This is a genomic window from Ramlibacter sp. GCM10027632, from assembly GCF_042675325.1.
In the GTDB taxonomy this organism is placed as follows: Bacteria; Pseudomonadota; Gammaproteobacteria; order Burkholderiales; family Burkholderiaceae_C; genus Ramlibacter.
In genome coordinates this window covers 218,192-259,074 of record NZ_JBHTGW010000006.1, presented here as the reverse complement: position 1 = coordinate 259,074, position 40,883 = coordinate 218,192, and the positions used below count along the sequence as shown (strand labels likewise).

37 protein-coding genes (1 of these 37 cut by a window edge) are annotated in these 40,883 nt (G+C 71.4%); 31 read left to right on the top strand and 6 right to left on the bottom strand.

Annotated elements, in window-relative coordinates:
- The first annotated feature begins 156 nt into the window (after positions 1-156).
- From ACFQZY_RS11625 to ACFQZY_RS11570, 12 genes are read left to right on the top strand one after another with little or no spacing between them, the layout of a single operon-like run.
- Positions 157-1,377, top strand: coding sequence for a hypothetical protein (locus tag ACFQZY_RS11625; protein ID WP_377415861.1), 1,221 nt, complete (start codon positions 157-159; stop codon positions 1,375-1,377).
- A 35-nt stretch (positions 1,378-1,412) separates the two neighbouring features.
- Positions 1,413-2,570, top strand: coding sequence for an alpha/beta hydrolase family protein (locus ACFQZY_RS11620; protein ID WP_377415859.1), 1,158 nt, complete (start codon positions 1,413-1,415; stop codon positions 2,568-2,570).
- Between the two features lie 21 nt (positions 2,571-2,591).
- Positions 2,592-3,533 (top strand): VOC family protein, encoded by a 942-nt coding sequence (locus tag ACFQZY_RS11615; protein WP_377415857.1) that lies wholly within the window; start codon positions 2,592-2,594, stop codon positions 3,531-3,533.
- Between the two features lie 14 nt (positions 3,534-3,547).
- Complete coding sequence (locus ACFQZY_RS11610) at positions 3,548-3,922, top strand: Rieske (2Fe-2S) protein (RefSeq protein ID WP_377415855.1); 375 nt, start codon at positions 3,548-3,550, stop codon at positions 3,920-3,922.
- Positions 3,919-5,049, top strand: coding sequence for an FAD-dependent oxidoreductase (locus ACFQZY_RS11605; RefSeq protein WP_377415853.1), 1,131 nt, complete (start codon positions 3,919-3,921; stop codon positions 5,047-5,049). The genes ACFQZY_RS11610 and ACFQZY_RS11605 overlap by 4 nt, the downstream gene beginning before the upstream one ends.
- A 3-nt stretch (positions 5,050-5,052) precedes the next feature.
- A complete protein-coding gene (locus ACFQZY_RS11600; protein ID WP_377415851.1) occupies positions 5,053-5,649 on the top strand; it encodes a cupin domain-containing protein in 597 nt (198 codons plus the stop codon).
- A 2-nt stretch (positions 5,650-5,651) separates the two neighbouring features.
- Positions 5,652-6,458: an SDR family NAD(P)-dependent oxidoreductase gene (locus ACFQZY_RS11595; protein ID WP_377415849.1), complete on the top strand. Its 807-nt coding sequence runs from the start codon at positions 5,652-5,654 to the stop codon at positions 6,456-6,458.
- A gap of 19 nt (positions 6,459-6,477) precedes the next feature.
- Positions 6,478-7,428: an NAD-dependent epimerase/dehydratase family protein gene (locus tag ACFQZY_RS11590; protein ID WP_377415847.1), complete on the top strand. Its 951-nt coding sequence runs from the start codon at positions 6,478-6,480 to the stop codon at positions 7,426-7,428.
- Positions 7,425-8,450, top strand: a complete 1,026-nt coding sequence (glk, locus tag ACFQZY_RS11585; RefSeq protein WP_377415845.1) for a glucokinase — start codon at positions 7,425-7,427, stop codon at positions 8,448-8,450. The genes ACFQZY_RS11590 and glk overlap by 4 nt, the downstream gene beginning before the upstream one ends.
- Positions 8,451-8,464: 14 nt before the next feature.
- Positions 8,465-9,451, top strand: coding sequence for a fumarylacetoacetate hydrolase family protein (locus ACFQZY_RS11580; protein ID WP_377415843.1), 987 nt, complete (start codon positions 8,465-8,467; stop codon positions 9,449-9,451).
- A 23-nt stretch (positions 9,452-9,474) separates the two neighbouring features.
- Positions 9,475-10,260 (top strand): cyclase family protein, encoded by a 786-nt coding sequence (locus ACFQZY_RS11575; protein WP_377415841.1) that lies wholly within the window; start codon positions 9,475-9,477, stop codon positions 10,258-10,260.
- A 5-nt stretch (positions 10,261-10,265) separates the two neighbouring features.
- Positions 10,266-11,888, top strand: a complete 1,623-nt coding sequence (locus ACFQZY_RS11570) for a carboxylesterase/lipase family protein (protein WP_377415839.1) — start codon at positions 10,266-10,268, stop codon at positions 11,886-11,888.
- A 160-nt stretch (positions 11,889-12,048) separates the two neighbouring features.
- On the opposite strand, the gene ACFQZY_RS11565 is transcribed toward ACFQZY_RS11570, so the two are convergent.
- Positions 12,049-13,074, bottom strand: a complete 1,026-nt coding sequence (locus ACFQZY_RS11565; protein WP_377415837.1) for a LacI family DNA-binding transcriptional regulator — start codon at positions 13,072-13,074, stop codon at positions 12,049-12,051.
- Positions 13,075-13,357: 283 nt separating this feature from the next.
- Here ACFQZY_RS11565 and ACFQZY_RS11560 point away from each other — a divergent pair, with 283 nt between their 5' ends.
- From ACFQZY_RS11560 to ACFQZY_RS11470, 19 genes are all read left to right on the top strand, one after another.
- Complete coding sequence (locus ACFQZY_RS11560) at positions 13,358-15,499, top strand: TonB-dependent receptor (RefSeq protein WP_377415835.1); 2,142 nt, start codon at positions 13,358-13,360, stop codon at positions 15,497-15,499.
- A 140-nt stretch (positions 15,500-15,639) separates the two neighbouring features.
- Positions 15,640-16,698 carry a sugar phosphate isomerase/epimerase family protein gene (locus ACFQZY_RS11555; RefSeq protein WP_377415833.1) on the top strand — a complete coding sequence of 353 codons (1,059 nt, stop codon included), beginning with the start codon at positions 15,640-15,642 and terminating at the stop codon, positions 16,696-16,698.
- A 1-nt stretch (position 16,699) separates the two neighbouring features.
- Entirely contained in the window at positions 16,700-17,872 is a 1,173-nt protein-coding gene (locus ACFQZY_RS11550) for a Gfo/Idh/MocA family protein (RefSeq protein WP_377415831.1), read from the top strand.
- Between the two features lie 22 nt (positions 17,873-17,894).
- Positions 17,895-18,905: a sugar phosphate isomerase/epimerase family protein gene (locus ACFQZY_RS11545; RefSeq protein WP_377415829.1), complete on the top strand. Its 1,011-nt coding sequence runs from the start codon at positions 17,895-17,897 to the stop codon at positions 18,903-18,905.
- A gap of 20 nt (positions 18,906-18,925) precedes the next feature.
- Positions 18,926-19,318, top strand: a complete 393-nt coding sequence (locus tag ACFQZY_RS11540; RefSeq protein ID WP_377415828.1) for a DUF6379 domain-containing protein — start codon at positions 18,926-18,928, stop codon at positions 19,316-19,318.
- 32 nt (positions 19,319-19,350) lie between these two features.
- Entirely contained in the window at positions 19,351-19,749 is a 399-nt protein-coding gene (locus ACFQZY_RS11535; protein WP_377415826.1) for a DUF6379 domain-containing protein, read from the top strand.
- Between the two features lie 37 nt (positions 19,750-19,786).
- The gene (locus tag ACFQZY_RS11530; RefSeq protein WP_377415824.1) at positions 19,787-20,824 is read left to right on the top strand and encodes a sugar phosphate isomerase/epimerase family protein; all 1,038 of its coding nucleotides are present in this window, start codon (positions 19,787-19,789) and stop codon (positions 20,822-20,824) included.
- On the top strand, positions 20,821-21,783 hold the full coding sequence (locus ACFQZY_RS11525) for a sugar phosphate isomerase/epimerase family protein (RefSeq protein ID WP_377415822.1): 963 nt from the start codon (positions 20,821-20,823) through the stop codon (positions 21,781-21,783). Before ACFQZY_RS11530 ends, ACFQZY_RS11525 begins: the two co-directional genes overlap by 4 nt.
- On the top strand, positions 21,776-22,735 hold the full coding sequence (locus ACFQZY_RS11520) for a sugar phosphate isomerase/epimerase family protein (protein WP_377415820.1): 960 nt from the start codon (positions 21,776-21,778) through the stop codon (positions 22,733-22,735). Before ACFQZY_RS11525 ends, ACFQZY_RS11520 begins: the two co-directional genes overlap by 8 nt.
- Positions 22,736-22,776: 41 nt before the next feature.
- Positions 22,777-23,547, top strand: a complete 771-nt coding sequence (locus tag ACFQZY_RS11515) for a TIM barrel protein (RefSeq protein WP_377415818.1) — start codon at positions 22,777-22,779, stop codon at positions 23,545-23,547.
- 12 nt (positions 23,548-23,559) lie between these two features.
- Positions 23,560-24,327 carry a TIM barrel protein gene (locus tag ACFQZY_RS11510; protein ID WP_377415817.1) on the top strand — a complete coding sequence of 256 codons (768 nt, stop codon included), beginning with the start codon at positions 23,560-23,562 and terminating at the stop codon, positions 24,325-24,327.
- Positions 24,328-24,346: 19 nt separating this feature from the next.
- Positions 24,347-25,123, top strand: a complete 777-nt coding sequence (locus ACFQZY_RS11505; RefSeq protein WP_377415815.1) for a nuclear transport factor 2 family protein — start codon at positions 24,347-24,349, stop codon at positions 25,121-25,123.
- A 14-nt stretch (positions 25,124-25,137) separates the two neighbouring features.
- Entirely contained in the window at positions 25,138-26,814 is a 1,677-nt protein-coding gene (locus tag ACFQZY_RS11500) for a GMC family oxidoreductase (protein WP_377415813.1), read from the top strand.
- 29 nt (positions 26,815-26,843) lie between these two features.
- Entirely contained in the window at positions 26,844-28,061 is a 1,218-nt protein-coding gene (locus ACFQZY_RS11495) for an MFS transporter (protein ID WP_377415812.1), read from the top strand.
- A 23-nt stretch (positions 28,062-28,084) separates the two neighbouring features.
- A complete protein-coding gene (locus ACFQZY_RS11490) occupies positions 28,085-29,092 on the top strand; it encodes a Gfo/Idh/MocA family protein (RefSeq protein ID WP_377415810.1) in 1,008 nt (335 codons plus the stop codon).
- 34 nt (positions 29,093-29,126) lie between these two features.
- Positions 29,127-30,599, top strand: coding sequence for a xylulokinase (xylB, locus tag ACFQZY_RS11485; protein ID WP_377415809.1), 1,473 nt, complete (start codon positions 29,127-29,129; stop codon positions 30,597-30,599).
- A 29-nt stretch (positions 30,600-30,628) separates the two neighbouring features.
- Positions 30,629-31,951: a xylose isomerase gene (gene xylA, locus ACFQZY_RS11480; protein WP_377415807.1), complete on the top strand. Its 1,323-nt coding sequence runs from the start codon at positions 30,629-30,631 to the stop codon at positions 31,949-31,951.
- On the top strand, positions 31,948-33,408 hold the full coding sequence (locus ACFQZY_RS11475; RefSeq protein WP_377415806.1) for an MFS transporter: 1,461 nt from the start codon (positions 31,948-31,950) through the stop codon (positions 33,406-33,408). Before xylA ends, ACFQZY_RS11475 begins: the two co-directional genes overlap by 4 nt.
- Before the next feature lie 127 nt (positions 33,409-33,535).
- Positions 33,536-36,433: an EAL domain-containing protein gene (locus tag ACFQZY_RS11470; RefSeq protein ID WP_377415804.1), complete on the top strand. Its 2,898-nt coding sequence runs from the start codon at positions 33,536-33,538 to the stop codon at positions 36,431-36,433.
- Here ACFQZY_RS11470 and ACFQZY_RS11465 read toward each other — a convergent pair.
- The 5 genes in view from ACFQZY_RS11465 to ACFQZY_RS11445 are tightly spaced (at most 2 nt apart) and all read right to left on the bottom strand, a layout consistent with a single transcriptional unit that may run on beyond the window.
- Positions 36,405-37,235 (bottom strand): TauD/TfdA dioxygenase family protein, encoded by an 831-nt coding sequence (locus tag ACFQZY_RS11465; protein ID WP_377415803.1) that lies wholly within the window; start codon positions 37,233-37,235, stop codon positions 36,405-36,407. The two genes, ACFQZY_RS11470 and ACFQZY_RS11465, sit on opposite strands and share 29 nt — an antisense overlap.
- Entirely contained in the window at positions 37,232-38,455 is a 1,224-nt protein-coding gene (locus ACFQZY_RS11460) for a CaiB/BaiF CoA transferase family protein (protein WP_377415801.1), read from the bottom strand. The genes ACFQZY_RS11465 and ACFQZY_RS11460 overlap by 4 nt, the downstream gene beginning before the upstream one ends.
- Positions 38,452-39,219 (bottom strand): enoyl-CoA hydratase/isomerase family protein, encoded by a 768-nt coding sequence (locus ACFQZY_RS11455; protein ID WP_377415800.1) that lies wholly within the window; start codon positions 39,217-39,219, stop codon positions 38,452-38,454. Before ACFQZY_RS11455 ends, ACFQZY_RS11460 begins: the two co-directional genes overlap by 4 nt.
- Entirely contained in the window at positions 39,216-40,124 is a 909-nt protein-coding gene (locus ACFQZY_RS11450; protein WP_377415798.1) for a MaoC/PaaZ C-terminal domain-containing protein, read from the bottom strand. Before ACFQZY_RS11450 ends, ACFQZY_RS11455 begins: the two co-directional genes overlap by 4 nt.
- 2 nt (positions 40,125-40,126) lie before the next feature.
- Positions 40,127-40,883: the 3' portion of an SDR family NAD(P)-dependent oxidoreductase gene (locus ACFQZY_RS11445; protein ID WP_377415797.1), read on the bottom strand. The gene runs 161 nt beyond the window's last position; only the last 757 of its 918 coding nucleotides appear in the window; its start codon lies off the right edge, out of view; the stop codon is at positions 40,127-40,129.

The following is a 40,883-nucleotide window of genomic DNA, read 5'->3' as shown; positions in this document are numbered from 1 at the left end:
GCCCGAGCTGCACATTCGCTCGCACCCCAAGGCGAAGTACGAGGCCACCGCCGGCGTGCTCGCCTCGGCCCAGCGCAATGGCCTCAACAAGCTGGGCATCGTGGGCACCGAGCAGTTCGTCAACTGACCGCCGCCCCGCACGACAAGTTGGTCTTCATGTTTCTTCCAAGGAAACTGACTTTCCCCCGCGCCTTCGGGCCGGGGGCTTTTCTTCCCCGGGCGCGCGGCACCGCACGCGCCCTGCTCGCGGCGGGCCTGTGCGCCGGCGCCACCTTCGCCGCCGCCCAGTCGCCCGAGCCGCTGAAGCTGCGCGCCGAGGTGGCGGTGCCGCTGCAGCAGGCGCAGGAGGCCCTGCGCGCCAACACCCCCGCCCCCGCGCTGGCCGCAGCGCAGAAGGCGCTGGCCGTGCCCGCGCTCACCGCGCAGGAGCGCCAGGTCTCGCTGCGCGTGCTCGCCGCGGCGGCCCATGCCGCGCGTGACTGGCCCGTGGCCACCGGCGCCTTGAAGGAGCTGCTGGCCCTGCCCGGCCTCCCGGAGCGTGACCGCACGGTCATGACCGAGACCCTGCTGCAGGCCCTGTGGCAGCAGCAGGACCATGCCGCCTTCGCCGCCACCGCCCGCGCCCACCTGCAGGCGGGCGCCCAGAACCCGGCTGTCTTCACGCTGCTGCTGCGCGCCCTCGCGGCGCAGGGCGACGATGCCGGCGTGGTGCGCGAGGCCCGCGCCCGCCTGGAGCGGCTGCAGGCCGCCGGCACCCCGCCCGCCGACACCGACCTGGTGCTGCTCGCCCAGGCCCTGCATCGCCTCCAGGACGCCTCCGGCTACGCCGACGCGCTGGTCCTGCTGGTGACGCACCACCCCCGGCCCGAGCGCTGGAACGAGGCGATCCGCCGCGTCGCCGACCTGCCCGGCTTCAGCTCGCGCCTGGACCTCGACATCCACCGCCTGCTGGACAAGGTCGGCCAGCTCGCCGAGGCCGACCTGCCGCACTTCGTGGCCGCCGCCGACAAGGCCGGCCTGCCCTGCGAGGCGCGGCGCGTCCTGCCCGCCGGCCCGGCGCGCGAGGCGATGCAGAAAAAGTGCGACGCCGAGCGCGCGCAGCTGCCCGCGCTGGCGCAGTCCGCCCGCGACGCCAACGCGCTCAAGTCGCTCGCCGACGTGCAGGCCTCGCAGCAGGACTGGCAAGCCGCCGCCGCCAGCTACGCCCGCGCCGCCGCGGCCGGCGGCGCGCGGCGCCCCGACGAACTTCGCCTGCACCACGGCATCGCGCTGCTGCAGGCCGGCGACAAGGAAGCCGCCCGCGCGCAGCTGGCGCAGGTGCAGGGCGACGACGGCGCCCGCCGCGTGGCACGCCTGTGGCTGGCGCTGGCGCGCTGAGATCACCCCCAGAAGAACGACCCAAGAAGCAAGGCATGTTCAAGTACTTCCCCACCAACTACGTCTGGAATCTCTCGGTCGACCTGGCCATCGAGATGGGCGCGCGCATCGGCGAGATCGAGGAGATGTGCGCCCCGCTGCAGGAAGCGGCCAAGGCGCCCGACGCCGCCGGCACCCAGGCCTTCCGCGACACCTGGTCGAAGATGGGCGACAAGCTCGTCTCGCTGGCGCGCGAGGACGAGGCCGCCGGCCGCGGGCTGTCCGCCGGCGAGAAATACAACCGCGCCGCGACCTACTACCTCACCTGCGAGCGCCTGCAGGCCCATGGCGCGCCCGGCCGCGCCGAGCTGTACCAGCGCTTCCTCGATGCCTTCGCCAAGGGCATCACCCTGTCGCGCGAGAACTGCGAGCGGGTGACCATTCCCTACGAGGGCAAGGAACTCTCCGCCCTCTACGTGCGCGCCGAGGGCGTGCAGGGCCCGGCCCCGCTGCTGGTGCAGGTCAACGGGCTGGACTCGACCAAGGAGATGAAGTACCGCGTGGGCCTGCCCGCCTGGCTGGCCCGGCGCGGCGTGTCCTCCCTGGTGGTGGACCAGCCCGGCACCGGCGAGGCCCTGCGCCTGCACGGCCTGACCGCGCGCTTCGACAGCGAGCACTGGGCCAGCCGCGTCGTCGACTGGCTGGAGACCCGCCCCGAGGTCGATGCGAAGCGCATCGGCATGGAAGGCGTCTCCCTGGGCGGCTACTACTGCCCGCGCGCGGTGGCCTTCGAGCCGCGCTTCGCCTGCGGCGTGGTCTGGGGCGCCAACCACGACTGGCGCGACGTGCAGAAGCGCCGCCTCGAGAAGGAAGGCAACTTCCCGGTGCCGCACTACTGGGCGCACGTGCGCTGGGTGTGGGGCGCAAAGGACATGGACGACTTCATGCGCATCGCCGAGAACGTGCACCTCGATGGCGTCCTGGACCGCATCCGGGTGCCCTTCCTGGTCACGCACGGCCAGAAGGACTCGCAGATCCCGCTGAAGTGGGCCGAGCGCACCTATGAACAGCTGGTGAACAGCCCCCGCCGCGAACTCAAGGTGTTCGACGAGCGCACCGGCGGCGTGCAGCACTCCAGCTTCGACAACAGCATCAACGCCGGCCACTACATCGCCGACTGGGTCGCCGACGTGCTCGGCGGCCGCACCGTCTGAACTCCAGGAACCCCCACCACCATGAACATCATCGGACCTGACGAACTCGTCTTCGGCGTCGACGACCTCGCCGCCTGCGCCCAGTACCTCACCGACTACGGCCTCACGCCCGCGGGCGAAGGCCGCTTCGAGGCCGAGGACGGCACCGCCATCGTGCTGCGCGCCAAGGACGACGCCAGCCTGCCGCCCCCGCTGGGCACGGCCAGCATGCTGCGCAAGACCACCTACGGCTGCGCCGACCAGGCCACCGTGGACGCCATCGCCGCCGAACTGCGCCGCGACCGCGAGGTGCGCCAGCTGCCCGGCGGCGCCATCGAGGCGCAGGACGACATGGGCTTCGTGCTCGGCTTCCAGGTCACCGTGCGCCGCGCCATCCGCCTGCCGGCCGAGACCATCAACGCCCCCGGCGCCCCGGCGCAGCGCAAGCCCAACGAAGTGGCGGTCGACGAGCACGCGGCGGCCAGGCCGCGCACGCTCTCGCATGTCGTCTACTTCGTGCCCGACGAGGCCAAGGCCAAGGCCTTCTACGAGCAGCGCCTGGGCTTCCGCGAGACCGACCGCCTGCTCGGCGCCGGCGGCTTCCTGCGGCCCGCCGGCACGCAGGACCACCACACCCTGTTCATGATCCAGACCCCGCCCTTCATGAAAGGCTGCGAGCACTTCACCTTCCACATGGGCGGCCCCACCGCACTGATGCAGGCCGGCACGCGCTTCGTCGCCAAGGGCTACGAGTCCTTCTGGGGCCCGGGCCGCCACAAGATGGGAAGCAACTGGTTCTGGTACTTCAACAGCCCCCTGGGCTGCCATGTCGAGTACGACGCCGACATGGACCTGCACGACGACGCCTGGACCGCGCGCGCCGTCCCCATGAGCGCCGACGCCTCGCAGCTGTTCCTGTTCCAGGCGCGCGAGAAGTGGGCGCCGGGCGGCCCGCCCCCCGGCGCCGGCAAGGCCCCGCACTGAGACGCCACCGCACGATGACGGCGCCCCAGCCCCTGTGCCGACGGGACGACATCCCCGACGGCGCCGCCCGCGGTTTCGACCCCGCGGGCACCGGGCATGACACGCTGTTCATCGTGCGCCGCGGCGCGGACCTGCGGGCCTGGGAGGACTGGTGCCCGCACTGGCGCACCGGGCCCATGGCCTGGCGCAAGGACGCCTACCTCAGCGCCGACGGCGCGCACATCGTCTGCAGCGCGCATGGCGCGCGCTTCGACATCGCCACCGGCGAGTGCGTGCTCGGCGCCTGCCTGGGCGACCGGCTGCGGCCGGTGGCCCTGACCTGCGACGGCGACGGGCAGGTCTTCCTCGAGCCGCATCCACGACACAACGACAAGGAAACCGAGACATGAACCTCGCCGACAAGAAGATCCTCATCATCGGAGGCGGCTTCTCCGGCATGTCCGCCGCCATCGAGCTGCGCAAGCGCGGCGCGCAGGTCGACCTCGTGGAGATCGACGCCGGCTGGCGCTCCTACGGCGCCGGCATCAGCCTGGGCGGCGCGACCTTCCGCGCCTTCCGCCAGCTCGGCATCCTCGACCGCTTCCTGAAGGAGGGCGCGGCCGCCGACGGTGTGAACCTGTACCTCCCGCACGGCCAGCAGATCGGCCAGATCCCGACCCCGCGCATCGCCGGTCCCGACGTGCCGGGCAGCGGCGGCATCATGCGCCCGGTGCTGGCCAAGATCCTGGCCGACGCCACCCGCGCCAGCGGCGCGAACGTGCGCCTGGGCTGCACCTTCACCGCCATCCGCCAGGACGCCGAGGGCGTGGAGGCCACCTTCACCGACGGCACCTCCGGCCGCTACGACCTGCTCATTGGCGCCGACGGCCTGTTCTCCAAGGTGCGCGAGGCGGTGTTCCCCGACGCGCCCAAGCCCCGCTACAGCGGCCAGGCCGTCTGGCGCGCGGTGCTGCCGCGCCCCGCCGAGGTCACCTGCGCGCGCATGTGGATGGGGCCCAAGGTCAAGCCCGGCGTGAACATCGTCTCGGCCAGCCAGATGTACCTGTTCGTCACCGAGCACCGGCCGGACAACGCGTGGGTCGACCCCAAGGACTTCCCGCGCCTGCTCAAGGCCCTGCTCGCCGACTTCAGCGACCCGCTGGTGAAGTGGATCCACGACCAGATCGACGACACCTCGCAGATCGTCTTCCGCCCGCTGGAGGGCCTGCTAGTGCCGCAGCCCTGGCACCAGGGCCGGGTGGTCATGGTCGGCGACACGGTGCACGCCACCACGCCGCACATGGCCTCGGGCGCCTGCATCGGCATCGAGGACGCGCTGGTGCTGGCCGAGGAACTGGAGAAGGCCGCCGGCCTGGACGCCGGCGTGCAGGCCTTCGAGGCGCGCCGTTGGGAGCGCGTGCGCATGGTGGTCGAGAACTCGGCCCGCCTGGGCGAGATCGAGATGGCCGACGGCGACAAGGCCGAACACGCCGACATCATGAAGCGCACCATGATCGCGCTGGCGCAGCCGATCTGAGCCATGGAGGACCGTCTGCCCCCGATCCACCGCGTGGTCACCGGCCACGACGGCAACGGCAAGGCCATCCTCGCCAGCCACGGCGCGCTGCCCACCGTGGAGCGCATCGCGGCCATCCCCGGCACCGTGTTCCACGAAGTCTGGAGCACCCAGGGCGCGCCCTGCCCGGTGGACAACGGCCCCGACCCCACCCTCGGCCCGCTGCGCCTGCCGCCGCCGAAGGGGGGCACCCGCATCCGCTTCGTCGACATCCCGCCCGACACCGAGGAATTCCTGGCCCAGGGCGCGCAGCGCATGGGCGAGGCCTTCCGCCAGATCGGCGACGCCGCCGCCTCCACCGTGCGCGCCGACTCGCCGCACCCGCTGATGCACCGCACCGAGTCGGTGGACTACGGCATCGTGATCGAGGGCGAGATGACGCTGGTGCTGGACGATTCCGAAGTGCTGCTCACGCCGGGCAGCGTCGTCGTGCAGCGCGGCACCAACCATGCCTGGGCCAACCGCTCGGGCCGCGTGTGCCGCATGCTGTTCGTGCTGGTGGACGGCCGCTACGACCCTTCCATCGCCGAGGCCCTGGCCGCGCGCGGCGCGGGGCACTGAGCATGGCCGCAGGCTCGTCGCCGGCCGCGTCGCCCTCGCCGTCGCTGTTCGACCTCAGCGGCCAGGTGGCCCTGGTCACCGGCGCCGGCAGCGGCCTGGGCCTGGCCATCGCGCTGGCGATGGCGGACCACGGCGCCGATGTCGTGGCCGCCGGCCTCGCGGGCGACGAACTCGAACAGGCGGCCAGCCAATGCCGCGCGCGCGGGCGCCGCGCCATGGCCCTGCCCTGCGACCTCGCGCAACCCGGCGCGGGCCGCGAACTCGCCCGGCGTGCGCTCGCGGCGTTCGGCCGCATCGACACCCTGGTGTGCAACGCCGGCATCCAGGGCCCCGCGGGCCCGCTCGGCGCCGTCGGCGACGACGACTGGGACCGCGTGATGGCGGTCAACCTGCGCAGCGCCTGGGAGCTCTCGTCCGCCCTCGCCCAGGCCATGGCCGAACGCGGTTCGGGCAGCCTGATCTTCATGGCCAGCATCGCCGCGCTGCGGGGCAACCGGGCCATCGGCCTGTACGGCATGAGCAAGGCCGCCCTCGCGCAGCTGGCCCGCAACCTCGCGGTGGAGTGGGGGCCCCGGGGCGTGCGCGCCAACGCGATCGCGCCCGGCCTGGTGCGCACGCCGCTGGCGCAGGGCCTCCTGGCCGACGCGGCGTTCATGGCCCGGCGCCTTGCCGCCACCCCGCTGCGCCGCGTCGGCGAGCCCGAGGAAATCGCCGGCGTCGCGGTCATGCTCGCCGGCCGCGCGGGCGGCTTCATCACCGGCCAGGTGCTGGTGGCCGATGGCGGCACCCTCGTGAGCGACGGCGGCTGACCCGCTCCAGGAGACTCGCGTGAACCATGTGATCGTCACCGGCGCGGCCGGCTTCATCGGCCAGGTGCTGGTGCAGCACCTGCTGCAGCACGGCCTGGGCGGCCGCCCCGTCGACGCGATCACCGCGGTCGACCTCCACTTCGCGGCCCCGGCCACCGACCCGCGCGTCGAGCAGGTCGCCGGCGCCATCGACGCCGCCGCCACGCGCGACCGGGCGCTGGCCCGGCCGGCGCGGGCCGTGTTCCACCTCGCCAGCCTCCCCAGCGGCGCGGGCGAGAGCGACTACGCCGCCGGCCGCCGCGTCAACCTCGACGCCACCCTGGCCCTGCTGGAGGCGCTGGGCCAGGCCGGCTGGCCGCAGCCCGCGCGCTTCGTCTACGCCAGCTCGATCGCGGTCTACGGCGAGTCGCTGCCGGCGCAGGTCGACGAGTCCACCCCCACTGCCCCCGCCCTGACTTACGGCACGCACAAGCTCGCCTGCGAGCTCCTGGTGGCCGACGCCACCCGCCGCGGCTGGGTGGAGGGCTGCTCGCTGCGCCTGCCCGGCGTGGTGGCGCGGCCCGAGTCGCGCGCCGGGCTGCTGTCGGCCTTCATGAGCGACATCTTCTGGCGCATTGCGCGCGGCGAGCCCTGCACCGTGCCGGTACGCGAGGACGGCCGGGCCTGGTGGATTTCCGCGCGGACCTGCGCCGCCAACCTGGCCCATGCCGCCACGCTGGAGCCGGCCGCCCTGCGGCCCACGCGCAGCTACCCCATGCCCGCGCTGTGGCTGTCGGTCGGCGAGGTGGTCGGCGCGCTCGCCGGCCGCTTCGGCGCGCAGGCCGCGGCCGGCATCCGCTACGAGCCGCAGCCGCTGGTGCAGCGGCTGTTCGCCGAGTACCCGCCGCTGGCCACGCCGCTGGCGCAGGCCCTGGGCCTGCGGCATGACGGCGACGTCGACGGCCTGATCAAGAACGTCCTGGGTCCATGAGCACTCCCCTGTTCCCCCGCCTGCTGGGCGACATCGGCGGCACCCATGCGCGCTTCGCCTGGCAGGCCGCGCCCGGCGAGGCGCCGCGCGACGTCCGCGTGCTGCCCTGCGCCGCCTACCCCGGCCTGGAGGAGGCCGTGCGCGACTACCTCGCGCAATCCGGGCACGCCATGCCACCGGCCTTCGGCATGGGCATCGCCACGCCGGTGCTGGGCGATGCGTTGCGCATGACCAACCATGCATGGTCCTTCTCCATCCGCGCGCTGCGCCAGCGCCTGGGCCTGGAGCGCTTCACCGTGGTCAACGACTTCACCGCCCTCGCCCTGGCCCTGCCCGCACTGGCGGCGGACCAGATGGTGCAGGTCGGCGGCCTGGCCCCCGCGCCCGGTGCGCGGGATTCGTCCGGTGCGGCCCCTGCGCCCGGTGCGCAGCGCGCCCCGCTGGCCCTGCTCGGCCCCGGCACCGGCCTGGGCGTCTCCGGCCTGGTGCCGGTGGGCGAGTCGGGGTGGCAGGCGATCGCCGGCGAGGGCGGCCACGTCACCCTGGCCGCGGCCGACGCGCTCGAGTTCGCGGTGATCGAGCGGCTGCGGGCGCGGCACGGCCATGTCTCCGCCGAGCGCGTGCTCTCGGGCCCCGGCCTCGCGGACCTGCACCGGGCGCTGCGCGAGGTCCGCGGCGAACCGCAGGACGCCCATGCGCACGCCCCCCTGGACGCCGCCGCCATTTCCCGCCGCGCGCTGGAGGACGGCGACGCCCGCTGCCTGCAGACGCTGGACCTGTTCGCCGGCTTCCTCGGCGGCGTCGCCGGCAACCTCGCGCTCACGCTGGGCGCGCGGGGCGGCGTGTACCTCGGCGGCGGCATCGTGCCGCGCTGGCTCGGCTGGTTCGAGGGCTCGCCCTTCCGCCAGCGCTTCGAGGCCAAGGGCCGCTTCGCCGCCTACCTGCAAGACGTGCCGGTGTGGGTCCTCCGCGCCGGCGACTCCCCCGCCCTCCTCGGCGCCTCGCGCGCCCTCGACGACTGACCCTGCCACCTCCCATGAAACTCGCCACCCTCAAGAGCCCGCACAAGGACGGCCGCCTGGTCGTCGTCTCCCGCGACCTGCGCCACGCCGCCGATGCCGGCGCCATCGCCCCCAGCCTGCTCGCCGCGCTGGAGGACTGGGACCGCTGCGCGCCCGCGCTGGACGCCCTCTACCGGCAGCTGAACGAAGGCGCGCTCGCCGGCGCCTTCGCCTTCGACCCCACGCAGGCCGCCGCGCCGCTGCCGCGCGCGCCGCAGTGGTGCGACGGCTCGGCCTTCCTGAACCACGGCACGCTGATGGACACCGCCTTCAACATGCCCCCGATCCCGGACCGCGAGACCATCCCGCTGATGTACCAGGGCGGCAGCGACGACCTGCTCGGCCCCCACGACGACCTGCCCCTGCCCGACGAGGCCCACGGCATCGACTTCGAGGGCGAGTTCGGCGTGATCGTGGGCGAGGTGCCGCTGGGCTGCCCGGCCGCGCGGGCCCTGGACCATGTGCGCCTGCTGGTGCAGATCAACGACGTCAGCCTGCGCAGCTTCGGCCCGCGCGAGATGCGCACCGGCTTCGGCTTCTTCCACGCCAAGCCCTCCACCAGCTTCGCCCCGGTGGCGGTGACGCCCGACGAGATCGGCGAGGCCTGGGCGGACGGGCGCGTCCGGCTGGACCTGGAGGTGGACCACAACGGCCGGCGCTTCGGCCATCCCAATGGCGGGGAAATGAGCTTCGGCTTCCACGACCTCATCGCCCATGCCGCCAAGACCCGCCGCCTGCGCGCCGGCACCCTGATCGGCTCCGGCACCGTGTCCAACGCCGGCGACACCCGCGGCTCGGCCTGCATCGCCGAGCGCCGCGCCATCGAGGTCATCGCCAGCGGCCAGGCGAGCACGCCCTACATGAAGTTCGGCGACCGCGTGCGCATGGAGGCCCGCTGGCAGGGCCGGCCGGTCTTCGGCGCGATCGACCAGCGCGTGGTGCAGGCCCCCGCGCCGTACTGAGAAACACCTGGAGGAACCGCCCCATGCCCCGCTTCGTCGACCTGTCCATCTATCTCGAGAACGACGTGCTCTCCGACCCGCCCCCGCTGGCGCCGAAGATCACCTACCAGACCCATGCCGACACGGTGCCCGAGTTCCTGGCCATGCTGCCCGGCACCAAGGCCGAGGACTTCCCCGATGGCGAGGCCGCGGCCGCCGAGTGGGTCACCCTGACCACGCACAACGGCACGCACCTGGACGCGCCCTGGCACTTCCACTCCACCATGGACGGCAAGCTCGGCGAGGCCAAGCCCTCCATCACCATCGACGAGGTGCCGCTGGAGTGGTGCTTCCAGCCGGGCGTGAAGCTGGACTTCCGCGACAAGCCCGATGGCTATGTCTGCACCGCCGCCGACGTGGAGGCGGAGCTCAAGCGCATCGGCCACACGCTCAGGCCGCTGGAGATCGTGGTGGTCAACACCCGCGCCGGCTCGCGCTACGGGCAGAAGGACTACCTGGGCGCGGGCTGCGGCATGGGCTACGAGGCCACCATGTACCTGCTGGAGCGCGGCGTGCGCCTGACCGGCACCGACGCCTGGAGCTGGGACGCGCCGTTCTCGTACACCGCGAAACGCATCGCCGAGACCGGCGACACCTCCCTGATCTGGGAAGGCCACAAGGCCGGCCGCGACATCGGCTACTGCCACCTGGAGAAGCTGCACAACCTCGAGGCCCTGCCGCCCACCGGCTTCACCATCAGCTGCTTCCCGCACAAGATCCGCGGCGCCTCGGCCGGCTGGACCCGGGCGGTGGCGATCTTCCAGGACTGATCGCCATGCGCCGCCTGCTGGCCCTCGCCGCCGCCTTCCTGTGTGCCGCGGCAAGCGCGCAGGCACCGCGCCCCGAACCGATCGAGACCGGCCCCGGCATCGCCGTCGCGCGCACCACCACGGGACAGGTGCAGGGCTTCCGCCAGGGCCCGGTGCAGGTGTTCCGCGGCATCCCGTATGCGCGCGCCCAGCGCTTCATGGCGCCGCAGCCCGCGGCGCCATGGCAAGGCGTGCGCCGCACGCTGGCCTACGGCAAGGTCTGCCCGGTGGGCGACCCGGAGCCGGCCTTCGAGGAGCTGCGCTTCATCGCCCAGCACACCTGGGGCGAGCAGGACGAGGACTGCCTGAACCTCAATGTGTGGGCACCGGCGGCGCCCGCCGCGACGCCGCGCCCGGTGATGGTCTGGTTCCACGGCGGCGCCTTCAGCGTGGGCTCCTCGCGCGAGTCGGCCACCTACGACGGCGGCGCCCTCGCCGCGCGGGGCGACGTGGTGGTGGTCACCGTCAACCACCGGCTCAACGTGCTGGGCTTCCTGGACCTGTCGGACCACGGCCCCGGGTTCGCCGACGCGGCCAACGCCGGCCTGCTGGACCTGGTGGCGGCGCTGCGATGGGTGCGCGCCAACGCCGCGGCCTTCGGCGGCGATGCGGGCAATGTCACGATCTTCGGCGAGTCGGGCGGCGCGGCCAAGGCCTACGCGCTGATGTCCGCCCCCGCCGCGAAGGGCCTGTTCCACAAGGCCATCCTGCAAAGCAACTACCGCAGCAGCTTCCTGCCCCGGGACACCAGCCGGCGCGTGGCCGGGGCGGTGCTGGCGAAGCTGGGCCTGGACGCCTCACGCGCCAGCGAGCTGCGGCGGCTGCCGTATTCGCGCCTGAAGGCGGCGGCCGATGCGGCGATGCGCGACCTCGACCGCGCGCTGCGGGCCGAGGGCGCCTACCGCGACCCCCTGCCCTTCTCCTGGATGCCCACCATCGACGGCCGCTTCCTGCCCTGGCAGCTGGGGCATCCCGAGGCGGTGGCGCTGTCGGCGCAGGTGCCGGTGATCGTGGGCTCCACGCTCAACGAGTTCGCCCTGGCGCAGCGGCCGCGCGAGTTGCGCGGCGCAACGCCGGCGGTGGTGGAGGCGTTCCTGCGCGATCGCCACGGCGAGCGCTGGCCCGAGGTCCTCGCGGCTTTCCGCGCGGCCTACCCCGAGGCCGCGCCCGCGGACCTGCTGGACCTGGACACCGACTTCCGCGCCGCGGCGCTGGAGATCGCGCGGCGCCGCGCGCAGGCGGGCGCCGCGCCGACCTATGTGTACCTGTTCACGTGGGCCTCGCCGGTGCTGGGCGGCTTCTTCAAGTCATCCCACGCGATGGACCTGGCTTTCACCTTCGACAACGTGCACCGGGCGGTGGAGGCCACCGGCGGGAGCGAGGCGGCGTACCGTCTCGCCGGCCGCATGGCCGGGGCCTGGGCGCGCTTCGCGCACACCGGCCGGCCGGCCGCCCCGGGCTGGCCGGACTGGCCCGCCTTCTCGGGGCCGGGTGGCGCGACGATGCGCCTGGACGATGCGGCGCACGTCCAGCAGGCGCATGACCACCGCCTGATGGACCTGCTGCGGACACCCTCGCCGCGCCCTTGACACAGCCCCTCAGGAGAGCCGCCTGGCACCCGCTCGGGCGGCGGCTTGCGCGCAGCCTTCGACGCGATCCAGGCCGTGCGCGACCAGCCCACCGACGACCACGGCGTGGCCACCGTCACCGCCGACCTGGGGGGACTGCCCGGGCCGAACACCTGAAGCCTCAGGCCGACTCCCGCATCACCAGCATGTGCTGCAGCTTCTCCGAGGCCGGCTGGCCGCCCGCCAGGCGCTGCATCAGCAGCTCCGCGGCGCGGGTGCCGAGCTCGTGCATCGGCTGCGCGATGGTGGTCAGGCTCGGCTCGAACACCTCGGACAGCGGGATGTTGTCGAAGCCGACCACCGCGATGTCCTGCGGCACCCGCAGGCCGGCGCGACGGAAGGCCTTGATGGCGCCGATGGCCAGCGTGTCCGACACCGCGAACACCGCGGTCGGCGGCTCGGGCAGGGCCAGCAGGCCGCCGGCGGCTTCCATGCCGCAGTTGTAGTCGGTGCCGCGCGCCACCCGGATGTACGCCGGCTTCACCTCCAGCCCCGCGCGCGCCAGCGCCTGCTCGTAGCCCGCGTGCCGCTGCTGCGCCCAGGTGTTGTCCTCCTGCGCGGAGAGCAGCGCGATGCGCCGGTGGCCGCGGTTGATCAGGAACTGCACCGCGTCGATCGCGGCCTGCTGGTGGTCGATGCTGACGCAGGGCACGTCGGCGTCAGGCAGGAATTCGGAGCAGGCGATCCACGGGAAGCCCCGCTGCGCGAGCGCCTCCGGCATCGGCTCGTGGGCCATGCTGATGACGCCGTCCACCATGCCCTCGTACACCGACTCCAGCGAGGACTGCGGCCCCGACAGCACGATCTTGTAGCCCTCGCGCAGGGTGACGGCCTCGATGCCGTTCACGATCCCGGCGAAGAAGGGGTTGGCGAAGTCCGGCACCAGCACCAGCACCAGCCGGCTGCGCCCGCTCATGAGGCTGCGCGCGAAGGGATTCGCCCGGTAACCCAGGCGGGCCACCGCCGCCTCCACGCGCTGGCGGGTCTGCGGGCTCACCGGCTTGCTGCCATTGAGCACGCGCGAGACCGTGGCGATGGACACGCCCGCCAGTTCGGCCACCTCGGAGATCGACACCGCCCCCGGCGCCGGCGCGGGCGCGGGCGGTGCGGCGGCGCGTGGCGGCGCGGTAGGGCGTGGCGGCGGCATGGATCCCCTTGTGGGAAAATATTTTCCCAAGTGTAAGGCACGTTTTCCCGGCCGCCGACCCCGGGTCAACCCGTACCCGGAACCGCATGTTTTCCCTCTGTGAATGCGTGGTATTCACCGAATCAATGCAAGCGGATTGCAAAAAGCCAACAGACCTCGCATAAACCCTTAGAAGGGCGTTGAGGAAAGCGCTTACCTTTGCACCGTCGCCCTCCAAGGCGCACACGGACCTGTATTCCAAACCCTGCCGCCGCTGAGGCAGTTCCAACAACCAGGAGACAACATGAACCAGCAATTCCGTCCGACCCGGCTCGCCACGCAGCTCATGGCTGCCGGCGTCCTGATCGTCGCCGCCCCCGCCTTCGCCCAGGGCGCCAACCAGGAAGTGACCGTGACGGCCACCAAGGTCGCCACGCCCGCCTCCAAGACCCCGATCGCCCTGACCGTGGCCGACGGCGAGGCGATGAAGAGCGCCGGCGTGACCGATGCCCGCGGCCTGACGGAGCTGGCTCCCAACGTGCAGATCGCCGCCGAGAGCGGCAAGCTGCAGATCGCCATCCGCGGCGTGACCAGCCTGGACATGAGCGAGAAGGGCGACCCGTCCACCGCCTTCAACGTCGACGGCGCCTACGTGCCCCGCCCCGAAGCCCAGATCGGCAGCTTCCTGGACCTGGAGCGCGTGGAGGTGCTGCGCGGCCCGCAGGGCACGCTGTACGGCCGCAACGCCACCGGCGGCGCCATCAACCTGATCACGGCCAAGCCCGATCCCAAGCGCTTCGGCGGCAAGGCCCTCGTCGATGTGGGCAACTACGGCGCCCGCCGCACCGAGTTCGTGCTGAACGCCCCGGTGAACCAGACCCTGGCCCTGCGCGCCGCCGTCGCCACCAGCAAGCGCGACACCTACCAGAACCCCGGCGCCAACACCGTGCCCCTGGAAAACGAGGACAACGTCGCGGCCCGCCTGCACGCCCTGTTCACCATCAGCAAGGACACCAGCCTGCTGCTGACGGCCGAGCACAGCAAGGTCGGCGGCAACGGCGGCAGCCCGCTGCCGGCCACCAACTTCTTCACCGGCACGCCCATCGCCAACGGCAACAACCTCGCCAACCCGGTGTATGTGGACCGCGGCACGACTGCGCAGCTGACGCAGACCAAGCCCTTCGTCAACGCCACCAACCACCTCAACAACACCGCCGACACGCTGCGCGCCGAGTACAAGACCAACCTGGGCGCGGTGGACCTGACCTACGTCGGCGCCTACGGCGAGTCCAAAACGGACCAGAGCGACAACGGCACCTACTTCGGCAACCCGTTCTACAGCGACATCAAGGGCAACACCAAGAGCCAGCAGCACGAGCTGCGCCTGAACTCCGCCAGCGCCGGCCCGCTGCGCTGGGTGGCCGGCGTGTACGCCTTCAACGAGGAAATCAGCCGCAACACCATCTACTACACCAAGACGCCCGGTCCGCTGATCACCGTGCCGTTCAAGCCGGTGGTGGAGAACGACTCCAAGGCCGTCTTCGGCCAGGCCACCTACAGCATGACGCCCGCCACCCGCCTGGTGCTGGGCCTGCGCGGCACGCGTGACGAGAAGACCGGCAGCGACCCGCTGGGCGGCTCGGTCACCGGCCCGGGCTTCTCCAACGCCAAGGCCTCGAGCAGCAAGACCAACTACAAGCTGGGCGTGGACCACGACCTGAGCGCCGCGGTGATGGCCTACGGCAGCCTGTCCACCGGCTACAAGGCCGGCGGCTTCAACGAGAACCGCACCGGCTCCGGCTACAAGCCCGAGACGCTGACCGCCGCCGAAGTGGGCATCAAGGGCCGCTTCTTCAACAACGCGCTGCGCCTGAACGCCTCGGCGTTCAACTACGACTACAAGGACATGCAGCTGACGTCCGTGGTCTGCACGGGCGACACCGCCGCCAGCTGCGGCTCGCTCACCACCAACGCCGCCAGGTCCACGATCCGCGGCCTGGAGCTGGAAGGCGGCTGGTCCCTGAACAAGACCCAGCAGCTGAACTTCTCGCTGGGCTACACCGACGCGACCTTCGACAGCTACAAGCCCACGACCACCGAGAACTGGTCCGGCAAGCAGCTCGATCGCGCGCCCAAGACCGGCGTGGGCCTGGGCTTCACCCAGCAGCTCCCGATGGCCGACGGCAGCCAGTGGTCGCTGTATGCCGGTACCCGCTACAACAGCGGCTACTACATCAGCGACTTCGCCGCCGCCGTCCGCTACAAGCAGCCCTCGTTCACCAAGAGCGACCTGCGCGTGACCTACACGCCGGCCTCCGACAAGTACTACGTCCAGGCCTATGTGAAGAACGTCGAGAACAAGGTGACGATCGAGAGCCGCGTCCCGGGCAGCTTCTTCACCGGCGCGCCGCGTACCTTCGGCGTGCGTGTCGGCGCCAACTTCTGATGACGTCGTGAGGGCATGGCGGGATCGCCCGCCATGCCTTTTTCTTTCCTGCAAGGACTCCCCCGAATGAACCCGCACGTGACCGTGCCGCACCAGGCCGCCATGGCCTGCATGGCCTGAGCCTGCGAGGACAAGACACTATGGCAACCACCATCCAAGGCCCCGCGCTGTTCCTCGCCCAGTTCGCGGGCGACCAGGCCCCCTTCAACAGCTGGGACTCGATCACGAAATGGGCCGCCTCCCTGGGCTACGCCGGCGTGCAGGTGCCCACCTGGGACGCCCGCCTGTTCGACCTGGAGCGCGCCGCCGAGTCCAAGGCCTACTGCGACGAGATCGCCGGCATCGCCCGCGCCAACGGCGTGGCGATCACCGAGCTGTCCACCCACCTGCAGGGCCAGCTCGTGGCGGTGCACCCGGCCTATGACGAGGCCTTCGATGCCTTCGCGCCGGAGGCGGTGAAAGGCAAGCCGGCCGAGCGCCAGCGCTGGGCCGTGCAGCAGCTGCTGCTGACCGCCAAGGCCTCCAAGAACCTGGGCCTGAAGGCCAGCATCAGCTTTCCCGGCGCGCTGGCCTGGCCCTTCCTCTACCCCTGGCCGCAGCGCCCGGCGGGCCTGGTGGAAGCCGCCTTCGACGAGCTGGCCAAGCGCTGGCTTCCCATCCTCGACGCCTACGACGAGGCCGGCTGCGACCTGGCCTTCGAACTGCACCCGGGCGAAGACCTGCACGACGGCGTGACCTTCGAGATGCTGCTCGAGCGCGTGAACCACCACCCGCGCCTGTCCATCGCCTACGACCCCTCGCACTTCGTGCTGCAGCAGCTCGACTATCTGCAGTTCATCGACCTGTACCACGACCGGATCAAGGTCTTCCACGTGAAGGACGCCGAGTTCCGCCCGAACGGCAAGCAGGGCGTCTACGGCGGCTTCCAGTCCTGGACCGAGCGCGCCGGCCGCTTCCGCTCGCTGGGCGACGGCCAGGTCGACTTCAAGGCCATCTTCTCCAAGATGGCGCAGTACGACTTCAAGGGCTGGGCCGTGCTGGAGTGGGAGTGCTGCCTCAAGCACCCGGAGCAGGGCGCCGCCGAGGGCGCGCCCTTCATCCGCGACCACATCATCCGCGTCACCGAGAAGGCGTTCGACGACTTCGCCGGCAGCGCCACCGACCCGGCGCAGCTGCGCCGCATGCTGGGGCTGAACTGAGATGGCCGCCCCGATGAAGCCGGCGCGCATCCGCCTGGGCATGGTCGGTGGGGGCGAGGGCGCCTTCATCGGCGCCGTGCACCGCATCGCCGCCCGCCTGGACGACCAGTACGAGCTGGTGGCGGGCGCCCTGTCCTCCACGCCCGAGAAGGCCCGCCGCTCCGGCCTGGCCCTGGGCCTGGCGCCCGAGCGCACCTACGACAGCTACGAGGCCATGGCCGAGGCCGAGGCCGCGCGCGACGACGGCATCGAGGCGGTGGTCATCGTCACCCCCAACCACGTGCATGCGCCGGCCGCCCGCGCCTTCCTGAAGGCCGGCATCCACGTCATCTGCGACAAGCCGGTGACCGTGCGCAGCGCCGACGCGCGCGCCCTGAAGAAGCTGGCCGAGCAGAAGGGCCTGGTCTTCGCCGTCACCCACAACTACAGCGCCTACCCCATGGTGCGCGTGGCGCGCCAGCTGGTGCAGTCCGGCCGCCTGGGCGAGGTCCGCGTGGTCCAGGCCGAGTACCCGCAGGACTGGCTGGCCGAGCCGCTGGAGCGCAGCGGCCAGAAGCAGGCCGCCTGGCGCACCGACCCGGCCCAGGCCGGCGGCGGCGCCATCGGCGACATCGGCTCGCATGCCTGGCACCTGGCCGACTTCGTGACCGGCCAGCCCCTGACCGAGCTGTGCGCCGAGCTGAGCACCTTCGTGCCCGGCCGCCCCATCGACGACAACGCCCAGGTGATGCTGCGCTATGCCAATGGCGCGCGCGGGATGATCTGGGCCAGCCAGGTCGCGCCGGGCCACCTGAACGACCTGCGCCTGCGCGTCTACGGCAGCAAGGGCGGCCTGGAGTGGTCGCAGGAGCATCCCAACCAGCTGCGCTACACGCCGCTGGGCCAGCCCACCCAGATCCTGGAGCGTGCCGGGGCCGCCTTCGAGGCCGCCGGCGCGCGCATGGCCCGCATTCCCGGCGGCCATCCCGAGGGCTACCTGGAGGCGTTCGCCTCGCTGTACGGCGAGATCGCCCAGCACCTGCGCGCCGCCCGCCGCGGCGGCCGCAAGGCGGACAAGGCCAGCCATTTCCCCACCATCGCCGACGGACTGCGCGGCGTGCAGTTCATCGAGGCCGTGCAGCGCTCCTCCCGCCTGGGCGGGCGCTGGGTCAGGCTGCCGGGCGAGGCCGCCTAAACCTCAGACCAGAAAGACAACCATGAGCCATGACATCAAGCGGGGCGTGAGCCTCTACAGCTTCCAGAACGACACCTTCCTGCGCACCATGTCGCTGGAAGACTGCATCCGCACCTGCGCCGAGATCGGCGCCAAGGGCATCGAGGTGGTGGGCGAGCAGACCTTCAGCGGCTGGCCCGAGGTCGGCATGCCCGTGCAGGAGATCGCCCACTGGCACCGCCTGATGGAGCGCTACGGCACCTACCCCGTGTGCCACGACTTCATGCTGGACTACAAGCGCACCAAGGGCCAGGTGATGCCCTTCGACGAGCAGGTGGCCAGCGTCAAGCGCGACATCGACTTCGGCGTGGCCCTGGGCGCGCCCTACATCCGCGCCCTGGTCTCCATCTCGCCCGAGGTGCTGGTGGCCTGCGCCAGCTATGCCGAGGACAAGGGCATCAAGATCCTGATCGAGATCCACGCGCCGCTGCACTTCGACCACCCCTGGATCATTCGCCACGCCGAGGCCTATGAGAAGTCGGGCTCCAAGGCCCTGGGCTTCCTGCCGGACATGGGCATGTTCGTGCACCGCTTCCCGCGCGTGTGGAAGGAGCGCTTCATCCGCAACGGCGTGCCGCGCCACATCGCCGACTTCATCGAGAAGTCCTACGAGGACCGCACGCTCAGCGAGTACGTGCTGCTCGACGTGCGCGAGATGGGCGGCACCGGCCCGTCCCTGGCCATGGCCGAGACGCTGCGCCACAACGCCGCCTTCGAGCCCAAGCGCATGCTGGAGTTCATGCACCGCATCCACAACATCCACGGCAAGTTCTACGAGATGACCGAGGACGACGTCGAGTACTCCATCCCCTACGACGAGATCGTCGCGGTGCTCAAGCAGGGCGGCTTCAAGGGCCACATCTGCTCGGAGTACGAAGGCAACCGCTGGATCGAGGATGCGCACCCCGTGGAATCGGTGGAGCAGGTCAAGCGCCAGCACCGCATGCTGTGCCGACTGCTCGACGAACCCATCCCGGCCGCCCTGCAGGCCTGACCCCCAAGGAGATCCACCCCATGATGGACCAACACATGCTGTGCGACGACGGCTTCGAGAACGTCGTCGCCAACGGCCAGGTCACCGGCTTCGCCCTGCTGGCCCGCCTGCCCTACTACCGCGGCCTCGGCCTGTCGATGGTCGAGGACATCGCCGTCACCGTCGACGGCGAGCCCGTGCCCCGCGAGGCCATCCGCCTGGAGCTGCGGGGCCGCAGCTGGAGCCTGGCCGAGATGGAGACCTGCTACGACGAGAAGTGGAACTTCGGCGAGAAGGCCCGCGTCGTCGTCGCCCGCCCCGGCGGCCTGACGCCCGGCGAACACAAGATCGGCCTGGCCGAGCGCCTGCGCATCTCCTACCTGCCCTTCGTGCCGACGACGCAGACCAGCCGCGTGCTGCGCATCGCCGGCTGAGCCCCTTCACCGATAGCCCCCGAAAGCCCTTCATGGCCCGCTTCTTCAAGAACTCCTTCAGCGACTACCTCATCACCCCCGAGGACTCGCGCATCACGCCCGAGGGCCTGGTGATCGACCTGCGCCTGCCCTGGTACCGCTCGCTGCCGCTGTCGGTGGTGATGCCCACCCAGCTGCTGGTCGACGGCGATCCGGTCTCGCTGGAAGGCGCCACCGTCGAGTACGAAGGCAAGCGCTACACGCTGGCCGAGCTGCCCGAGCAGACCGGCACCTCCTGGTTCATCCAGGACTCGGTGCTGCTGCATGTGCCCACGCCCCGGCCGCTGGCGGCCGGCAAGCACCACGTGGTGGTGACGCTGAACCTGTACCCGCCCTACATCCCGATGCTGACCCATGTGACCCGCGGCGACGCCCAGGTCCTGGCCGCCTGAGGCGCGCGCATCTCCACCCGCACGGACACCCCTGACCATGACCGCATCCCAGACCAGCACCGCCCCCCAGGGCTTCCAGCTCGGCTCCACGCTGTACAGCTTCACCAACGAGTGGCATGAGCGCCGCTACGACTTCGAGGGCCTGATCGCCGAAGTGGCCAAGCGCCAGCTCGGCCCGGGCCTGGAAGTCATCGGCTTTTCGAGCATCCGCGGCTTCCCGAACGTGAGCGACGATTTCGCCGCCCGCTTCAAGGACCTGATGGCCAAGTACCAGCTCACGCCCAGCTGCCTGAGCATCAACGCCGACATGGCCATCCGCCGCGGCACGATGATGAGCGTGGACGAGGCCGTGGCCTACCACGCGCCCCAGATCGAGGCCGCCGCCAAGATGGGCTTCCCCACGGTGCGCTGCCAGTTCGCCGCGCCGGTGGAGGTGATCATCCGCCTGCTGCCGCTGCTGGAGAAGCACGGCATCAAGATCGGCCCCGAGGTGCATGCGCCGCTGAACCCCAGCTCGCCGCCGGTGATGGCCTGGCGCGAGGCCTATGCCAAGGCCAACTCGCCGCTGCTGGGCTTCGTGCCCGACTTCGGCTGCTGCGCCAGCCGCCTGCCCGCCACCTACATCGCCAACCTGCGCCGCCAGCAGCTGCCCGAGGACCTGATCCAGCTGGCGCTGGAAATCTGGCAGCTGCCCAAGGACGCCGGCTGGAAGCGCCAGGAGTTCGCCCGCCGCGTCGAGCCGCTGAAGGCCGACCCCGCCGACGTCAGCGCGCTGGCCGTGATGTTCAACATCCTCAGCCCCGGCACCGCCGAGATGTGGAAGGAAATCATGCCGCAGGTCGTGCATGTGCACGGCAAGTTCTACGACTTCGACGACGAGGGCAACGAGGCCTCGATCGACTACGGCAGCATCCTGCCGGTCTTCCATGACGGCGGCTTCAACGGCTTCATGTCCAGCGAGTGGGAGGGCCACCTCTACATGCGCAATGTCGATGCCTTCGACATGGTGGCCAAGCACCAGGCGCTGGCCCGCCGCATCATCGCCCGCCACACGGGCGCGAAGGTCGCCGCATGATCGGTGCACCGCTGGCCGGGCGCAGCCTGCGCTACGCCTACATGGACCACTGGCGGGTGGACACCGCCCAGGGCCAGATCTCGCAGTACAGCTCGGTGGAGCGCTTCGACGCCTTCCTCAAGCAGATCGCGGGCGTGGGCTACGAGGCGATCGAGACCTTCGACTTCCACCTCGGCGCGCTGCGCGACCTGTTCGGCAGCCTGCCTGCCGCGCGCGAGTTCATGCAGTCGCGCGGCATCGACCGCGTGCTGAGCCTGTTCCATGCCGTGATGTACGACGAGCGCCAGAGCGCGCCCCATGTGCGCTCCACGCATGACCAGATCCTGCGCTACGCCGAGTACATCATGAAGTCCAGCGCCGGCCTGGGCGTGCAGAACTTCATCGTGATGCCGGCCGGCCTGTACTTCGACGTCGAGCCGGTCACCGACGACAAGCTGCGCGCCTGCGCCGAGCTGTGGAACCGCGTCGGCCAGATGACGCTGGAAGGCTACGGCATCAAGACCTGCTGCCACCACGAGTTCTTCTGCGGCATCCGCTCCGCCGAGCAGCTGCAGAAGTTCTACGACTGGACCGACCCGCGCTATGTCTTCCTGTGCCTGGACACGGCCCAGCACGTCATCGCCGGCGTGGACCCGGTGGACCTGTTCCTGAAGCGGCACGACCGCGTCGCCGGCTTCCACCTGAAGGACACGCACCACGTCGACACGAATGGCGACTACCGCCGCAAGCCCGACGCCGAAGTCATGGCGCCGACCACCGCCCGCTGGTTCTACGAGATCGGCACCGAGGGCGGCCTGGTGGACTTCCCCGCGCTCTACGGCGCGATGAAGGAGGTGGGCTGGAAGGGCTGGGTCGGCGTCGAGCATGACAAGGCCGATGTCGGCGGCGGCAACTACCCCGAGAGCACGGCCATCGCGGCCTGGACCATTCGCAACCAGCTGAGGCCCATCCATGATTAAGTGGGGTTACGCCACCAACCAATGGAAGGCCGGCTTCACGGGCTTCGCCCGCATGGAGCAGCACGAGCGCGCGCTCAAGGTCACGGCCGCCTGCGGCTTCGACGCCATCGAGCTCACCGGCGGCACCGGCCGCTGGGACCCGATGGGCCGGCCCGAGAACATCGCGCTGAACTTCGGCTCGGTCGAGCACTTCAAGCTGAAGCTGCGCGAGTGGGGCATCCAGCGCGTCGCCAGCCTGTTCTTCGACCCTCTGCAAATGAGCTTCGAGGAGCTGCACCACGGCCTGGACTGCAGCGACCGCAGCCAGCACGCCCTGCTGCTGCAACAGGCCGGCATCTTCGCGCGCTTCCTGGCCGAAGTCGGCGGCGAGGTGCTGGTGGTGCGCGCACTGCCGCCCCATGGCCGCCACGGCGGGCTGGACGCCGAGCGCCAGGCCGCCGCCGCCGACTGCTGGAACGCGGTCGGCGCGATGACGGCGGCGCTGGGCATCAAGACCGTGCTGCACCTGGACGCCCTGTCCCCGCTGCGCGACCCCGAAGAACTCGACGCCTGGCTCGAGCAGCTGGACCCCGCCACCGTGGGCCTGGCCATGGACACGGCCGAACTGACCATCGCCGGCCACGACGTCGCCGCCTGGTACCGCCGCTTCCAGGCCCGCGTCTGGCACATCCACCTGAAGGATGCGCTGGCCGTGGACACGCTGGACGAGTACCGCGCGCCCAACGCCGAGCGGGCCCTGCTGCTGGCCGGCGGCGAGCGCCGCATCCCGCGCTGGTTCGGCGAGCTGGGCACCGGCCTGGTCGACTGGCCGGCGCTGATGGCGGCCCTGCGCGAGGGCGGCTACGACGGCTGGCTCATCGTCGAGAGCGACAAGGGCCCCGCGCCGGCGGCGGCCAGCATGATGCAGAACGCCTGGACCGTTCGCCATGTGCTGCAGCCCCTGCTGGCCTGAGAGCCACGACAACAACGACACAACAACAAGGAATCGAAGCGATGAAGCTGTCTGCAGTCATTGAAGATCTGTACATGTTCAACGAAGCCGGCGACATGCCGGCGCGCATCCGCGCCGCCGCCGCGGCCGGCCTGGACCGGGTGGAGTTCCACCTCTGGGACAAGGTCGACATCGACGCCGTCGAGGCCGCGCTGAAGGAGACCGGCGTCCAGCTGCAGAGCCTGGTCATCGGCCCGCGCTGCGGCTGCGTGGACCGCAGCAAGGAGGCGTTCTTCCTGGACGCCGTCCGCGGCACCATCGCGATGTGCCAGCGCCTGGGCGCCAAGGGCATCGTGCTGGCCGGCGGCCCGGCGCTGAAGGACGTGCCGGCCGCCGAGCAGCACGCCGCCATGGTCTACCTGATCAAGAAGGCCGCGCCGCTGGTGGAGGCCGCCGGGCTGATGATCTACCTCGAGCCGCTGAACACCCGCATCGACCACCCGATCATGTTCATGGACACGGCCATGGAAGGCCTGGACATCGTCGAGGAGGTCAACAGCCCGGCGGTTCGCCTGCTGTATGACGTCTACCACTCGACCGTGATGGGCGAGGACTGGCGCGAGGTGCTCAAGCGCGGCCACCTGATCGGCTACGTGCAGGTCGCCGACACCAACGGCCGCCACGAGCCCGGCTCCGGCACCATCGACTGGGCCGCCTGGCTGCCGGCGCTGAAGGCCGCGGGCTACACCGGCGACATCGGCCTGGAGTACCGCCCCAGCAACGGCACCCTGCCCTCGCTGCAGCGCACCCGCGAAGTGTTCGGCATCGCCTGACGGAGCCCGGCGATGCGACTCATCCCCTGCATCGAGATGCTCTACAAGGCGGAGCATCCCGACTTCCTGCGACGCTTCCACGCCGCCGCGGCCGACGGCTTCGACGCGGTCGACATGCACCTGTGGCGTGACAAGCCGCTGGACGCCGTCGTCGACACCGTGGCCGAGACCGGCGTGAAGGTGTTCAGCTTCTGCGCCGACCCGCGCGCCAGCCTGGTCGACCCGGCCGAGCACGCCACCGTCCTGGGCGCCGTGCGCGACGCCGTGCCGGTGGCGGGCCGCCTGCAGGGCGCCCGCATCATCCTGGCCTCCGGCTTCGCCCGGCCGGGCCAGGCCGAGTCCGAGCTGCGCGCCAACGCCGCCAAGGTGCTGCGCGAGGCCTGCCGCATCGCCGCCGACGGCGGCGCCACGCTGCTGCTGGAGCCGGTGCACATGGTGATCCAGGGCAACCCGATGGCGGTGCGCAACATCCGCCAGGGGCTGGACCTGGTCGAGCAGGTCGACCACCCGGCGCTGCGGCTGCTGGCCGACGTCTACCACCACGCCGTCGACGGCCAGGCGCTGGAGCAGGCCTTCGACCGCCGCATCGGCCTGGTGGGCCATGTGCAGGTGGCCGACCACGAGGGCCGCCACGAACCCGGCACCGGCCGCCTGCCCTGGCCGGCGCTGATGGCGCAGCTGCGCGAGCTGGGCTACGGCGGTCCGATCGGCCTGGAGTACCTGCCCTCGCTGCCCATTGCCGAATCCCTGGCGCTGAGCCGCCGCACCCTGGGCCTGTGAGCCTGCACCCGGAGATCCCATGAGCCACTCTGAACTGGGCAGCGCCGACCTGGCCGCCCGCATCGCCGAACTGGAGCATCGCCTGGCCCGCACCGAGGCCCGCGGCGAATTGGAGAACCTGTTCTCCAACTACATGCACCTGCACAACGGCTACGAGGACGAGAAGATCATCGACATGTGGGTGAAGCCCGGCACGCCGGGCATGCGCGCGCAGTACTCGAACAAGGGCATCTACACCCAGTGGGACACGATCACCGCCTACCACCGCGGCCGTCCGGCGCCGGTGGGCAAGCTGCTCCTGCACTACAGCACGACCCCGTCGATCCAGGTGGCCGGCGACGGCCGCAGCGCGCGCGGCATCTGGATCGTGGGCGGCGTCGAGTCCGGCCTGACCGACCCGGCCCAGTCCGCCAACGCGCCGGCGTTCATGTACGAGAAGGAGCTCGTCAACGGCAAGAAGGTCTGGGCCCACTGGGTGGCCATGAAGTACGAGATGCACGCGCTGCTCCAGGACGGCGAGTGGAAGATCTGGCGCTTCCGCTGCTTCGAGGTGTTCCGCGCGCCTTACGGCCGCAACTGGATCGACTTCGCCGCCTGCACCGAAGCCATCCCCGACTTCCAGCGCTTCCACGAGAACCTGGCCTATTTCGGCCATGACGGCAAGCCGGTGTGGATGCCGGACACCGACCGGCCCACCGAGACGCCCTACCAGGCCTACAGCACGCAGACGGCGCAGGCCGTCGTGCCGCGCCCGCCGGAGCCCTACGACAGCGACCCCGAGACCCCCGCTTCCTGAAGATGCCCCAACCCATGACCGACAAGAATTTCGACGCCATCGTCATCGGCTCCGGCGCCACCGGCGGCATCGCCGCCAAGGAGCTGACCGAGCGCGGCCTGCGCGTGCTGGTGCTGGAGGCGGGCGGCCCCCTGCCCGAGGAAAAGTTCGAGGCCGCCGCCAAGGCGCAGTTCGCCGCCATCGGCTCCTGGCCGCGCATCAAGGCCGGACTGCAGGGCCAGCACAAGCAGGCGCTGACCTCGTTCTACTCCGCCGAGAAGGCCTTCCTGTTCGTCAACGACAAGGAGCACCCCTACGAGTCGCCGCAGGACTTCTACCTGTGGCTGCGCGGCAAGCAGGTGGGCGGGCGCTTCCTGGCCTGGGGCCGGGTGGCGCTGCGCATGTCCGACTACACCTTCAAGTTCAAGAGCCATGAAGGGGTGGGCTTCGACTGGCCGATCGGCTATGACGACCTGGCGCCCTACTACGAGCATGTGGAGCGCTTCCTGGGCATCGTCGGCAACGACGACGGCATCCCCTACTGCCCCTCGGGCGTGTATGCCCGGCCCGCCGGCCTGAGCAAGGCCGAGCAGCTGTTCAAGCAGCGCGTGGAGGACCGCTTCACCGATGCCAAGGTGATGGCCTGGCGCTACGTGCGCAAGGAAGCCACGCCGGTGGACGCGCAGAACCACCGCACCACCACGCCGCTGCAGGCCGCGGCCGCCACCGGCAACCTCACGCTGCGCGCGAATTCCCCGGTGGAGCGCATCAACACCGACCCGCGCTCCGGCAAGGCCACCGGCGTGACCTACATCGACAAGGCAACCGGGGAGCGCCACGAGGTGCGCGCCAATGTGGTGATGGTGTGCGCGTCGACCATCGAGTCCATCCGCCTGCTGCTGAACTCCAAGGGCGAGCGCCATCCGCAGGGCCTGGGCAACGCCTCGGGCCTGGTCGGTCGCTACTTCATGGACCAGATGCTGTCCCTGGGCTTCGGCACCATGCCGGGCTTCAAGGGCGGCGAGCTGGTCGACGGCACGAGCCCGGCCGACAACCACGGCGGCATCTACATCCCGCGCTTCCGCCAGCTGAAGAAGGCCGGCGAGCTGGGCTATTCCGGCGGCTTCAACCTGCAGGGCATCGTCGGCCGCCCGATGCTGCCGGCCCACCTGGACTCGGTCTTCGGCCTCACCGGCCATGGCGAGATCCTGCCCCACATCGACAACCGGGTGAACCTCGCCTCGCGCCGCGACCGCCTGGGCGTGCCCATTCCCTCGGTCAGCCTGCGACTGCGCGACAACGACGTGAAGCTGCTGCGCGACCAGGTACAGGTGCAGAAGGAGGTCATGCAGGCCGCGGGCTTCAACGTCGACTTCCTGATCAGCCCGCTGGGCATCAGCTCGGACGGCCCCTTCATGCCCAATGCCAAGTGGTACGAGCGCCTGATGTTCCGCCTCGCCTACAAGCGCAGCGTGGCCGTGGGCGGCGCCATCCACGAATGCGGCGGCGCCCGCATGGGCAGCGACCCGAAGGACTCGGTGCTGAATCCCCACAACCAGGTCTGGGATGCGCCCAACGTGTTCGTCACCGACAGCAGCTGCTTCGTGACCAACGGGACCTGCGGCCCCACCCTGACGACGATGGCCCTGACGGCCCGTGCCTGCGACCACATCGGCCGCGAGTACGGACATTCGGCTGAACTGCGCGCCTGACGCAGCGGCCCCACCCCGGAGACAACCCCATGGACACGCAATCCCCCCGCCGCGCCGGCCTGGCCCAGGGCCTGGTGATCATCATGATCGGCATCCTGCCGATGATGGCCATCGTCACGCTGATGCCGATCGTGCCCGCGCTGGTGAAGGCCTTCCCGCATGTGGGCGGCATCCAGACGCTGGCCCCCCTGGTGCTGTCGGCGCCGGGCCTGTGCGTCGCGCTGTTCTCGCCGTTCGCCGGCGCGCTGACGGACAAGCTCGGCCGGCGCCGCCTGCTCCTGATCTTCACCACCTTGTACGGCGTGGGGGGCATCCTGCCCTTCTTCTTCACCAGCTTCGAGGCGCTGATGGCGGGACGCTTGCTGCTCGGTATTGGCGAGGCGTTCATCCTGACCATCGGCAACACCTTGCTGGGCGACTATTTCGACCAGAAGGCCCGCGCCAAGTGGCTGATGTGGCAGAGCTTCGTCGGCCCGGCGCTCGGCACCTTGCTGATCAGCGGCAGCGGCAAGCTGTCGATGATCTCGTGGAACCTGCCGTTCCTGATCTACGCGACGGCGCTGGGCATCGCCGCCTTTGCCGCCTTCGCCGTGTTCGAACCCGAGCGCCGCAGCGAGGCCGCCAGCCGCGAGGCCGGCACGGCCGATGCGGGCGCCTTTCCGGTGCGGCTGATGGCGCGCGTGGCCGTCTCGACCTTCGTGCTGGCCGCCATCTATTTCGTCTACACGCTGCAGTTCTCGCTGGCGCTGGACCAGATGGGGGTCAAGAAGGGCAGCGACCTGGGCCTGTACACGGCGCTGGTGAGCGTGGGCGTGCCGGTCGGTGCGATCCTGTTCAAGGCCATCGCGGGCCGCAGCGTCAGGCTCCAGTTCACCGTCCTGTTCGTCCTCCTGGGCGTCGGCATGACGGGCATCGGCCTGGCGCTGGGCGTGAAGGCCACCATGGTCTTCGCCTTCATCCAGCAGCTGGCGGCGGGCATGACCATTCCGGTGCTGATCGGGTGGGGCCTCCGCGAACTGCCCGAGCGCTTCCGCGGACGCGGCATGGGCTGGTGGTGCAGTGCCTTCTTCCTGGGGCAGTTCGTGTCGCCGTTCTTCGTGTCCGGCGTGCGCCTGGTCACGGGCGACCTCCTGAGCGCCTTCGTCGTCTTCGGCGTGCTGTGCCTCGCCATCGCCGGGGTCAATGCGCTGTTCTCACGCAAGCCGGCGGCGGCGCCGGCCGGCGGCCTGGCGGCCGACCGGGTGTGAGCCCGCTTCACGAAAGCGTTGCCATGAATGAAAAGAAGGTCCGCTGGGCCGTGGTCGGCAGCGGCGGCATCGGCCGCCGCACGGTGGGCGACCTGCGCCTTTGCAAGAACGCCGAGGTCGTCGCCATCTGCTCGCGCGCCCGCGCCACCGCCGACGCCTTCGCGCAGGCCCTGGACCTGCCGCTGGCGTTCGACGACTTCGGGCGGCTGTGCGCGTCGACCGAGGTCGATGCGGTCTACATCGGCACGCCGCACGCCACCCACTTCGCCCTGGCCCGCCAGGCGCTGGAGGCGGGCAAGCATGTGCTGTGCGAGAAGCCGCTGACGATGACGGCGGACGAGGCGCTCGAACTCGGGCGCATCGCCCGGGCGCGCGGCGTCTTCCTGATGGAAGCGATGTGGATGAAGTTCAGCCCCGCCATGCGCAAGGCGGTCGAGCTGGTGGAGGCCGACGTGATCGGCGAGCCCCGCTTCCTGCAGGCCGGCCTCGGCTACCCGGTGCCCAAGGACGGCCCGGCGCGCTTCTGGGACCCGGCCCTGGGCGGCGGCGCCCTCTACGACATGGGCGTCTACACGATCACCCTGGCCCAGATGTTCCTGGGCGAGCTGGCCGAGGTCTCCGCGACCGGTCACATGCGCCCGGACGGGGTCGACCTCGAGGAGGCGATCACCCTGCGCTACGCGAACGGCGCGATGGCGCAGCTGGCCACCTCGATCACCTTCCTGGTCCCGCCCCGGGGCTGGCTGGGCGGCCGCAAGGGCGCGATCGACTTCAACGAGCCCCTGTTCTCGCCGGGCGGCCTGCGCGTCACCACCGGCCAGCCGCCCAAGCCCCCCACCGTGCAGGACCTGACGTTCGAGCGCGAGGGCGCCGGCTATGTGCCGATGTTCCGCGCGGTGAACGAGGCCATCCTCGCCGGCGCGACCGAGCATCCGCTGCACACCGTGGCCAACACGGCCGAGGTGCTGCAGATCATGCAGCGCATCCAGGCCGAACTGGCCCGCGAGCGCGATGCCCGCGCCGCCGCATGAACGGCCGCTGCGTGAACGTCGAGGGAGCACCGCGATGAGCAACACCCATGTGCTGGGCCTGGACCTGGGCACCTCGGGCGTCAAGGCCGTGCTGCTGGACGAGGCCGGGCGCCTGCGCGCCGAGGCGACCGCGCCGCTGCAGGTGCAGCGGCCGCAGGCCGGCTGGAGCGAGCAGGACCCGTCTGCCTGGCTGGCCGCGGCCGACGACGCCGTGCGCCAGCTGATGCGGCGCGCCGACCCCGCCGACTGGCGCGCGGTGCAGGCCCTGGCGGTGGCCGGGCAGATGCATGGCGCGGTGCTGCTCGACGCGGCCGGCGCCGTGCTGCGCCCCGCCATCCTCTGGAACGACGGCCGCAGCCAGGCGCAGTGCGAGGCGCTGGAGCGGCGCGTGCCCGAGGGCCGGCGCATCGCGGCCAACCGCGCCATGGCCGGCTTCACCGCGCCCAAGCTGCTGTGGGTGGCCGAGCACGAACCCGAACTGTTCGCCCGCGTGGCCAAGGTTCTGCTGCCCAAGGACTGGCTGGCCTGGCAACTCAGCGGCGAGATGGGCACCGACACCAGCGATGCCTCGGGCACCTGGTGGCTGGACGTGGCCGGTCGCCGCTGGAGCGAGACGCTGCTGGACGCCACCGGCCTGGGCACGGGCCACATGCCCGAGCTGCACGAGGGGCCCGACGCCATCGGCTGGCTGCGGGCCGACTGGTGCCAGGCCTGGGGCCTGCCGGCGCGCGTGCGGATCGCGGCCGGCGCCGGTGACAACGCGGCCGGCGCGCTGGGCGTGGGCGCGGTCCAGCCCGGCGATGGCTTCGTCTCGCTGGGCACCTCGGGCGTCCTGTTCGTCACCACCGACGGCCCGCGGCCCAACCCGGCGCGCGGCGTCCACAGCTTCTGCCACGCCCTGCCCGGCACCTGGCACCAGATGGCGGTGCTGCTGTCCGGCGCGGCCTCGCTGGCCTGGTTCGCAGCCCTCACCGGCGCCCGCGAGGCCGACCTGCTGGCCCCGCTCACCGGCGCGCCGCGCGCCGAGGCGCCGCTGTTCCTGCCCTACCTGAGCGGCGAGCGCACCCCGCACGCCGACCCCGGCGCGCGCGGAAGCTTCATCAACCTGCAGGCCGGCAGCACGCGCGACGACCTGGCCCATGCGGTGATCGAGGGCGTCGCCTTCGCCTTCGCCGACGGCCTCGACGCCCTGGCCGAGGCCGGCCCGGTGCCCTCGCAGCTGCTGGCCATCGGCGGCGGCGCGCGCAGCGACGCCTGGCTGCAGCTGCTGGCCGACGTGCTGCAGCGCCCGGTGCTGCGCGCCGCCGGCGCCGACGTGGGCCCGGCCCTGGGCGCCGCCCGCCTGGCCCAGCTGGCGCTGGGCATGGACCGCGCGCAGGTGCTGCGCGCCCCGCCCACCGACCGCGCCTTCCTTCCCGTGGCCGATCACCAGCCCGTGCTGGCCGAGCGGCTGGCCCGTTTCCGCCGTGCCTACGCGCCCCTGCGCGCGCTGGCCGGCCAACCCTGAACCACGCGCCCTCCCCGCGCGTCCCTCCGATGACCACCACCACCCACCGCCTCTACGCCGACCTGCCCGCCGTCCGCTACGAGGGCCCGCAAAGCACCAACCCGCTCGCCTTCAAGTGGTACGACCCCCAGCGCGTCGTGCTCGGCAAGACCCTGGCCGAGCACCTGCGCCCGGCCGTGTGCTACTGGCACACCTTCTGCTGGGCGGGCCAGGACGTCTTCGGCATGTCCCCGCACTTCGACCGCCCCTGGTTCCAGGGCGAGCCGATGGCCGCCGCGCGCGTGAAGCTGGACTGCGCCTTCGACTTCTTCACCAAGCTCGGCCTGCCCTACTGGTGCTTCCACGACCGCGACGTGGCGCCCGAGGGCGCGACCCTGCGCGAGTCCAACGCCCACCTGGACACCCTGCTCGAGGTGGCGGGCCGCAAGATGCAGGACACCGGCATCCAGCTGCTGTGGGGCACCGCCAACCTGTTCTCCCACCCGCGCTTCATGGCCGGCGCCGCGACCAACCCGAACCCGGAGGTCTATGCCTATGCCGCCGCGCAGGTGAAGCATGCGCTGGAGTGGACCCACCGCCTGAAGGGCGAGAACTACGTGCTCTGGGGCGGCCGCGAGGGCTACGAGACCTTGCTCAACACCGACATGAAGCGCGAGCTGCAGCAGTACGGCCGCTTCCTGTCGGCCGTGGTGGAGCACAAGCACAAGATCGGCTTCAAGGGCACGATCCTGATCGAGCCCAAGCCGCAGGAGCCCACCAAGCACCAGTACGACTACGACACCGCCACGGTGTACGGCTTCCTCAAGACCTTCGGTCTCGAGAACGAGGTCAAGGTCAACATCGAAGTCAACCACGCCACGCTGGCCGGCCACAGCTTCGAGCACGAGATCGCCACCGCCTGCGCGCTGGGCCTGTTCGGCTCCATCGACGCCAACCGGGGCGACGAGCAGCTCGGCTGGGACACCGACCAGTTCCCCAACAACCATGTGCAGCTGGTGCCGGCGATGCTGGAGTTCATCCGCCACGGCGGCTTCACCACCGGCGGCATGAACTTCGACGCCAAGGTCCGCCGCATGAGCATCGACCCGCAGGACCAGCTCGAGGGCCATGTGGGCGGCATGGACACGCTGGCGCGCGCCTTCCTGTGCGCCGCCGCGCTGTACGAGTCGGGCGAACTCGAGCGCCCGCTGGCCGAGCGCTATGCCGGCTGGGACGGCGCCCTCGGCCAGCAGATCCTCGCCGGAGCCGGCCTCGACGCCCTGGCCACCACGGTGCACGAGCTCAGGCTCGATCCCCAGCAGCGTTCGGGCCGCCAGGAGCGGCTCGAGAACATCGTCAACCGCTTCGCATGACGCCTTCCTCCCCGCAAGACGCGCCCCGCCCGCCGCTCACCGGGCGGCGGCGCACCTGGGCCTTCACGGTGGTGGCCATGGCCTTCGTGATGGACCTGCTGGACGTCACCATCGTGAACGTGGCCCTGCCCTCGATCGGCCAGTCCCTGCAGGCCGGCGCGGCGCATGCCGCCTGGATCGTGGCCGGCTATGCCCTGTCGTTCGCCGTGCTGCTGGTGGTCGGCGGGCGGCTGGGCGACCTCTACGGCCATCGCACCATGTTCATGGCGGGCGTGGTCAGCTTCACGCTGGCCTCGCTGGCCTGCGGGCTGGCGGTCACGCCCGACGCCCTGGTCGGCTTCCGCATCGTGCAGGGCGCCTGCGCGGCGATCATGGTGCCGCAGGTGCTGACGCTGATGCAGGCCCTCTACGCGCCGCACGAGCGCATGCGCGCCTTCACCATCTTCGGCCTGCTCGGCGGCGTGTCCTCGGCGCTGGGGCCGGTGATCGGCGGGCTGATGGTCGACGCCGACCTGGCGGGCCTGGGCTGGCGCTCGGTGTTCCTGATCAACCTCCCGGTCGGCCTGCTGGCGATTGCCGGCGCGCTGCGCCTGCTGCCCAAGGATCCCCCGCATCCGGGCACGGCCCTGGACCTGGGCGGCACGGCCTGGTGCCTGGTGGCCGCGCTCGCCTGGGTGGTGCCGCTGCTCGAGGGCCCGGAACGCGGCTGGACGCCGGCGCTCTTCGCGCTGCTCGCCAGCGCCCCGCTCTGGACCTGGGGGCTGTGGCGCCATTGCCAGAAGATGGAGGCCCGGGGGGGCCAGCCCATCCTGCTGCCATCGCTGATGAAGGAGACGGGGTACCGCCGCGGGCTGGTGGTGTCGCTGCTGGCGACCGGCCTCACGCCGGCCTATGTGTTCGTGCTCACCTTTGCCTGGCAGATGGGCGGCGGGCTCAGCGCGACCCAAATGTCGCTGCTGTGCATGCCCATCGCCGGGGGCGTGATGCTCAGCGTGAGCCACCTCGGCAAGCGCGCCTTCGCCCGCTGGGGCGGGCGCTGCATCGTGCTGGGGCTGGGGATCCAGATGACCGGGGTGGCCCTGATGGCCGCCGTGAGCGCCGGGCTGCTCGGCGACCCGGTCCGCTGGGTGCTGCATTGGCCGGGCCTGCTGGCCCAGGGCCTGCTGGGCCTGGGCGTCGGCTTCATCGGCCCGCCGCTGACCGCGGTGACCCTGCAGGGCGTGCCGCGCAGCCAGGCCGGCGGCGCCTCGGGGGTGGTCACGGCGGCGCGGCAGTTCTGCGGCGTCGCGGCCATCGCGCTGGTGGCCGCCCTGGTGCAGGGGGGGAGCGGGGGCTACACGCCCGCCACGCTGCTGCGCGCCCTGCCAGGCCTGCTGGCGATGGTACTGGCGGGCGGCTGGGTGGCCTGGCGCCTGCCGCCGGTGGCCACGGCCAGCCCGGCGCAGGCCGCGCATTGAGGGCGGGGGGCGGCGCGCGGGGCGCCGTCGCTGAAAACCCACGCGGATCCCCCGGGGGTACCTCCCGGATTGGCCGGCCAGCGCGGCCGGGGGAGAATGCTGAGCAGAAAGACCAGGTCCTCCCCGGATGCCCCCACCCGCCGCCTTCGCCCGACTTATCGCCCAGCGGATCCGCCACAGCACGCTGAAGGCGCGCCTGACGCTGTTCAGCCTGGTCATGTGCCTGGCCGCCACCCTGACCCTGGGGGTGTGGGGCAGCGAAAGGCTGCACCGCGACCTGGAGCACGTGCTCTCGCAGCAGCAGTTCAGCGTGGCCCAGATCACGGCCGACACCCTGGACCGGCAGCTGTCGGAGCGCTTCAACGCCCTGCGCGCCGTGGCCGAACTCGATGCGCCCTACGCCATGGGCAGCGATGTCGCCGCCCAGCGCCTGCTGCAGGAGCGCCCCGTGCTCCAGGGCATGTTCAACGGCGGCACCTTCATCACCGACGCCCAGGGCATCGCCATCGCCTCGATGCCCTTGTCGTCGGACCGGCAAGGCGTCAACTACGGCGACCGCGACTACATCCAGAAGGCGCTCAAGGAAGGCAAGGCCTCCATCAGCCAGCCCGTGATCGGCCGGGCCCTGTCCGTTCCGATCATCGCGATGGCGGTACCGATCTACAACCACCAGGGCACCGTGGCCGGCGCCCTGGTCGGGGTGATCAACCTGGTGGTCCCCAGCTTCCTGGACAACATCCAGCGCAGCGCCTTCGGCAAGACCGGCGGCTTCCTGCTCGTGTGCCCCGAGCACCGCGTCATCGTCACCTCGTCGGACCACAGCCGGGTGATGGAGAAGCTCCCCCCGCCGGGCGTGAACCGCGAGATCGACCGCTTCATCGCCGGCTTCGAGGGCACCGCCGTCCTGACCAGCCCGCAGGGGATCGAGGTGCTGGCCTCGGTCAAGCGCATTCCCTCGGCCAACTGGTATGTGGCCGTCACGCTGCCGACCGACGAACTCTTCGAGCCGGCGCACGCCCTGCAGCGTCACCTGATCTGGGCCTCCCTGGTGCTGGCGGCCGTCACCGGCTTCGTCAGCTGGCGGGTGGTGCGCGGGCAGCTCACGCCGCTGCAGCAGGCGGCCGACACCCTGGGCGCGATCACCCCGCAGCAGCTGCAGGACGGCCCGCTGCAGCCGCTGGCCGTGAAGCGGCCCGACGAGATCGGCAAGCTGATCGAGGCCTTCAACCAGCTCATGGGCGAGCTGGGTCGGCAGCGCGAGGCGGTGGGCAAGAGCGAGCAGATGTTCCGCACCGCCTTCCGCACCACGCCGGACCCGATCGGCATCAATCGCATGTCGGACGGGTGCTTCCTGCAGGTCAACGAGAGCTTCACCCGCGTCTTCGGCTGGACGCCCGAGGAGATGGTGGGCCGCACCTCCAACGACATGCGCCTGTGGCGACACCCGCACGAGCGCGACCTGATGGTGCAGGCGCTGGAGAAGACCGGCCGCTGCAGCCAGTTCGAGGCCGAACTGCGCGCGCGCGATGGCCGCGCCGTGACGGTGCGCATCGCCGCCAGCCTGATGGAGGTGGACGGCGAGCCCTGCATGCTCGTCATCCTCCAGGACATCACCGCGGCCAAGACCGCGCAGGCCCAGATCGACCGCCTCGCCTTCTCCGACCTGATCACCGGCCTGCCCAATCGCCGCCTGCTGATGGATCGCCTGGCGCAGGCCCTGCCGGAGTGCCTGCGCCATGGCCAGCGCGGGGCGCTGCTGTTCGTGGACCTGAACGACTTCCAGGGCTTCAATGACCTGCATGGCCATGCCGAGGGCGACCGGCTGCTGCGCGAAGTGGCCCAGGGCCTGCGCGAGGTGCTGGCGCCGGGCGACACGCTGGCGCACCTGGGCGGCGACGACTTCGTGGCCATGCTGCGGGAGCTGGCCCCGGACCGGGAGCAGGCGCTGGCCCAGGCCCGCGCCACGGCGCTGCGGGTGCTGGGCCGGGTGACGCGCCCGGTCCGCGTGGGCGAGGCCGAGCACACCTGCGGCGCCAGCGTCGGCCTGACCGTGTTCGGCGATCCCGGAGACAGCCCCGAGGACCTGTTCAAGCAGGCCGACCTCGCCATGTACGAGGCCAAGGCGGCGGGCCGCAACCAGGTGCGGGTGTTCGAGCCGGGCATGCACGAGAGCCTGCGCTCGCGCGCGGCGATCGAGGCCGGCCTGCGGGGCGCGCTGACCACCGGGGGGCTGCGCCTGCACTACCAGCCGCAGGTGGACCGCAGCGGGCACGTGGTGGGCGTGGAGGCCCTCCTGCGCTGGCAGGACGGCGAGCGCGGGCTGGTGTCGCCGGGCGAGTTCATCCCCGTGGCCGAGGAGACCGGGCTGATCGTGCCCATGGGCGCCTGGGCCCTGGACGAGGCCTGCCGACAGATCGCGCAGTGGGGCGACGACCCGCGCCTGGCGCACCTGGTGGTCGGCGTGAACGTGAGCTCGCACCAGGTGATGGACGACGCCTTCGTGGGCCAGGTGCTGGAGATCGTCGGCCGCCACGGCATCGCGCCCGAGCGCCTGAAGCTGGAGCTGACCGAGAGCGTGCTGGTCAACGACATCGAGTCGGTGGTGACCAAGATGCGGCAACTCAAGGACCGCGGCCTGCACTTCTCGCTGGACGACTTCGGCACCGGGTTCTCCTCGCTCGCCTACCTGAAGCGGATGCCGCTGGACGAACTCAAGATCGACCAGTCCTTCGTGCGCGACCTGGTGCAGGACGGCCAGGACATGGCCATCGCCCGCACCATCCTCGCCCTGGGCCAGACGCTGGGCCTGGAGGTGGTGGCCGAGGGCGTGGAGACCGAGGCGCAGCAGGAGCTGCTGGCCGGCATGGGCTGCCGGCGCTTCCAGGGCTACCTGTACTCGGCGCCCGCGCCGGCCGCCGTCGTCGAGGGCCTGGTGCGCCAGCGCGCCGCGGAGATCGCCGCGGCCGCCGATGCCGTCGACGCCGCCGACGACTGGATCACACCGGCCGAGTCCCCTCCAGCGTGATGCGCTGGAGGACCCGGCGGTGGCCGTGGTAGTCGTTGACCGGGTTGTGCATCACGGCGCGGTTGTCCCAGAAGGCGATGCAATCGAGCGGCCAGGACCAGCGGCAGGTGAATTCCGGCTTGACCTGGTGCTCGAACAGGAACTTCAGCAGCGGCTCGCTCTCGGCCTGCGTGAGACCCTCGATGCCCACGGTGTGGGCCGTGTTCACGAACAGCGCCTTCTCGCCGGTCTCCGGGTGGGTGCGCACCACCGGGTGGCGGGCCACGTAGTCCTTGGGCGGCGCGCCGGTGCCGTCGGTGCGCAGGCGGTCCTCGCGGGTCTTGGAGACATCGGCCTTGGCGGAACTGGAGATGCCCTGCAGGCCCTCGAGCAGGCGCTTCATGGTGTCCGACAGCGCCTCGTAGGCCGCGACCTGGCTGGCGAACATCGTGTCGCCGCCAAAAGGCGGCAGCTCCTTGGACAGCAGCAGCGTGCCCATGGGCGGCACCTCGAGGTAGGTGGTGTCGGAGTGCCAGACGCCGCCGAAGTTGACGCGCTCGTTCTCCAGCTTCTTGACCTCGATGATCTCGGGGAAGCCCTCGATGCCCTTCACGAAGGGGTACTCGATCGGCGTGCCGAAGGCACGGGCCACCTCCATGAACTGGGCCGGCTGCAGGGGCTGGCCGGTCATGAAGATGACCTTGTGCGCGAGGAAGGCGGCGCGCAGTTCGGCGGCCAGGTCGGCGGAGGGCTTCTGGCGCAGGTCGAAGCCGGTGACTTCGGCGCCCAGGGCGCCGGCGATGCGTCGGATTTTCACGGTCATGGGGTTTCCTTGTTGGTTCGATTGTCGGGCCAGCCCGCCTGGGTCTGGGCCTGGGCCGTGTGTTCGCCCAGGCGGGGCGGCAGGCGGCCATCGAGCACGGGCGAGCGCGAGAGGCGGATCGGGTTGGCGAGCACGCGGGCGAGGGTGCCGTCGGCGCGGGGCACCTCGCGCACCAGGCCACGGGCCTGCACGTGGGGGTCGGCAAAGACCTGGTCGATGCTGTTGATCGGCGCGGCGGGCACGCCGGCGCGATCGAGCAGCGCCTGGCACTCGGCCACGCTGCGGCGGGCGAAGGCCGCGCGCAGCAGCGGGTCCAGCGCCTCCTGGTGCGCAAGCCGGTCGCCGTTGCGGGCGAAGCGCGGGTCGACGGGCAGCGCAGCGAGGTCCATCGCCTCGCAGAAGCGGCGGAACTGCTCGTCGTTGCCCACGATCAGCATCACCTCGCCATCGCGGCAGCGGTAGCTGTCGCTGGGGAAGACGGTGGCCAGGCGGTTGCCCAGGCGGCGCGGCACCTTGCCGGTGGCCAGGTAGTTGGTGGCGATGTTGCTCAGGGTGGCGACCTGCACGTCCAGCAGCGACATGTCCAGGTGCTGGCCCTGGCCCGAGGCGTCGCGTTCGCGCAGCGCCGCGAGGATGCCGATCACCGAGTACAGCGCCGTCATCTGGTCCACCACCGACACGCCCACCTTGCGCGGGCCACCGCCGGCCTCGCCGTCGGCATTGCCGGTGATGCTCATGAGGCCGCCCAGGGCCTGGGCGATGGTGTCGTAGCCGGGGCGCTCGCGGTAGGGGCCGGTCTGGCCGAAGCCGGTGATGGAGCAGTACACCAGGCGCGGGTTGATCGCGCGCAGGCCCTCGTAGTCCAGGCCGTAGCGGGCCAGGGCATCGACCTTGTAGTTCTCCACCAGCACATCGGCCTGCGCGGCGAGGCGGCGCACCAGGGCCTGGCCCTGCGGGTCGGCCAGGTCGGCCACCACCGAGCGCTTGCCGCGGTTGCAGGTCCAGAAGTAGGCCGACTCCTCGGCCGGCTCGGCCGGCGCGGGCACCATGGTGGGCGGGGCCCACTGGCGGGTGTCGTCGCCCGTGACGGGGCGCTCCACCTTGATCACGTCGGCGCCGAGGTCGGACAGGATCTGCGCGGCGAACGGGCCCGCCATCACGCGCGAGAGGTCCAGCACGCGCAGGCCGTCGAGGGCGGGCAGGCCGGGCGCGGCGCTCACGGCTGCTCCCACTGCGGCGCGCGCTTCTCGGCGAAGGCCGCCAGGCCCTCGGCGCAATCGGGCATGCCGAAGACGGTGCACACCAGGTCCACCGCGCTGGCGGCGCCCTGGCGGTAGCCGTTGTCGGTGGCGCGCACGAAGGCGGCCTTGCCCAGGCGCATCAGCGTGGGGGACTTGCGGGCGAAGACCGCGGCCAGCTTGCGCGCCTCGGCCAGCACCTCGGCGGCGGGCGCGGTGCGGCCCACGAGGCCGAGGTCGGCCGCCTCCTGCGCGCCGAACACGCGGCCCGTGAACAGCAGGTCGAAGGCGCGGTTGCGGCCGACGATGCGGGGCAGGTGGTTGAAATGGATCGCGGGCAGCAGGCCCACCTCCAGCTCGGGGTAGCCGAAGGTGGCGTCATCGGCCGCGACGATCATGTCGCAGGTGATGGCGATGGACATGCCGCCGCCGCGCACCGAGCCGGTGATGGCCGCGATCACCGGCTTGGGCAGGCTGGCCTGCAGCTCGAACAGCTGGAAGTACAGCTTGTTCACGATGGCATGCGTATCGGCCGGCGTGCCGGCGGCGAAGCGGGGCAGGTCCAGCCCGCCGCAGAAGCGCCCGGGCAGCGCGCTGCCGATCACGATGGCCCGCACCTGCGGGTCGGCGCCGGCCTCGCGCAGGCGGGCCATGAGGGTGTCCAGCATCTCGTGGGTGATGCCGTTGACCGGGGGGCTGTCCATCAGGAGCTGGGCGATGCCGTCCTGCACGTCGTACTGGATCATTCGGGGGTGTCCTCGGAAGGTTCGGGGGCCGGGCGCACGCGGGCGCTGCCGGCGGAGAAGGCGACGGCCTCGCGCCCGGCGACGACGCAGCGCAGGCGCAGCGAAGCCGGGTCCCCGGCATCGCGCCAGATCTCGGTGCGCAGGGTCTCGCCGGGGAACACCGGCGCGGTGAAGCGTCCGCCCAGCGAGGCCAGGCGGGTCGGGTCGTCGCCGGCGCAGGCCTGCAGCACGGCGCGGCACACCACACCGAACGTGGCCAGGCCATGCAGGATCGGGCGCTCGAAGCCGGCGGCGCGCGCGGCGTGGGGGTCGGCATGCAGCGGGTTCGGGTCGGCGCTGAGGCGGTAGACCAGGGCGGCCTGGGGCAGCGTGGGGATCTCGACGATGTGGTCGGGCGCGCGCTCGGGCATCGTGACCGCGGGGCGGACCCCGGCGGGCGCCGCCGGCGCATCGCCCGCGAAGCCGCCGTCACCCCGGCACAGCGAGTGCTGCTCGATGGTGGCGACGAGCTCGCCGCTGGCCTCGTCGAACAGCTCGCGCACGAACACCAGCAGGGCGCCCTTGCCGGCGCCCTTGTCCACCAGGTCCACCACGCGGGTGCGCGAGCGCACCGCGCCCTTCGGCGGCAACGGGCGGTGGAACCGCACATGCTGCTCGCCGTGCACCACCTGGCGGGCGTCGATGCCGGTGCGCGGGTCGCTGACCCAGAAGCCGGGGTGGCACAGCACGTTGGCGAAGGTGGGCACGACCCGCAGGCCGCTCTCGTAGACGTAGCGCAACTGGCCCGCGTCGAGCGGGTCGCTGCCATAGCCCAGGGCCAGGGCGTAGAGGATCGCGTCCTTCTCGGTGTAGGCCTGGCGCAGCGGCGGGAACTCCCAGGCCCGGACGGCCTGCGCGTCGATCATGGTCAGACCGGGTCCCAGTCGAACACGTCCTGCGAGCGATCGAGCCTGTAGAACGAAGGCTGCATCGCCGGGATCACGCGCTCGGCCACCGTCTGCGGCGTCCAGCCCTCGGCGGTGTGCATCGCGCGCAGCGGGCGGCTCTGGCTCATGAGGAAGATCTCGTTGGCGCGCACCGCGAACACCTGGCCGCTCACCTGCGCCGCGGCGTCGCTCACCAGGCACACGGCCAGCGGGGCGATCTTGGCGGTCTCCATCTTCTTCAGGCGCTCCACGCGGGCCGCCTGCTCGGGCGTCTCGGTGGGCATGGAGCCGATCATGCGGCTGAAGGCGAAGGGCGAGATGCAGTTGGAGCGCACGTTGAACTTCGCCATGTCCATGGCGATGGACTTGGACAGCGCCACGATCCCCAGCTTCGCCGCCGAGTAGTTGGCCTGGCCGAAGTTGCCGATCAGCCCCGAGGTGGAGACCATGTGGATGTAGGCGCCCGACTGCTGCGACTTGAAGTGCGGCGCGGCGGCGCGCGAGACGTAGAAGGCGCCATTGAGGTGCACGTCGATGACGGCGCGCCACTCGTCCACGCTCATGTTGAAGAAGAAGCGGTCCCGCAGGATGCCGGCGTTGTTGATCACGGCGTCGATGCGGCCATAGCTCTCCACCGCCTGGGTGACCATGCGGTTCGCCGCGTCCCAGTCGGCGACGCTGTCGCCATTGGCCACGGCCTCGCCGCCGAAGGCGCGGATCTCGTCCACCACCGCCTGG

Coding starts and splice junctions, on each gene's coding strand:
- ACFQZY_RS11550 (WP_377415831.1), top strand. CDS start 16,700: ATGGCCGCCCCGATGAAGCCGGCGCGCATCCGCCTGGGCATGGTCGGT.
- ACFQZY_RS11475 (WP_377415806.1), top strand. CDS start 31,948: ATGACGCCTTCCTCCCCGCAAGACGCGCCCCGCCCGCCGCTCACCGGG.
- ACFQZY_RS11515 (WP_377415818.1), top strand. CDS start 22,777: ATGAAGCTGTCTGCAGTCATTGAAGATCTGTACATGTTCAACGAAGCC.
- ACFQZY_RS11540 (WP_377415828.1), top strand. CDS start 18,926: ATGATGGACCAACACATGCTGTGCGACGACGGCTTCGAGAACGTCGTC.
- ACFQZY_RS11625 (WP_377415861.1), top strand. CDS start 157: ATGTTTCTTCCAAGGAAACTGACTTTCCCCCGCGCCTTCGGGCCGGGG.
- ACFQZY_RS11555 (WP_377415833.1), top strand. CDS start 15,640: ATGGCAACCACCATCCAAGGCCCCGCGCTGTTCCTCGCCCAGTTCGCG.
- ACFQZY_RS11455 (WP_377415800.1), bottom strand. CDS start 39,219: ATGATCCAGTACGACGTGCAGGACGGCATCGCCCAGCTCCTGATGGAC.
- ACFQZY_RS11575 (WP_377415841.1), top strand. CDS start 9,475: ATGCCCCGCTTCGTCGACCTGTCCATCTATCTCGAGAACGACGTGCTC.
- ACFQZY_RS11465 (WP_377415803.1), bottom strand. CDS start 37,235: ATGACCGTGAAAATCCGACGCATCGCCGGCGCCCTGGGCGCCGAAGTC.
- ACFQZY_RS11500 (WP_377415813.1), top strand. CDS start 25,138: ATGACCGACAAGAATTTCGACGCCATCGTCATCGGCTCCGGCGCCACC.
- ACFQZY_RS11615 (WP_377415857.1), top strand. CDS start 2,592: ATGAACATCATCGGACCTGACGAACTCGTCTTCGGCGTCGACGACCTC.
- ACFQZY_RS11545 (WP_377415829.1), top strand. CDS start 17,895: ATGAGCCATGACATCAAGCGGGGCGTGAGCCTCTACAGCTTCCAGAAC.
- ACFQZY_RS11495 (WP_377415812.1), top strand. CDS start 26,844: ATGGACACGCAATCCCCCCGCCGCGCCGGCCTGGCCCAGGGCCTGGTG.
- ACFQZY_RS11470 (WP_377415804.1), top strand. CDS start 33,536: ATGCCCCCACCCGCCGCCTTCGCCCGACTTATCGCCCAGCGGATCCGC.
- ACFQZY_RS11580 (WP_377415843.1), top strand. CDS start 8,465: ATGAAACTCGCCACCCTCAAGAGCCCGCACAAGGACGGCCGCCTGGTC.
- ACFQZY_RS11525 (WP_377415822.1), top strand. CDS start 20,821: ATGATCGGTGCACCGCTGGCCGGGCGCAGCCTGCGCTACGCCTACATG.
- ACFQZY_RS11490 (WP_377415810.1), top strand. CDS start 28,085: ATGAATGAAAAGAAGGTCCGCTGGGCCGTGGTCGGCAGCGGCGGCATC.
- glk (WP_377415845.1), top strand. CDS start 7,425: ATGAGCACTCCCCTGTTCCCCCGCCTGCTGGGCGACATCGGCGGCACC.
- ACFQZY_RS11605 (WP_377415853.1), top strand. CDS start 3,919: ATGAACCTCGCCGACAAGAAGATCCTCATCATCGGAGGCGGCTTCTCC.
- ACFQZY_RS11450 (WP_377415798.1), bottom strand. CDS start 40,124: ATGATCGACGCGCAGGCCGTCCGGGCCTGGGAGTTCCCGCCGCTGCGC.
- ACFQZY_RS11565 (WP_377415837.1), bottom strand. CDS start 13,074: ATGCCGCCGCCACGCCCTACCGCGCCGCCACGCGCCGCCGCACCGCCC.
- ACFQZY_RS11570 (WP_377415839.1), top strand. CDS start 10,266: ATGCGCCGCCTGCTGGCCCTCGCCGCCGCCTTCCTGTGTGCCGCGGCA.
- ACFQZY_RS11535 (WP_377415826.1), top strand. CDS start 19,351: ATGGCCCGCTTCTTCAAGAACTCCTTCAGCGACTACCTCATCACCCCC.
- ACFQZY_RS11505 (WP_377415815.1), top strand. CDS start 24,347: ATGAGCCACTCTGAACTGGGCAGCGCCGACCTGGCCGCCCGCATCGCC.
- ACFQZY_RS11560 (WP_377415835.1), top strand. CDS start 13,358: ATGAACCAGCAATTCCGTCCGACCCGGCTCGCCACGCAGCTCATGGCT.
- ACFQZY_RS11595 (WP_377415849.1), top strand. CDS start 5,652: ATGGCCGCAGGCTCGTCGCCGGCCGCGTCGCCCTCGCCGTCGCTGTTC.
- xylB (WP_377415809.1), top strand. CDS start 29,127: ATGAGCAACACCCATGTGCTGGGCCTGGACCTGGGCACCTCGGGCGTC.
- ACFQZY_RS11530 (WP_377415824.1), top strand. CDS start 19,787: ATGACCGCATCCCAGACCAGCACCGCCCCCCAGGGCTTCCAGCTCGGC.
- ACFQZY_RS11610 (WP_377415855.1), top strand. CDS start 3,548: ATGACGGCGCCCCAGCCCCTGTGCCGACGGGACGACATCCCCGACGGC.
- ACFQZY_RS11620 (WP_377415859.1), top strand. CDS start 1,413: ATGTTCAAGTACTTCCCCACCAACTACGTCTGGAATCTCTCGGTCGAC.
- xylA (WP_377415807.1), top strand. CDS start 30,629: ATGACCACCACCACCCACCGCCTCTACGCCGACCTGCCCGCCGTCCGC.
- ACFQZY_RS11520 (WP_377415820.1), top strand. CDS start 21,776: ATGATTAAGTGGGGTTACGCCACCAACCAATGGAAGGCCGGCTTCACG.
- ACFQZY_RS11510 (WP_377415817.1), top strand. CDS start 23,560: ATGCGACTCATCCCCTGCATCGAGATGCTCTACAAGGCGGAGCATCCC.
- ACFQZY_RS11600 (WP_377415851.1), top strand. CDS start 5,053: ATGGAGGACCGTCTGCCCCCGATCCACCGCGTGGTCACCGGCCACGAC.